Here is a 43,852-nt window from a genome sequence, read left to right on the forward strand (position 1 = left end):
CGATCGGGGCCGGGTGGCGACGCTCGCCTCGATCGTGGAGAAGGAGACCGGGCGCGAGGACGAGCGCCCGCGGATCGCGTGCGTCTTCCACAACCGGCTCCGGCTCGGCATGCCGCTCCAGACCGACCCGACCGTGATGTACGCGACGATGCTCCGGACGGGCCGCTGGTCGCGGAACATCACGCGGACGGATCTCCTCACGCCGCACCCTTACAACACGTACACGACCGCGGGCCTGCCCCCTGGCCCGATCGCCAGCGCGGGGGCCGCGGCGCTCCGCGCGGCGCTCGCGCCGGCGGACTGCAAGGACCTCTACTTCGTCTCCCGCAACGACGGCTCGCACGTCTTCTGCCCGGACCTCGCGTGCCACAACGCGGCCGTCCAGCGCTGGCAGGTGGAGTTCTTCCGCCGCAGCGCGCGCTGAGGCGCCTCTCCTCCGCGAGCCGCGTCCCGCCCGTGGGCGCCCCTCCCCGCCGGGAGGCCTCTCCTTCCCTCCGGGCGTGCGCTTCTGCAGCGCGCCACGCCGGACCTTATGCTCCCTTGAGCCCCCGTACGTCGGGCGGCGCAAGCTCGAGGGAACGCATGCGAGACGTCCGTGATGTGACGCAGACGAACTGGGTGTCGCGGATCGCGGCGCTGCAGGACCGCGAGGGATACTCGGAGCAGCACTGGGAGGGCTCCTTCGAGGAGTACCTCGCGCTCGTGCGGCAGAACCCCAAGGTCACGCGGACCGCCTTCCAGCGCGTCTACGACATGATCCTGTCGCACGGGAAGACCGAGTACATCGACAACAAGAAGAAGCTCATCCGCTACAACTTCTTCACCGATCCGGACTTCGGCGGGAAGGACGCGATCTACGGGCTCGACATCCCGCTCATGAAGCTCGTGAACGTGTTCAAGAGCGCGGCCCAGATGTACGGGACCGAGAAGCGCGTCATCCTCCTGCACGGCCCGGTGGGCTCGTCGAAGTCGACGATCGCGCGCCTCCTGAAGAAGGGGCTCGAGGCCTACTCCAAGACGGCGGAGGGTGCGCTCTACACCTTCGCCTGGGACATCGAGCGCGCGAGCCTCGACGGGCAGCGACGCCGCGAGCTGATGCCCTGCCCGATGCACGAGGAGCCGCTGCACCTCGTGCCGCACGAATGGCGCGCGAAGGTCTACGCGGAGCTCTCGCCGCCGGACTCCGGCTACACGATCCCCGACACGGGCGACCTCTGCCCGGCCTGCCGCTTCGTCTTCAAGGACCTGATGACCGAGTACAAGGGCGACTGGGAGAAGGTGATGACCCACGTCCGCGTGCGGCGCCAGATCCTCTCCGAGAAGGATCGCGTGGGCGTCGGCACGTTCCAGCCGAAGGACGAGAAGAACCAGGACTCGACCGAGCTCACCGGCGACATCAACTACCGGAAGATCGCGGAGTACGGCTCCGACTCCGATCCGCGCGCGTTCAACTTCGACGGCGAGTTCAACATCGCCAACCGCGGCATCATCGAGTTCGTCGAGATCCTGAAGCTCGACGTGGCGTTCCTCTACGACCTACTCGGCGCCACGCAGGAGCACAAGATCAAGCCGAAGAAGTTCCCGCAGACGGACATCGACGAGGTCATCATCGGGCACACGAACGAGCCCGAGTACCGGAAGCTCCAGTCGAACGAGTTCATGGAGGCGCTGCGGGATCGCACCGTCAAGATCGACATCCCCTACATCTCCCGCCTCGACGAGGAGGTGAAGATCTACGAGCGCGACTACAACAGCCACAAGATCCGCGGGAAGCACATCGCGCCGCACACGCTCGAGATGGCCGCGATGTGGGGCGTGCTCACCCGGCTCGAGGAGCCGAAGAAGCACAACCTCACCCTCGTGCAGAAGCTGAAGCTCTACAACGGCAAGACGCTGCCGAACTTCACCGAGGACAACATCAAGGAGCTCCGCAAGGAGGCGCAGCGCGAGGGGATGGAGGGCATCAGCCCGCGCTACGTGCAGGACAAGATCTCGAACGCGCTCGTCTCGGACAAGGGCGACGGCTGCGTGAACCCGTTCATGGTGCTGAACGAGCTCGAGTCGGGCCTCCGCCAGCACTCGCTCATCTCCTCCGAGGAGCAGCGCAAGCGCTTCCGGGACCTGCTCACCGACGTGAAGCGCGAGTACGAGGACGTCGTGAAGAACGAGGTCCAGCGCGCGATCAGCGCCGACGAGGACGCGATCACCAAGCTCTGCGCGAACTACATCGACAACATCAAGGCCTACACCCAGCGCGAGAAGGTCCGCAACAAGTACACGGGCCAGTACGAGGAGCCGGACGAGCGCCTCATGCGGTCGATCGAGGAGAAGATCGACATCGCCGAGAGCCGGAAGGACGACTTCCGCCGCGAGATCATGAACTACATCGGCGCGCTCGCGATCGAAGGGAAGACCTTCAACTACCGGACGAACGAGCGGCTCCACAAGGCGCTCGAGCTGAAGCTCTTCGAGGACCAGAAGGACTCGATCAAGCTCAAGAACCTCGTCGCCTCGGTGGTGGACCGCGACACGCAGGAGAAGATCGACGTCGTGAAGCAGCGGCTCATCAAGAACTACGGCTACTGCGAGGTCTGCTCCACGGACGTGCTGAACTTCGTCGCCTCGATCTTCGCGCGCGGGGACGCGAAGGACTAGCGCCCGCCGGCGATCCACGGGTGAACGGGAGCGAGGTCTGCGCAGTCCATGACCCTCAAGATCAAGCAGGACCACGCCCGGTTCCGCGACATCGTCCGCGGCCGCATCAAGCGGAACCTCAAGAAGTACGTCCAGAAGGGAGAGATGATCGGGAAGAAGGGGAAGGACTTCATCACCATCCCCGTCCCGACCATCGACATCCCGCACTTCCGCTTCGGTGAGCGCTCGCAGGGGGGCGTGGGCCAGGGCGAGGGGGAGCAGGGCGATCCGCTCTCGCCGGGCGACGGGCAGCAGGGCTCGGGGCAGGCCGGCCAGGGCGAGGGGCAGCACATCCTCGAGGTCGACGTCTCGCTCGAGGAGCTCGCCGACATCCTCGGCGAGGAGCTCGCCCTCCCCCGGATCCAGCCGAAGGGCAAGGACCGGATCGTCACCACGAAGCTCAAGTACACCGGCGTCGCGCCGGCGGGGCCCGAGTCCCTGCGCCACTTCAAGCGCACCTACAAGCAGGCGCTGCGGCGGCAGATCGCGAGCGGATCCTACAACTGGCGCAAGCCCGTCATCGTCCCGGTGCGGGAGGACCGGCGCTACCGCACCTGGAAGCAGGTGCCGCTCCCGGAGACGAACGCCGCCGTCATCTACATGATGGACGTGTCCGGATCGATGGGCGACGAGCAGAAGGAGATCGTCCGCATCGAGTCCTTCTGGATCGACACCTGGCTGCGCAAGCACTACAAGGGCCTCGAGACCCGCTACATCATCCACGACGCCGTCGCGCGAGAGGTCGACCGCGACACGTTCTTCCACACCCGCGAGTCGGGCGGGACGATGATCTCGTCCGCCTACAAGCTCGCCCTCGAGATGATCGAGAGCGACTACGCGCCCGGCAGCTGGAACGTGTACCCGTTCCACTTCTCCGACGGCGACAACTGGAGCGCGGACGACACGCGGCTCTGCGTGGACCTGCTCCAGAACCGGATCCTCCCGGTGGTCAACCTGTTCGCGTACGGCCAGGTCGAGAGCCCCTACGGCTCGGGGCAGTTCATCAAGGACCTGAAGGACGCGATCGGCGCGCGCGACAACGTGGCGCTCTCCGAGATCGCCGACAAGGACGGGATCTACGCCTCCATCAAGACGTTCCTCGGGACCGGCAAGTAGGGGAAGGCATGGACCGCAAGACGCAGCTCCCGGCCCACCTGCACGACATCCGCAAGCGGATCGAGGGCTACGCCCGCGAGTACGGGCTCGACTTCTTCGACACGATCTTCGAGGTCCTGAACTTCGACGAGATCAACATGGTCGCCGCCTACGGCGGCTTCCCGAACCGCTACCCGCACTGGCGGTTCGGCATGGACTACGAGCGGCTGTCGAAGGGCTACGAGTACGGGCTCTCCAAGATCTACGAGATGGTCATCAACAACGACCCCTCGTACGCGTACCTGCTCGAGTCCAACATGGACGTGGACCAGAAGCTCGTGATGGCCCACGTCTACGGCCACGTCGACTTCTTCAAGAACAACTTCATGTTCCGGCACACCAACCGGAAGATGATGGACCAGATGGCGAACCACGCCACGCGCGTGCGGCGCTACCAGGACAAGCTCGGCGTGGAGCTCGTGGAGGACTTCATCGATCGCTGCCTCTCGCTCGAGAACCTCATCGACTACCAGTCCCCCTACGTGAAGCGCCGGCCGGACCACCCGGAGGAGGACGAGCGCAAGATCGCGAAGGGGTTCAAGACCGAGCGCGAGTACATGCGCGAGTTCATCAACCCGCCGGCGTTCCTCGAGGCCCAGCAGAAGCGGCTCGACGAGGAGGCCTCCCGCAAGCGCAAGTTCCCGGAGCGCCCCGAGCGCGACGTGCTGCTCTTCCTGCTCGAGCACGCCCCCCTCGAGCGCTGGGAGCACGACGTCCTCTCCATCGTGCGCGAGGAGTCCTACTACTTCGCCCCGCAGGGCCAGACCAAGATCATGAACGAGGGGTGGGCCACCTACTGGCACTCCAAGATCATGACGGAGAAGGCCCTGGAGGCGTCCGAGATCATCGACTACGCGGACCACCACTCCGGCACCCTCGCCACCCACCCCGGCCAGCTCAACCCCTACAAGCTCGGGGTCGAGCTCTGGCGCGACATCGAGGATCGCTGGAACAAGGGGCGCTTCGGGAAGGAGTACGACGACTGCGACTCCTTCGTGGAGCGCAAGAACTGGGACAAGCGGCTCGGGCTCGGCCGCGAGAAGATCTTCGAGGTCCGCAAGCACTACAACGACGTCACCTTCATCGACGAGTTCCTCACGCTCGAGTTCGTCCTCGAGCAGCGCCTCTTCACCTACGGCTACAACGACAAGCACCAGCGCTGGGAGGTGATGGAGCGCGAGTTCAAGAAGGTGAAGGAGAAGCTCCTCCACATGCTGACCAACTTCGGCCAGCCCGCGATCGCGGTGGAGGATGGCAACTACGACAACCGCGGCGAGCTGCTCCTCGTGCACAAGCACGACGGCGTGGACCTGAAGCTGGACTACGCGCGCGACACCCTGAAGCACCTCCAGACGCTGTGGCGGCGCCCGGTGAACCTCGTGTCCCGGATCGAGGGGCGCGGGACGCTGTTCCGCTTCGACGGCAAGGAGCACAGCGACCGCCGCGTGGAGCTCTGACGCGGCCCTCCCGATGGGCGCCGTGACGGCGGAAGAGCACCCGACGTACCCGCGCCCACACGCCCATTCCCGGGATTTCAGATCCGGCGGGGCTGCTGCTACATTGCCGGCCGATGCAGAACCGCGCCGACGATCTGCCCCGCCGCCGCCGCCTCCCCGCCGTCCTCGCCGGGCTCGGCTTCCTCGCCATCCTGGCCGTCGCCCTGGTGGGCGCCGCGGGCCGGATCCGGTCGGTCCCGCCCGAGGCGGCCCCCGTGGTGGCCCAGACCGGTCCCGGGGACGCGCAGCCGGCGGCGTCCGGGCCGGCCGCGCCGGCCCGCTTCACCTCCGTCGCGGTCCGCCTGCAGAAGAACCAGACCCTGAATCAGGCCCTCTTCTCGCTGCGCCTGGCCGCCGCCGAGGTGAACGAGGTCGTCGACGCGCTGCGCGGCCACTTCCCCTTCCGCAAGGCCCGCCCCGGCGATCAGCTCCGCCTCGAGCGGGCGGAGGACGGCGGCCTGCACCGCTTCACGTACCGCCAGGGCGCCGCGGACGAGTGGATCGTCGAGCGGGCCCCGGACGGCACGCTGCAGGGGGCGAAGCGCCCCGTCGAGCTCACCACCGAGGTGGCCCGCGTCGCGGTCACGATCGAGTCGTCCCTCTACGAGTCGCTCGGGCGCGCCGAGGAGGACCCGGGGCTCGCCGTCCTCGCCGCCGACGTGCTCGCCTGGGACGTCGACTTCTACCAGGACGTCCGGACCGGCGACCGCATGCGGATCCTGGTGGAGAAGGTGTACGCGGACGGCAAGCTGCTCCGCTACGGCGAGGTGCTCGCGGCCGAGTACGACGGCGCCGCCACCGGCCTGAAGCGGCTGTTCCGGTACACCGACGCCTCCGGCCACACCAGCTACTTCGACGAGGAGGGCAACAGCGCCCGTCGCGGCTTCCTCAAGTCGCCCCTCAAGTACGCCCACATCACCTCGAGCTTCGGCACGCGCCGCCACCCGGTGCTCGGCTACACCCGAGCCCACGAGGGCGTCGACTACGGCGCGCCCACCGGCACGCCGATCTGGGCGGTCGGGGACGGCTCGGTGCGGGTCGCGGGGTGGCACGGCGGCTGCGGCAAGACGGTGATCCTGAAGCACCGGAACGGGCTCGAGAGCGTCTACTGCCACCTCTCCCGCATCGCGGTCTCCTCCGGGAAGCCGGTCTCGCAGAAGCAGATCATCGGCTACGTCGGCTCGACCGGCCTCTCCACCGGCCCGCACCTGCACTACGCGGTGAAGCGCGGCGGCCGGTACGTCAACCCGATGCAGCTCAAGGTGCCGCGCGAGGCCCCGCTCCCCGCGAGCGCCGTCGCCGACTTCCGGGAGCAGATCGCCCCGCTGCGCGCCCAGCTCGCCGGGCCGGTCGCGCTGAATTGATCTGATCGGACGGGGGCTGCGCCCCATCCCAGCGGCAGAGCCGCTGGGGCCCCACCCCTGCTCGGCGGGGCCCGTGAACGGTCGCGCCTGCTTCGCAGGTTCGCGACCGTTCCCCGCCGGAGGGGCTTCGCCCCAACCGCGCGTTGCGCGGGGCCCTCCCCCGGCGACTCGTCCTCGCGGGCCAGCGGCCCCCGCCCCTGGCTCGGCGGGATACGACGTCCCGCTCACCCCGAGCGTAGCAGTCGCGAAGTCGAGACGTCGGCGACGGTCCCCGCCGTGACGGGCAAAGCCCGGCGCGGCGGCTGATCGAACGGTTCGCGTCCTCGGGATCGGGGTCGGGCTCGAGGTCGAGGTCGGGGTCGAGGTACGTCGAGGTCGAGGTCGAGGTCGAGGTCGAGGTCGAGGTCGAGGTCGAGGTCTCTCGATTCATCACATCCCACGGCGGCAGCACGCGCATGCGGGCAGGTCGTGTGCCGTCGCCGTACGCAGACGGGGGCTCGGGCATCGAGGGGAGAAGCGCTCGGTTCCCGGCGCGCCTCGCCCATCATGCGGTGCGCCTTCACCGGCGTCGGCGGTGACTGGGCAGCCGGCAGATCAGGTCCGAGGAAGTTGCGCGCACGCTCGGCCGACGGCGGTATTCACTCGTAGTCCTTGCTGTCTCCAGCGATAGCTCTTGCGAGCCACGCAAGTCCCAGTTGCGGTGGGTGAACGTTGCCCTCTTGACGAGGTTCGAGGCGAAACGCGCTTCGACGTCCTCGGCACGTCGAGAGCACGCTCCTCGCGAGCGCAGGCAGCGCCGTGCGCGTCCGGCGCGCCGCGTGGACGGCGAAGGGGCGGGCCCGGAAAACGGCGCAGGCGCGATCCTGGTGCGTTTCCGAAGGGGCCGAAATCGCGTGTTACGAAGGGTGCACAGGAGGTGCACCATGGAACCTGTCCGACCTCGTCGCCCGGGCCGCCTACCGCACCAAGGCCGAGGTGGATCACCTCGTCGCCTCGCTCCAGGCGCGCACCGCTCCGCGGGCGGGCGTGCGCAAGCTGCCCGACCGCGGCTCAGCCGCGAGCGCCCCGGCGCTGCCGCTGGCGACAGTCCATGCCCGACCTGCCGAGCCGCAGGAGGCGCTCCCCGTGCCTCGGGCGGCTGCTGGTGGGTCGCCGGCCACGGTTTCCGCCCCACTCGACCCGCCTCGCCCGAAGGCGCGGGCGGAGACCCGCGCGGTGAGCGAGAGCGGCTGGTCGCAGCGGGTCACCATCGACGCGTCCTGCAAGGAGGACCTCGAGACGCTCGCCGCGCTGCTCTCGCACAAGATCCCGGACGGCGATCTCGCGGCGGTGCTCCGCGAGGCCATCCGCTGCGCCGTCGAGAAGCACGGCAAGCGCAAGGGCGCGATCGCGCCGGAGCGGCAGCGGAAAGCGGACGGGGACCCACGGCCCTCTGCCGAGCGCGCCGCGCCCACGGGCACGATCCCGGCGATAGTGCGGCGCGAGGTCTGGAAGCGCGACGGCGGACGCTGCGCCTGGGTCGCTCCGGACGGGCGGCGCTGCAACAGCCGCTGGCAGCTGGCGAGGTCGAGGTCGAGGTCGAGGTCGAGGTCGAGGTCGAGGTCGAGGTCGAGGTCGAGGTCGAGGTCGAGGTCGAGGTCGAGGTCGAGGTCGAGGTCGAGGTCGAGGTCGAGGTCGAGGTCGAGGTCGGGGTCGGGGTCGGGGTCGAGGTCGGGGTCGGGGTCGAGGTCGGGGTCGGGCCCTTCGACCCGACCGATCATCCCCGCGCGCCGATCACGCGGGCGAGCGCGGCGCGTAGCACGTCGATCCGTACGGGCTTCTCCAGGCAGGCGTCCGGAGCGATCTCGGTCGCGCGCCGCGCCTCCTCGGTGAACGCGCCGGCCGTCATGAACAGCACGCGCCTCTCGAGCTCCGGCGCGAGCGTGAGGAGCTGCCGGTGCAGCTCGAGGCCGGTCATGTCCGGCATGACGAGGTCGGTGAGGACCGCGTCGAAGCGCTCGCCCCGCTCCACGAGCCGCAGGGCGCTGCGCGCGGAGGACACCACCGTCACGTCGTGATCTGCGGCGAGGACGCGCCGGAGGGATGCGGCGATCAATCGCTCGTCGTCCACCACGAGGACGCTGCTGCGCGGGACGGCGGGCGCCGGGGCGCGCCCGGGCCCGCGCCCGAAGGAGGCCGCCGGCTGCACGTCGGCCGCCCTCAGGAGGACCCGGAACATGGTGCCGTTCCCCGGCGCGCTCCTCACCTCGATGTGGCCGTCCAGCCCCTGGACGATGCTGCGGCAGATGCTGAGCCCGAGCCCCGTGCCCTGCCCGGCCACCTTGGTCGTGAAGAACGGCTCGAAGATGCGTGGCAGGACCGCCGGGGAGATCCCCGAGCCGGTGTCCGCGACCTCGACGGCGACGCGCCCGCCCGGCTGCTCCCGCGCGGAGATCCGGATGACGTGCGACTGCGCGTCGCCCTCCGGGATCGCCTGGGCGGCGTTGGCGAGCAGGTTGACGAACACCTGCGCGAGCCGCGCCGGGCTGCCGTGGACGGGGGGCACCCGCCGCACGTCCTTCTCGAGCCGGGCGCGGTGCCGGATCTCGTTCCACGTCATCGCCACGGACGAGCGGAGCACCGCCTCCAGGTTGGCCGGGCCGTCGTCGTCGCCCGCCGCGGGGCGCGCGAACGTGCGGAGATCCTGCAGGATGAGGCCCAGCCGCTCCACGCCCTCGACCGACTCCTGGAGCGCCTCGCGGATCTCCGCGCCCGCGCGCTCCACCAGGAGCGGCGGGACCGCACCGGCCAGGTACTCGAGGTTCGCCGCGACGTACGCGAGCGGCGTGTTGAGCTCGTGCGCGACGCCGGCGGCGAGCGCGCCCACCGAGATCAGTCGATCCGCCAGCGCGAGCCGCGTCGCGATCTCCCGCTTCGAGGTGACGTCGCGGAGCATCGCCAGCGCGACGCCCGGCTGGATGTCCGGCACGACGTCCCACTCCACCAGGCGCGTGTCGCTCGCGGTCGTCACGGTGGCCTCGCCCTGGCGCGGGGAGCGCGGGGCGAGATCGAGATCGGTGCGCACCACCTCCGCCGGCCGGTGCCCGCGGAGCGCGTCGAAGGTCGTGCCCAGGATCTGCTCCGCGGCCGCGTTCGCGTCGAGGCAGCGCCCCTCGGCGTCCACGATGGCGAGCCCGTCGCGCGCGTGGTCGAACACGGCGCGCGCCAGCCGCTCGCGCCCGCGCATCGCCTCCTGGGCCGCGCGCCCGTCGACGGAGGTCGCCACCACGTTCGCGACGGTCTCCAGGAAGTGGATCTCGTCCGGCGCGAAGTGCCGGGAGGTGCGACCCGCCACGAGGAGCACCCCGTGGGCGCGCTCCTTGCCGCGCACCGGAACGGCGATGGCCGACGAGGCTCCGGCCGCCGCGAGCAACGAGTCGGCGAGCCGCCCGTCGCGGACGACGTCCGCGCTGTGGACCGGTGCGCCTCCGGCGCGGGCGAGGCCGGCGAGCGTCATCACGACCGGCACGGCATGGCCGCGAGGGACCGGGATGCCGGCGGCCGCCCGGACGACCAGCCCGCCGCCTTCGGGCTCGAGGTACGCGCCCGCCTCGAGCTGCAGCGCGCTCGGGGCGAGCGAGGCCGCCGCGTCGAGCACGTCCTGCACCGAGGGGAGCCCGAGCGCGAGCTGGCTGACGCGCGCCAGGGCCGCTGCGCGGCGGAGCTCGGCGTCGAGCCGTCGCGCGTCGTCCTCCCGGGAGGCGGGCTCGCGCCGCCCCTGCGCGTCACGCCACCGGGCGACGATGTAGACCGGGTTGTCGCGCGGCCAGGGCCGCGCGGAGAACTCGAACCAGCGCAGCCGACCGTCGGCGCAGCGGACGCGGATCTCGATGGGGATGGCGTCGTCGAGCGGCGTGGAGCGGGCGCTGGCGAGGCTCGCGAGGTCCTCCTCGTCCACGAAGGACCAGGCGTTCTTCCCGATCACCTCGTCGGCCCGATAGCCGACGAGCCGCTCGACGGCGTCGTTCACGAACAGCAGGTCGCCGGCAGGCGTGAGGACGCCGAGCAGGTCGTCCGAGAAGGCCGCGAGGGCGGCGTGCAGCCCGGCCCCCAGGTCGTCCACCCGGCGCTGCAGGCCCTCGGGCGCGCCTTCGCCCGGCCTGAGCCCACCCACGCGCTCCAGCTCCGCCACGCGGTGGTACAGGATCGCGAGCTCGCGGAGGAGCTCGGGGGTTGTGGACAGGGCCATCTCGCCTCCCCGCACGGCAGGTGAGGAGGCATCGTACGACACTGGACGTGCGGCCGCTCGTCCCCCGAGGCAGGGGGCCGGGTCGGCGCGGCTCGTCGTCGACCGGAGCGGACGGACGCTAGCGGCGCCTGCGCCGGGCGCGCTCGGCGGTCAGCGTCTTGCCGCCCCACTCCTTGCCGTTCAGCGCCTGGACGGCGTCCTCGATCACCTCGGGGGCGACGTCGAGGAAGGCGTGCGTCCTGCGCACCTCGATGGTGCGCGGCTCGAGCCCCGGAGCGACCGAGGAGAGCAGCTCGCGCACGCGCGCCTCGTCGGCGCCGTCCTGCTCTCCCAGCGAGAGGAAGATCCTGGCGCGCTGCAGCCGCTCCGGCTGCTCGGGGTTCGCGCCCGCGACGTCGGCGACGCCCTCCGGCGAGCAGGGGTTCCCGGGGTCCTCGCCCGGCGCCGGCGCGCCGTTCTCGCCCTGCGGCCCGCCACGGCGGGCGCCGCGCCCACGTCGCGTCCGGCGTCCCTCGCGCGCCTCGGCGGCGCTCGCCGAGACCTCGACCTCGACCTCGGCTCTGGCCTCAGCTCCCGGGGCAGCGGCGAGCGGGGGGGACTCGGGCGCCGCCGCGGCCGGCTCACCGCGCTCGCGGTGCTCGGCCCGGGGGCGCTCTGCGCGCTCTCCCCGCCCGGCTCGGTCGCGGTCGCCGCGGCGCTCGCGGTCGCGATCGCGCCCGCGCGTCTCGCGCCGGCCACCCTCGCGCTTGACCTCGCCCTTCTCGCGGCGCTCGTGCTCCTCGCGCTTGTGCTCCGCCTTCTCGCGGTCCTGGGCGCGCTCCATCCGGTGGTGGGTGAAGAAGTACTTGAGGGCGAAGGCGACGAGGTACTCGCCGTCCGGGCGGTTCCTCAGCTCCTGCGAGAGCGGGATGAACGCCTCGAAGATGGACGCGCTCATCGCGTCCTTCAGCTCCACCACGTGACGATCGGTCCAGAGCCGGCGCGCCTCGTCCGGCGTCGGGAGCTTCTTCTCCTCGAACGCGATCCCGAACTTCTTCTGCAGCGCGGTCAGCGTGTGGATCTCCGCGCCGGACACGATGGAGAGGCTCGTGCCCTTCTTGCCGATGCGGCCGGTGCGGCCCACCCGGTGGAGGAACACCGCCGGGTCCTCGGGCAGCGAGTAGTTGATGACGTGCGTCAGATCGGAGATGTCGATGCCGCGCGCGGCGATGTCGGTCGCGACCATGAAGCGGACCTCTCCCCGCTTCACCTTCGCCATCACCCGCTCGCGCTCCTTCTGCGGCAGGTCGCCGTTCAGGAGCTCGGCGTCGTAGCCGTTCCGGTTCAGCACCGCCGCGACGAGCGAGGTGTCGTTCCGGGTGTTGCAGAAGACGATCGCGGTCTCCGGCTCCTCCATCTCGATCATGTAGAGGAGGTTCCGCGGCTTCGGGTACGCGTCCACCGCGGGGTACATCACGTTGTGGATGTTCTCGACGGAGTACTCGTCGCCCGACAGCAGGATGGTCTCGGGATCCGTGAGGTAGTCGCGGATGATCTGCTCGATGTCCGCGGGGACCGTCGCCGAGAAGAGCAGCTGCTGGCAGTCCTTCGGGAGGTTGTCGAGGATGCGGGTCACCTCCTCGAAGAACCCCATGTTGAGCATCTCGTCGGCCTCGTCGAGACAGCACACCATCGTCTCGTCGAGCTTCAGCGTGCGCCTGCGGATGTGGTCGTAGATGCGGCCCGGCGTGCCGACGATGATCTCGGCGCCCGCCTCGAGCTTCTGGAGCTGCTCGCCCATCGACGCGCCGCCGTAGACCGCCACGACCGAGAGGTCGCGGTGCTTCGCGAGCGCGGTGAACTCCTGGGCCACCTGGATCGCGAGCTCGCGGGTGGGGCACATCACCAGCGCCGACGGCCTGCGCCGGCCATCGGCGATGCGCTCGAGGATGGGGATGGCGAACGCGGCGGTCTTGCCGGTGCCGGTCTTCGACCGGACGATGACGTCCTTGCCGTCGCGCACCGGGCGGAAGGTCGAGACCTGCACCGGCGTGGGCCGCTCGTAGCCGTGCTCGGCGATGGCGCGCCGCACCGGCTCGGACAGCCCGAGCTCGTCGAAAGAGGCCTGTGAAACGTAATCCGAGGGCGCCGCCGCGGGCGCCCCCTCCGAGAAGTTCTCCATGCGTCCTACTCCCGCTCGCGCCTCGACCGTGTCGAGGGCGGCTCTTGAGCGGCGCATGGCGGCATCTCGCAAGGGACCGCGTCGGTCCCGGTCCGAGGACCGGGACCCGCGCCGTTCCGCGAGGACCCGCCATGCGCCGGTGCCGGCGCCGCAGTTCTTGCACGCGGCGCCGCAGGTCATATAACACAACGGCGGGCGCGCGCCGGCATTCCTGGCAGCGCCCTCGAGACCCCATGCCGGACTCCCCGCCCGACGACGAGGCCTCCCCCCGTCCGCTCCCCCGCCTGCCCCCGCGCGCCGACCGCGAGGCCGGATCGGGCGGGCTCGTCCGCTACGACCCGCTCCGCGCGTACATGGCCGAGATCGCGCGCCACCCGCTGCTCTCGCGGGAGGAGGAGCACGAGCTGGCGGTGCGCTACCGGGAGACGGGCGACGTGGACGCGGCCTACCGGCTCGTGGCGTCGAACCTTCGCCTCGTGGTGAAGATCGCGCACGAGTACCGCCGCACCGCCTTCCAGCTCCTGGACCTCGTCCAGGAGGGCAACATGGGGCTCATGCAGGCGGTCAAGAAGTACGATCCGTGGAAGGGCGTGAAGCTGTCGTCCTACGCCGCGTGGTGGATCCGCGCGTACATCATCCGGTTCATCATGGAGAACTGGCGGATGGTGAAGCTCGGCACCACCCAGGCCCAGCGCAAGCTGTTCTTCAACCTCGCCAAGGAGCGCGAGAAGCTGCTCGCCCGCGGGATCGAGCCGACGCCGCGACTGCTCGCGAAGAACCTGGACGTCGAGGAGAAGGACGTCGAGGAGATGACGGCGCGCATGGCGGGCGAGGACCTCTCGCTCGACGCGCCGCTCCGGGGCGACGAGGACGGCTCGCGGCAGACCCGGCTCGACCGCGTGGCCGGCGACGGCGCGGACGCCCCGGACGAGAGGCTCGGCGACGAGCAGCTGCGCCGGCTGTTCCGCGAGAAGCTGGAGACCTTCTCGAAGACGATCCGCGACGAGAAGGAGCGCTACATCTTCGACAAGCGGCTTTTGCCCGCCGGCGGAGAGGCGCCGCTCACGCTCCAGGAGATCGGCGACCGCTTCAAGCTCACGCGAGAGCGCGCCCGGCAGATCGAGGCGAAGCTCACGGCGCGCTTGCGAGACTACCTGCGTGCGGAGATCCCCGACTTCGAGCTGCTGGGACCGCCCGAGGACTAGGCCTCGCGCGGCGGTTCGCGCGGCGCGGGCGCCCGCGCGGCGGTCTCCCCGCGGGCGAGCTGGTAGGCGGCGCCGGCGATCGCGAGCACGAGCGCGAGCGCCACGACGGCGAGCGGGTGCGCCGCGAGGTCGCGCGCCAGCGGCCGATCCCCTGCGAGGCCCACGCCCGCGGCCGCGACGAGGAGGCCGCCCAGCGCGGAGGCGCAGCCGATCGCGAAGGGCCTCGCGAAGAGCAACCCGACGACGCCGGCGGCGAGGGCGCCGACCGCCCCGCCGAGCACGGCGCGGCCGGCGATGGGCACGCGCAGGCCCAGGATCAAGCCGGGCAACGCCCCGGCGGCGACCGGGAACGCGAGCGGCGCGAGCGCGCAGACGGCGCCCGCGAGGACGGCGACGACCGGCGCCGCCACCGCGAGCGAGACGCCGACGTGCAGGGCGAGGGGCGCGCGGAAGGCGTAGGCGGCGAGCGCGCCGAGCGCCGCTCCGCCGGCGGCGGCGAGGCCTCGCGGGAAGCGCCCCGCCATGGTGAGCGCGACGAGCCCCACGCCCGCCGTCACGACGGAGAGCGCGGGCCCGAGGCCACGGAGGAGCTCGACGAGGCGCGTGACGCCTCCGGCCGCGTCGAGCAGCCGCGCGCCGAGCTCGAGGACGCTCTTCACGCCGGACCCGCCTTCACTCCGGAGACCGCGCGGGCGCCCCGGCGAGCTCGCCGGGGCGCCCCGCGCCGGCGCCCGTTCCGGGCGCTCCCGCCCTGCTCGCTCGGCGACATGGGTGCCCGAATGTAGCAGCGGGTGGAGCGCGCGCCAACCCGCCCGCCGAGCCGGATTACGCGGGCGCCTGCGGTGAATTGGGCCTAAGATCCGGCCGCTCGATGCCCCGCCCGACCCGAACCACGCGCCGCTCCTTCCTCGCCGCGGCGGCGGCCGCCGCGGCGCTCGCCGCCCTGCCGCGCCGAGGGCGCGCGCTCCCGGACAGCTCCAAGCTCGTGCTCGCGCAGGTGCAGCACGGCGGCAGCTGGAACCCGCGCCCCTCCGCGCTGCGAAGGCTCGGGTGGGAGCTCGCGCGCCGCACCTCGATCGAGACCGCCAGCGCGCCCGTCCCGGTGCGGCTCGCCGCGCCCGGGCTGCACCGGTGGCCGTGGCTCTACCTCGCCGGCGCCGGCACCCTGCCCCCGTTCACCGACGCTGAGCGCTCCGCGCTCCGCCGCCACCTGCAGTACGGCGGGTTCCTCCTCGTGGACTCCGCGGAGGGCGCCGAGGGCGGACCGTTCGACGCAGCCGTCCGCCGCGAGCTCGCCAAGGTCCTGCCCGCCTCGCCGCTCGCGCCCGTCCCCCGCGAGCACGTGCTCAACAAGAGCTTCTACCTGCTCGATCGCCAGGGCGGCCGCGTCCTCGTGAAGCCCTGGGTCGAGGCGCAGGTCCTCGACGGCCGGCTCGCGGTGGTCTACTCGCAGAACGACCTGGGCGGCGCGTGGGCGCGGACGGAGCTCGGCGACTGGGAGTACCCGTGCACGCCCGGCGGAGAGGCGCAGCGGGAGACGGCGTTCCGCATCGGCGTGAACCTCGCGATGTACGCGCTCTGCACGGACTACAAGGACGACGCCGTGCACCTCCCGTTCATCCTGCGGCGGCGGAGCTAGCGTGGAGGGCGGCTACAACGCCTGGCGGCTCACCGCGCTCACGCCCCTGCCGGCCTGGGCCGTCGCGCTCGCCGCGCTCGCGGCGGCCGGCGCGGTGCTGCTCGCCCTGCGCGGCCTGCGCTCCGAGCCGCGCCGTGGCCGCCGTGTCGTGCTCGTCGCGCTTCGCGCCGTGGCGGCGCTGCTCGCGATCTTCCTCCTGCTCGAGCCGGCGGTCGAGCTCCTCCAGACGGCGCGCGTCCGCAACCGCTTCGCCATCCTGCTCGACGCCTCGCGCTCGATGGGCTTCCCGGTCGAGCGGGAGGGCGAGCCGCGCTCCGCGGCGGCCGGGGCGTTCCTGGCCGAGCACCGCGCCGATCTCGAGCGGCTCGGGGACCGCGTGGATCTGGAGTGGTACACGTTCGGCGGCGACGTCGCGCCCCTCGATCCGGCCGAGGCCGCCCGCGGGGTGCCCGGCCGCGCCGGCCGCACGGACGTCCTGGGCGCGCTCGAGGCGGTCGCCTCGGGGGCGGGCGGCTCGACGCGCCGCCTCGCCGGCGCGCTGGTCGTGTCCGACGGCGCCGACAACGCGGCCCTCGCGGAGGGCCTGGGCCCCGAGGCTCGCGCCAAGGCCCGCGCGCTCGGCGTCCCCGTGAACGCGGTGGCGGTCGGTCGCAGCGCCCCGAGGGACCTCGCCGTGGAGCGCGTGGCGGTGGACGAGTTCGCGTTCGTGCGGAACACCGTCACGGTCGAGGTGACGCTCCGCGCCCGCGGGTTCTCGGACGAGGAGGTCCGGCTCGTGCTGCGCCGCGAGGGGGCGGTCGTCGCCTCCGGCACGGTCCGGCTCGAGCGCGGGCGCGACCGCTACACGGTCCCGCTCGCCTTCGCGCCCGACGAGACCGGCACGTTCGTGTTCACGGTGGCGGCGCCCGTCTTTTCGGGCGAGGCGGTGGTGGAGAACAACGCGCGCTCGTTCGTCCTGCGCGTCATCCGCGACCGCGTCCGCGTGCTCCTCGTCGCCGGCCGGCCGAGCTGGGACGTGCGCTTCCTGCGCGGGCTCCTCAAGCAGGATCCCAACGTCGACCTCGTGAGCTTCTTCATCCTCCGCTCCAACGCGGACGACGCCGGGCCGCAGCAGGACCTCTCGCTCATCCCCTTCCCCGTCGCCGAGATCTTCGGCGAGCAGCTCCGCACCTTCGACGCCGTGGTCTTCGTGAACTTCGCCTACGCGCCCTACCGCGGGCTCGAGATCGAGCGCTTCCTCCCCGCGCTGCGCGAGTACGTCCGGGGCGGGGGTGCCCTCGCGATGGTCGGCGGCGAGCAGAGCTTCGGGGACGGACGGTACGGCGAGACCGCGCTCGCGGAGGTCCTGCCCGTCGCGCCGATGGACGGGGCGTCCATGGCGGAGGGCGAGCTCGCGCTGCGGCTCACCTCCGACGGCAAGCGCCACCCCGTGACGAGCCTCGCCCCGGGAGACGCCGCGAACGAGACCGCCTGGCGCGGCCTGCCGCCGGTGACGGCGGTGAACCTCACGCGGGCGCTCGCGCGCGACTCGGGCGCCTCCGTGCTGCTCGAGGCGCCGGGCGTGCTCGTGGACGGGCGCCCCGCGCCGCTCGTCGCGGTGCGCGAGGTGGGCGAGGGCCGCACGCTCGCGGTCGCGACCGACGCCTCCTGGCGCTGGGGCTTCCTGCGCGCCGAGTCGGGCCAGGGGAACCGCGCCTACCTCCGCTTCTGGAACCAGGCGCTGCGCTGGCTCGTGCGCGATCCGGGGCTCGCGCCGCTGCAGGTGGAGCCGGAGGCGCCGGCGGTGGAGCCCGGCGCGCCGGTCGGGATCGGGATCGCCGCCCGCCGGCCGGACTGGAGCCCCGCGGCCGGCGAGCGGGTCAGCGCCGAGCTCGTCGACGACGACGGACGGAGCGTCGCGCGCGGCGAGGCGGTCGCCGGCGAGGACGGGGTCGCGCGCGTGGAGCTCGTCCCCCCGGGCCCTGGCGCCTACAAGATCGTCGCGCGAGGCCGGGATGGCGAGACCGCCACCGGCGCGGTGGCGGTGCGTGGCGCCGGTCCCGAGGACGCCGACGCCGCGCCTCGACCCGAGCTGCTCTCGGCGCTCGCGGAGGCGACCGGCGGCGGGTTCTCGGCGCTGCCGGGCGGCGACCTTCCCGACCTGAAGCTCGCGGAGGCCGACGTGGTCGAGATCGGCCGGCGCAAGTCCGTGCCGATCTGGGACCGCTGGTGGTACCTCGCCGCGCTGGCCGCCATCCTCGCCGGCGAGTGGATCCTGAGGCGCCGGTGGGGCTACTGGTAGTCCGCTCCGGCCGCAAAGCTTTCGGACGGCCGATCCTCAGCGCAGCCCTTTCGCCCGGGGCGGCGGCCGTCGAGGACTTCCAGCGCGCGAGCGTTCATGGCCTGGCGTGATATCGGCCAGTTGCGCCAACGATCTCCATCACCGATCGCGGCGGGCACGTCGACTGCATGGGTCGAGTTCAGGCACCAGTCGCCTCTCCGGGGACGCAGGCACGGCTGCAGCCCCGGACTGCGCCGGCCGTGCCCGCTCGCCGCGGGTGCGGCCGGCGCGTGCTGTTTCCGGCCCGCGCCGGGTTATGTTCCGATCCATGAAGATCGCGAACGGCACCGTCGTCGGAATCGACTACTCGCTCCACCTCGGCGACGGGAAGGTGATCGACGCCTCCGAGCCGTCTGAGCCGCTCACCTACCTGCACGGCGAGGGGCAGATCGTGCCCGGCCTGGAGTCGGCGCTCGAGGGGCTCTCCGCGGGTGATCGCCGGCAGGTCACCGTCCAGCCGGCGGAAGGCTACGGCGACCACGACGCGCGCGGCGTCCAGGAGGTGGACCGGACCGCCTTCCCGCCGGGCTTCGCGCCCGAGGCCGGGATGGAGCTCACCGCGGAGGGCGAGGACGGCGAGCCCGTCCCCTTCGTCATCCGCGAGGTGCGGGCCGACAAGATCGTCATCGACCTGAACCACCCGCTCGCCGGCAAGACGCTTCACTTCGACGTCACGGTGCGTGAGGTGCGCGAGGCGACCGCCGAGGAGCGGGAGCACGGCCACGCGCACGGGCCGCACGGCCACGACCACTGACGCGGCCTCGGCCCGCAGCCGCCCCGGCGCAGGTCACCCGGCGTCGCGCGCCTAGTTGCTCGTCGGGGTCACGTCGTACGTCCACGTCTCGCCGCGCGAGATCGTGAACTGCTCGGTGACGCTTGCCTCCCCGAGCCGCACCTCCACGCGGTGAGCGCCCACGGCGATCTCGCGCCGGACGTCGCCTCGGCCGAGCCGCTTGCCGTCGAGGAGCACCTCCGCCTCCGCGGGCGCGGTGACCACGAGGAACCCCGTGGGAGAGATCTTCGCCGCGGCGACGCGCCGCGCGGGCGCCTTGCGCTCCTCGGCCCTCGCCTTCTTCGCGGGCCTGGCCGGCGGCGGGACCTCGGCCTCCTCGGCGCGGACGGCGTCGGCAGGGGCGACGTCTCGCGCAGGGCTCGGCATCGCGGAGGCCGCGGCGGCGCGCTCGCCGGGGGTCCCGACCGCCGGGGGCGGTTGCTGCACCGCCGCCGCGTCGTCTCGGCGGAGATCGGGGAGGAGCATGCCCCGCGCCGCGACGAAGCCCACCCCGACGCCGATGAGCACGCACGCGACGGCGATCCAGAGCTGCGCCCGGGAGCGGCGCGGCGCCACCGCGGCGGGCGCGGGGAAGGTCGAGACGGTGTCGGGAGAGGGAGCCCCGGCTCCCGCGGCGGGAGCGGACGGCGCGGGCGCCGGGGCGCGAGCGGGGATGACGACCGGCTCGGGCAGCGTCACTCGCGCGGGGGCCGGCTGGACGGTCTCGGAGGACGGGGCGAGGACCGCGGGCGGGAGCGACGACATGGGCTCCGCGATCGCGATCGGGGCCGCGGTGGTCTCCCGGCTCGGGGTCTGGGCCGCGAGGACCTCGACCTCCGGACGAGCGCCCGTCGCGCTCTGGGCCGGCGCCGCGGCCACGGCCACCGGCTCGTCCTCTTCCACCAGCTCGAGGGCGAGGTCGGCGGCGGGCTCGTCCGTCGCGCGCCCGACGAGGCGCGCCAGCGCGGCGCGCTCCCCCTCCCCCGCCGGCAGGATCGCCTCCGCATAGGCCGCGACCGTCTCGCGCGGCGCGAGCGGCAGCGCGGCGGCGATCGCCTCGCCCAGCACGCCCGCGGAGCGGAGCGGCTGCCCGCCGGTGGCGCCGAGCGCGAGGTCCACCACCGCGCCGAGCGCCGGCGGGACGCCGGGAGCGTCGAGCGGGCGCGGCGGGGACGCCGGAGGCTCACCCACGAGGCACTCGTGCAGGACTGCCGCCAGCGCGCGCACGTCGGCGGCGGTGTCCTCGCCGAGGCCGGCACCGAGACCGGACACGGCCGTGGCCCCGTCCTCCCCGATCACGAGGCGATCCGCCCCGATCGAACCGTGCGCCAGCGGGCGCCCGTCCCCGGGATCGAGGGCGTGGACGCGGGAGAGCCCTGCGCACGCGTCGGCCACCACGCGCGCGGCGACCTCCGGGGGGAGCCGGCCGCCCGCGTCGAGGAGGTCGCGGAGCGACGGACCGAGCCGGTGGAGCTCGACCACCGCCACGCCACCCCCGACGGTCTCGAGCCCCTCGACGGGGACGACGCCCGGGTGCCGCACCCGGGCGGCGGCCTCCGCGTCGCGGGCGAGCGCGGCGAGGCGGATGGGGTCGTCGGCGACGCGCGCCGGCGCGAACGCCAGCACGACGGCGCGCGGGGGTCCGGCGCGGTCCACCGCGAGGGCCCTGCGGAAACCGGCGAAGGACGGCAGCGGCGCGATGATCTCGAAGCGATCGGTCGTGGCCATCGGCGCCGAATCTACACCCTGTCCCCCGCCGTCGCCCGCTCGCTTCGCGGCGCACCCGCGCCCACTTCGGCGCACGGCCGTGGCGAGTGGCGGACCCTCCGGCTACGATGCGCGCGTGCCGAGTCTCAAGGCCGTCGTCACCGATCTCGACAACACGCTCTATCCCTGGGTCGACTACATCGTCCCGAGCCTGGAGGCGATGGTCGCGTCGCTGGAGCAGACCACCGGGCGGCCGCGGATCGAGATCGTCCAGTCCCTGAAGGCGGTCTACACCCGCCACGAGTCGAACGAGTACCCGTTCGCCATCCAGGAGTCGTCGCTGTTCCGGCCGTACAAGGCGGACTTCGACTCGTTCGACGCCCTCGTCGTGCGACCCGCGCGGCGGGCGTTCGCCGAGGCCCGCAGGCGCTACCTGCACCCGTATCCGCACGTGCGCGAGACCCTGGAGGAGATCCGCGGGCGCGGGCTCAAGATCATCGCGCTGTCCGACGCGCCGCGGAACGCGCTCGAGCTGCGCATCCAGATGCTCGAGCTCGACGGGCTGTTCGACGCGGTCTACGCGCTGAAGGGCTACGAGCTGCCCGAGAACGTGGATCCCGAGATCCGCCGCAAGGACGCGGCCGGCGCCTATCGCTCGAAGAAGACCGTGGTGGTGGAGCTGCCGCGGAGCGCGGAGAAGCCGAGCCCGACCGGCCTGCGGCGCGTGCTGCGCGACTTCGGCCTCGAGGGGCGCGAGGTGCTCTACGTGGGCGACAACCCGAAGAAGGACATGCCCGTCGCGCAGGCGTGCGGGGCGATCGGCGTCTGGGCCGAGTACGGCACGTACATCTCGAAGGAGTACCGCGAGCGGCTGGCGGTGATCTCGGCGAAGGCGGTCACGCGGCGCCACGTCGCCGACGTGGACACCCCTCGCTGGCCCCTCGCCATCGCCTCGTTCGTGCAGCTGCTGGACATCCTGGACGGCGCCCGCTGGACCGCCCCGGGCGGCCGGACCGCCCGCGGGCCCAGCACCCGGAGGAGGCGCAGGTGAACGTGAGGGTGAGCTACTCGGATCTCGCCGGCCGGCGCGCGCTCGTGACGGGTGCGTCCTCCGGCATCGGCCTCGGCGTGGCCGAGGCCTTCCTCGAGCAGGGGCTGAAGGTGGCGGTGCACTACCGCTCGAACCGGGCCGCGGCCGAGGCGCTCGCGGCGCGCTTCGCCGGGCGCGCGGTGGCGATCCAGGCGGAGCTCGGGACGGAGGCGGGCTGCGTGGCGTGCGTGGCGGAGGCGGCGAGGGCCCTCGGAGGCCTCGACCAGATCGTCCACTCCGCCGCGATCTGGAACGAGGGGCCGATCGAGCGGATCGCGGCGGCGCAGCTCGAGGAGATCTTCCGCGTCAACGTGTTCAGCGCCTTCTACCTCGTGCGCGAGGCCATGCCCTTCCTCGGGCGGAGCGGGCGCGGCAACGTCGTCTTCATCGGCTCGACCGCCGGCCAGCGCGGCGAGGCGCGCCACGGCCACTATGCGGCGACCAAAGGCGCGCTGCAGTCGCTCGCGATGAGCCTCGCGGTGGAGCTCGCGCCGCGCACGCGCGTGAACGTCGTCTCGCCGGGCTGGGTGCGCACGCCGATGGCCGAGGTGGAGCTGAAGGACGTCGGCGCGGCCATCGCGGGGGCGCTCCCGAACCGGCGGGTCGGCGAGGTCGAGGACGTGGTCCACGCCTGCCTCTATCTCGCGAGCGAGGCCTCCGGCCACCTCGTCGGGGAGGATCTGTGCGTCTCCGGCGGCGCTCTCCTGGTCGTCCCGCGCGGCCAGATCGTCGCGTCGGAGCGGTAGCGACGCCCCACCGGCGCGTGCGGCCGTGCCGCGCCGGCGCTACGAGCTGGTCATGCGCTTCCGGCACCACGTCTTCGTCTGCGAGAACGTGCGCCCCGAGGACGACCCGCGCGGCTCGTGCGGCGGCAAAGGCTCGTCCGCGATCCGCAAGGCGCTGAAGGACGAGCTGAAGCGCCGCGGCCTCGACAAGCAGATCCGCGCGAACGCCGCCGGGTGCCTCGATGCCTGCGCGTTCGGACCGTCGATGGTCGTCTACCCGGAGGGCGTCTGGTACGGGCACGTCTCCGTGGCCGACGTGCCCGAGATCGTCGAGCGGCACCTCGTCGGCGGCGAGCCGGTCGAGCGGCTCCGGCTGCGGCGGCTGGAGGGCGCCCCCGCGACGCGCGCCTCGGCGATCGCGCCCGACGGAGGGGAACGCGGCGAGCGGTGAGGGTCAGCAGACGCGCGGCGGGCCGTGGCGCAGGTCCGCGAGGGCGGCCCGCACCGCGTCCGCGTCGGGCGCCTCGGGGGCGCGCGCCAGGTAGCTCTCGAGATCGCGGGAGGCGGCGGCGGCCGCGCCGAGCCGCGCCGCGGCGAGCCCCCGGTCGCGGAGAGCGGCGAGCTGGCTCGGCGCGGTGAGCAGGATCCGGTCGAGCACCCACCAGGCGCGCACGTCGTCCCGGCGCGCCGCGTAGAGCCGCCGCAGGTTCCCCAGCATTCGCAGCACGATCTGGCGCGGCGTGGCGGGCCCGAGCAGCCGGCGGTCCAGGTCGCGACCGGTGCGCTCGCGGTAGCGGCTCAGGCACTCGTCCGCGGAGAGCATCTCCCCGCCGTGAAAGGCGTCGATGAAGATCTCCGCGCCGGAGCTCGACTGGTACCTCGCGAGGAAGTGGCCCGGCATCCCGACCCCGTCGATGGCGAGCCCGGCGCGGCGGCCCACCTCCATGTAGACGAGCGAGAGGGTGATCGGCAGCCCGACCCGCCGCTCGAGCACCTCGTTCAGGAACGAGCTGCGCGGGTCGTCGTAGTCCGCCGCGCTGCCGTGGAGCCCCTCCTCGCCCGCCAGGATCTCGCGGAGCGCCCGGAGCAGCGAGGCCGCGCGCGGGGGCGCCGGGGCTCGCGACACGACACGCGCGGCCAGGTCGTCGAGCCTGGCCAGGTACCGGGCCTGCTCGAGGCGGGGGTACTCCTCGGCGGCGATCGCCAGCGCGACCTCGTCGAGGCGGATCGGGTCGCGCGATACGACCTCGGCGAACCGGTCGCGCGCCCCGCCGCCGATCGTCATCGCGCTTCCCCGGCGGCAGGTCGGCCCGGGAGGCCGGCGGGCGGGACGGCGGGGCTGCGCGGGGGAGAGGGCGTCCTCACGCCTGGAGTATAGCCGCCGCCCGGCGCAGTTCCCGGCCGTGGCGGGACGGGTGGCGCTCGGCGCCGGCGCTCGAGTGGAAGTCGCCGCGATGTCGGCCCCTCAGTCGGCGTCCAGCGCCCGGTGCACGCCGGGCCGCTACCCTCTTGACGGGCTCACGGTCCTTCTCTAGATTCGCGCCCCTGCCATTCCCCAGTAGCTCAGTTGGCAGAGCAGGTGACTGTTAATCACCGGGTCGCATGTTCGAGTCATGCCTGGGGAGCCACTTCGACGGGCGGTTGGGCCTAGCTCAACCGCCCGTCGTCTATTGAGGCGCGCCGGCTCCTCTTGCGCGCGCCCCGCGCGTGAGGGTCATCAGGCGCTCGGCGAAGCGGCCGCCTCACGCGCTGGCTCCCGAGCGAGCGACGACGTCAGGAGCTCATCGTCAGGACCATTCGAAACCTCGCGTCGCCGGCCATCAGGCGCTTGTAAGCCGCGTCGACCTCTTCGAGCGGACGGACCTCGGTCATCGGCCGGATGCCGGCCAGCGCGGCGAACCGCAGCGTCTCCTCCACGTCGCGCGCCGTGCCGGACGGATGTCCGTGCACCGTTCGACTCGTCGCGATCAGCTGGAATGGGCTCACCTCGATCGGCTCGGGCGTGGCGCCAAGAACGAGCAGCTCGCCGTTGTGGCGGAGCCCGTCGATCGTGGCGCTCATCGCCTTCGCGCTCGAGGCGGTGGCCAGGACCACCTTCGCGCCCCCGAGCTTCTGCAGCTTCGCCGGAACGTCCCCGGCGTCGCCGTCGATGTAATGATGCACTCCGAGCTTCTTCGCCGTCTCCGCGATCTCCGATCCGCGGGCGATGGCCACGGTCTCGAATCCGAGCTTGGCAGCGAATTGAACGCCGAGGTGGCCCAGGCCGCCGACGCCGAGCACGGCGACGAGATCGCCTGGCCGAGCCGCGCTGCGCCGAAGGGCATTGAACGTCGCGACCCCAGCGCATCCCATCGGCGCCGCCTCGACCGCCGAGAACGCGTCCGGCACGTGAGCGAGGGCGGAGGCCGGCACGACCATCGCTTCCGCGTAGCCTCCGGGATAGGCCCAGCCCGGCACCTGAATCATTTCGCAGTGAATCAAGTCGCCCTCGCGACAGGGGACGCACGTGCCGCAGTGGCCGCCGAACCAGCCGACCGCGACGCGCTCGCCGACCCTCCAATGCTCGACGTCCTCGCCGAGCGCATCGATGCGCCCCGCGATCTCGTGGCCCGGCACGAGCGGGAACGGTACGTTCGGGAAGGCGCCGTTGATGAAGGCGGAGTCGGTCCGGCAGACCCCGCACGCTTCTACGGCGATGCGGGCCTGCCCGCGACCGGGCCTGGGAAGGTCGCGCTCGACGAACCTGAAGGTACCGCCGGGCTCGGAGACCTGGACTGAACGGAATTTCGGCATGGCTCTCTCCTCGCTGTGTCTCGGCGCTGTCGCCTCCGGACGTGAAGACGATGGTCCGCGCGCGACGACATCGGAAGGATCGGAACTCTGGGAGTCATGCCCGATCCTATGAACCGGGCGACAACCCGCGAGACGCAGCCTAAGAACGAAGGAGAGGACGGCGCCCATGCCCAGACGATCGCGCTCGGAGAACTCGCTCGCCGCCGGCATCGCCGGTCTCGCGCATCAGGAGGGATGCAGCAGAACGCGTCATCCGGGCGTCGTCGTCTGGCGGATGACCGACGCTCACCCGCCAACACCGACGCTCTACGCGGCAAGCTTGATCCTCGTCGGCTCGGGAGAGAAGCAAGCGACGCTCGGCGAGCAGACGTTCGCCTACAACGCCGACCACCTCCTGGTCGTCACCTCTCCGCTGCCGATGCTCTGCCGGACCATCGCGTCGGAGACGGAGCCCGTGCTCACGCTGGTGGTCGAGATCGAGATGCCGCTCTTGCGCGAGCTCATCCTCGAGGCCCCTGCCTCATCCCCGCCTCGATGGCCAGCGTCCACGCGGACGGTGTTCCGAATGGCCCTCTCTCCCGAGCTCGAGGACGCCGGGGCACGTCTTCTGCGCCATCTCGGCGACGATCGGCGAACGAAGGTCCTCGGGCGGCAGACCATCCGCGAGATGCTGTTTCTCGTCCTCGAGTCGTCCTGTGGCGATTCCCTTCGCGCGGTCGCGGAAGGCACCGTGAGCCGTTTCTCTCACGTCCTCCGGCACATGAACGGGAACTTCGCCGGTCGAATGAAGGTCGAAGAGCTCGCGCGCCTCGCCCACACCAGCGTTCCGACGTTTCATCAACGCTTCAAGGCGATGACCGGGACGTCGCCGCTCCAGTACATGAAGACGCTGCGCCTGACGCGCGCGCGCCAGCTGCTCCGCGAGGGGGCGATGGTGAAGGCCGTGGCGCACGACGTCGGCTACGAGAGCGAATCTCAGTTCAGCCGCGAGTACCGGCGGCTGTTCGGCGGCCCGCCGTCATCGGACTCGTACCTGTCGCCAGCCGAACGCTCGTATTGAAGTGAGGTGAGCGGATGGGCCGCTACGTCTTGGGTTTCGAGGAGATCGACCAGACGCAGGTCGCGGTCGTCGGCGGCAAGGGCGCGCACCTGGGAGAGCTCTCGCGGATCGAGGGGTATCCGCGTGCCGGCTGGCTTTTGCGTGACGACGGACGCCTTCCGGCGGATCTGGGCGGGCCGTGACCTACCGCCTGCGGAACGGCTTCGACCACCGGAAGGTCCACATTCTCGGTGAAGACCGAGGCCCAGCACCGGCTGACGTGCTGGAGGATCGCGGCCGGCCCCACGACGTTCAGGTACGTGTCCTGCTGGCCCACGGAGGAGGCCGTCGGCAGGTCCTCCGACGTAGCGCTGGATCGGACGGCGTAGGCTGACCAGCTCATCCGCGAGCGCAAGGATGCGCTCAGGTCATACGAAACGCTCACGCCGCCGCGGGTGCTCACGTCGGATGGCGAGGTCGTCTCCGACGGCAGCTTCGCCGCCTTCACGTACTTGCGGGCCGTCTTGCGGTCCACCCCAGCCCGCATGGCGGCCAGGCCGACCTTCCCGTGCTTCGACATCTCCTCCATCAGCTTCCTCACCTGCCGTCCGTCGTCCTCACCCCACCACGTTCTGCCGCGTAGGCAGGCGGTCGGGGCTAGGTTCCGGCGGGCCTCAGCGATGGGGAGGTGTAGTTGTCGCCGGTGGGGAGGTGTAATTGTCGTCGAGCAGCTTGCCGGCCGTCGTGGGGGTGGAGAACGCCACCCGGCTGATCAGGGATGGGCAACGGATCCGCGTGCATGGAACCGACGGGTACGTCGAGATCCTGCCCTGAACCACGGTCGTGAATCGGTCGTCTAGGGCCGCGCATGCTCGACCTCGAGCGGGCTGAGCACCAGCGCAGTGCGGTCGGCAAGACCCTCGATCCGCGCGAGATAGTCCTTGTAGTGCGGGGTCTCGCGATGCGCTGCGACGGCGGTGCCTCCAGGTATAGCTCGTCGAGATCACCGCGCGGCCGACGATGTCTCCCGCTCTCAACAGCTCGATATTCTCTTTGCGGGCGGAGGCAACGACCGTCGCACCGCCTCCGCGCGAGCGCTTCACGATCCCTTCCGCAGGACGGGAAGCATCGCCTGCGCGAGCGGCCCCGTCCTCGAGCGATCGGAGAGAGGCGCTCTCGAACTTACCGTGCTCATGGCCGGTCAAGCCGCGAGCCTCGGCACCGGCAACCGCTCGGCGTCCGGACGCGCATGCGCGATCGAGCGGCCGGACGCCGGGCCGGGGCCACAGGGGTGGCGTTGATCGGCACGGCTCGCGACGGCAAGTATGCGCCGATGATCACCGTCCGACGCTCCAACGACCGCGGGCACTTCGACCACGGCTGGCTCGACACCCGCCACACCTTCTCCTTCGCCGACTACCACGATCCCCGCCACATGGGGTTCCGCGCGCTCCGCGTCATCAACGAGGACCGGGTCGCGCCCGGCCAGGGGTTCGGCACCCACGGCCACCGCGACATGGAGATCCTCTCCTACGTGCTGTCCGGGCGGCTCGCCCACCGCGACTCGATGGGCAGCGGCTCGTCCCTCGGGCCGGGCGAGGTGCAGCGGATGACGGCCGGCACCGGCGTCCTTCACAGCGAGTTCAACGGCTCCGACTCCGAGCCCGTCCACTTCCTCCAGATCTGGATCCTGCCCGGGCGCCAGGGGCTCCTCCCTGGCTACGAGCAACGCGCGTTTCCGGAGGAGGAGCGCCGCGGGCGCCTGCGGCTCGTCGCCTCGCCCGACGGGGCAGACGGGAGCGTCACGATCCACCAGGACGCGCGCGTCCACGCCGGCCTGCTCGGCGGCGGCGATCAGGTGGTGCTATCGCTCGAAGCGGACCGCCATGCCTGGGTCCAGGTCGTGCGCGGGAAGCTCCGGGTCGGCGACGAGACGCTCTCTGCGGGCGACGGCGCCGCCCTGAGCGAGGAGCGCGAGGTGCGGCTCGCGGGCGTCGACGCCTCGGAGGTGCTGGTCTTCGACCTCGCCTGATCCGGCGTCGGCGCAATCACGCCGACGCCGGGACGGCGGTGCCGCTGCAGGGGACCGCCTCCGGGCCCGCCAGCGGCACCTCGATCCGGAAGGTCGCGCCCTCGCCGGGCGCGCCCTCGACCGAGATCGTCCCTCCGTGCGCCTCGATCACGCGGCGCGCCACGAAGAGCCCCAGCCCGAGGCCTCCGTAGTGGCGCGGTGAGACCGCCCGCTCGAACCGCTCGAAGATGCGCTCCCGCACGCACGGATCGACGCCGATGCCACGGTCGCGGACGATCACGAGCGCCGCCTCGCCGCGCCGCGCCAGCTCGACGTCGACCGGCTTGCCCGCCCCGTACTTGATGGCGTTCGCGAGCACCATCCCGACCGCGCGCTCCAGGTACTCCGGGTCGAACCGCGCGACGAGCGGCTCGTCCAGCGCCAGCCGCAGCTCCGTGCCGGCCCGCGCGGCGGACTCCGAGAGCCGCTCGACGGCGCGTCGGACCGCCGAGCCGAGGTCGGCCTCTCGCGGCGAGAGCCGCAGCTCGCCGCGGTCGATCCGCGACACGTCGAGCAGCTCGTCCACGAGCCGCGCGAGCCGCGTCTCCTGGCGAAGCGCGCCGTCCACCTTCGCGGCGAGCCGCTCCGGCGTGACGACGCCCCGGGCGCCGGCGAGCTTCAACCCCTCGAGCTGGAGCCGCAGGCTCGTGAGCGGCGTACGCAGCTCGTGCGAGGCGATCTCCAGGAAGTCGTCGCGCGCACGAACCGCCTCGCGCAGCTCCTGCTCGACGCTCTTCCGCTCGTCGATGGGCTCGGCCGAGGAGACGAAGTAGCAGGGCCGTCCCGCTGGGTCCCGGACCAGCGCCGCCGTGAGGTGCACCCACGTGGCGCGCCCATCCCGCCGGACGTAGCGCTTCTCCCTCGCGCAGAGCACGCCCTCGCCCGCCAGGAGCCGCCGGGCGCACCCCTCGTCCTCGGCGACGTGCTCGGGGTGCGTCACGTCCTGGAACCGGAGCGCCCGCAGCTCCTCCTCCTCGTACCCGAGGATCCTGGCGAAGCGCCGGTTCACCCGCAGCCACCGGCCGTCGAGCGCGACCTGGGCGATCCCGATCGCCGCGTTCTCGAAGGTGGCGCGGTAGCGTGCCTCGCTGCGGGCGAGCGCGCGCACGGAGCGGCGCGCCACCGCGTACGCCGCGAACGCGAGCCCGAGGGCCACCCCGGTCGCGGCGAGGAGCGCGTGCGACGCCCCCCGGATGCGGGCCGTGATCCGCGCGCGGGACGCCGCGAGCGCCTCGTCATGCGCGCGGCCCAGCGAAGGGTCGACGGCGCGAAGCTGGTCGTGGATCGGCGCCACCTCGACCGCGAGGACGTCGTGCAGGGTCCCCGCCTCCCGGAGCGCGTGAAACGCCGCGGCCCCCGCCGTGCCGGCCGCGAGCGCGAGCGCCACGAAGACCGCCGGCCCGAGCCGCGCCACGCGCGCCGCGTCCGGCGGCCAGGATCGGTTTGCCGCAGGCATGACCTCGGGCGTGTACCACCTCTCTCGGACGCCGGGGATGTGGCGTTGCGCCCAATCAGGGGATGCCCTAGACCCCACGAGGGAACCCCACGACCGCACGGGCGCTGCCGTGTCGTGCCTTCATGATGATCTTCGCGGCATGGCTCTCCCTGGTGACCACGACCCCTTGCAGGATGCCAACTTCCAGGCGCTCGTGGACGCGCTCGCGCGCGAGGGGCTGCCGCGGCGAGCGGAGGCCGCACGCGCGGTCGAGGCGGTCATGTGTGCGCTCGCGCAGCGCACCACCGGCGCCGAGTTCGACGAGCTGCGCGAGCACCTGCCGGAGCCGTTCGGCAGCCGCCTCACCGCCTGCGAGCGGCACGCGGCGCGCCCGCCGCGCCGGCTCCGCCGGGTGGAGGACTTCCATTCCATCGTGGCGGAGGACCTCGAGCGCGAGCCGCGCGAGGTGGAGGCGACCGTCCGGGCGGTGTTCGCCGCGCTCCGCGCGATGACGCCCGAGGAGGACGCCGAGCTCATCGGCCACGAGCTTCCGCTCGAGCTCGAGCCCTTCTGGCGGCGCCCCTCCTGATCACGGGCGGCGGGCGCTCGCCTCCCTGCGCGGCCGCCGAGCCCGGAACCGCTTGAGCCTCACCACGTCCTCCCGGTCGCGCTCCTCGAGCGCCGCCTCGATCCGTCCGGACTCCGCCGTCAGCGCCGGGAGGACGAGCTGCTCGAGCGCGTTGATGCGGCGGGAGGTGGCCTGGATCTCCTCGCCGAGGCGAGCGAGGTGCAGCTCGCGCGACGCGATCCGGAGCAGCACCTCGAGCGCCTCCTCGTGACGGCGCGCCGCCTCCGTGCCGGCGAGGCCCCAGCTCGTCGGGGAGCTGCCGCGCTCGTCGGCGGCGCGTATCAACGCGGGCGCCGCGACGGACGGCGTCGGCACTCCCCACACGCGCCGCACGCTTACCTGGAGCGGCACCTCGCGTGCGGCCGTGAGGGCGACCGACGCGAGCGCCTCCTCGCCCTCGAGCGCGCGGGCGAGCCCGAGCGCCTTCACCGCCCCGCGGAGCACCTCGTCGAGCCGCGCGCGCCCGGCGAGCACCTCACGCGTGAGCTTCCACAGCTCACCGGCCAGGACCTCGCGCTTGGCGCGGAGCAGCCGCGCGCCCTTCGAGGCGACGTCCGCGCGCCCGCGGACCTCGAGGAGCCCCATGCGCGTGGTCGGGGTGCGCGTCACCGCTGGCCCTCCTTGCGGCGGGCCTCGAGCACCGCCGCCGGGATGCGCGCGAGCGCCTCGGGAGGTAACTGCGCGAGGAGCCGCCACCCGGTCTCCAGCGTGTCCTCGATGGAGCGGAACGCGTCCCCCTGGCCGACGAGCTCCCGCTCGAAGCGGTCCCCGAACTCCAGGAGCCGCCGCTCCTCCTCGCCCAGGTTCGCCGACCCGACGATGGCCGCCATCCGGCGCACGTCCCGCCCGCGGGCGTAGAGCGCGTACAGCTGGTCGGCCAGCGGTCGGTGGTCGGCGCGCGTGCGCCCCGGGCCGGCGCCGAGCCCCATGAGGCGCGAGAGCGAGGGCAGCACGTCGATGGGCGGATACACGCCCCGCCGGTCGAGCTCGCGGGAGAGCACGATCTGACCCTCGGTGATGTAGCCCGACAGATCCGGGATGGGGTGCGTGAGGTCGTCGTCCGGCATCGTCAGCACCGGGACCTGCGTGATCGACCCGGGCCGGCCGGCGATCCGGCCGGCGCGCTCGTAGATCGTCGCCAGGTCCGTGTACATGTAGCCGGGGTAGCCGCGGCGTCCGGGCACCTCGTCGCGCGCGAGCGCCACCTCGCGCAGCGCCTCGCAGTAGCTCGTCATGTCCGTGAGGACGACGAGGACGTGCAGGCCATGGGAGAACGCGAGGTGCTCGGCGCAGGTGAGCGCGCAGCGCGGGGTCATGAGCCGCTCGATGGGCGGATCCTCGGCGCGGTTGAGGAACACCGCCGTCCGATCGAGCACTCCCGCCCTGCGGAACGCCTCGAGGTAGGCGTCGTACTCGCGGAACGGCGCCCCCATCGCGGCGAACACCACGGCGAACCGCTCCCCGCCGCGGACCCTGGCCTGGCAGACGATCTGGCCGGCGAGCCGGCCGGCAGGCAGGCCCGCACAGGAGAAGACGGGGAGCTTCTGCCCCCGCACGAGCGTGTTCAGGCCGTCGATGGCCGAGACGCCGGTCTCGATGAAGTCGGCGGGCTTCTCGCGCCGCGTGACGTTCAGGGCCGCGCCGTGGATGGGGAGCCGCGCCTCCGCGATGGGGGCCGGCAGCCCGTCGGTCGGTCGGCCCAGGCCGTCCAGCACGCGCCCGAGCATCCCGCGCGACACCGCGAGGGTCGCCACCTCGCCCGTGAGCGTCACCTCCGCGCGCGCGGGCGCGAGGCCGCGGGTCTCCTCCAGCACCTGGACCGCCACCCGCGCGCCCGAGAGCTCGATGATCTGGCCGCGACGCTCCTCGCCGCCCGCCATGCGGATGCGCACGAGCTCTCCGAGCCGCGCGCGCGGGACGCCCTCCAGGAAGAGCAGCGGCCCCGCGATCGCGTCCGCCCCGCGCACTCGCCGCGTGACGAGATCCATCGTTCACTCCGCCTCGAGGCGCGCGAGGAGCCCCTCGAGCTCCGCGCGGAGCGCCTCTGCGCCGCGCGCGATCGCCTCCGCCGGCAGCGAGCCGAGGCGGAGGAGGCGGGCGCCGAGGCCCGCCTCGAGGATGGAGTGGAGCGGGACGCCGCCGGCGATGGCGTTCACGGCGCGGCCGTGGAGCTCGAGGTGGAGCCGCAGCATCTCGAGCGCCTTGCGCGGCGGGCAGCTCGCGTCGACGGGATCGTACGCGCTCTGGCGCAGGAAGCCCTCCCGCAAGAGCCTCGCCGACTCCAGCACGAGCCGCTCGGCGTCCTGCAGCGACTCGGTGCCGACGAGCTCGGCCACCTCCACGAGCTCGCGCTCGCGCTGGAGGAGCTTCATCGCCTCGTCGCGGAGGGCGCCGAACCCCTCCCCCGCCTCGCGCTCGAACCAGCCGCGGAGGCGCTCGGCCTCGAGCGAGAACGAGATCGCCCAGTCGACCGCCGGGTAGTGGCGGCGGTGCGCGAGGTCCGCGGACAGCGCCCACAGCGCGCCGGTGGCGCGGAGCGAGCACTGCGTCACCGGCTCGGAGAGATCGCCGCCCGGGGGCGACACCGCGCCCACGATCGTGACGGCCCCCTCGCCGCAGCCGAGCGTCTCGACGCGGCCGGCGCGCTCGTAGAAGCGCGCCAGGCGGGAGGCGAGGTAGGTCGGGTAGCCCTCCTCGCCGGGCATCTCCTCGAGCCGCGCCGAGATCTCGCGCAGGGCCTCCGCCCAGCGGGAGGTGGAGTCGATCATGAGCGCGACGGAGCGGCCCATGTCGCGGAAGTACTCGGCGATGGTGCAGCCCGTGTAGATCGACGCCTCTCGCGCGGCGACCGGCATGTTCGAGGTGTTCACCACGAGCACGGTGCGCCCCAGGAGCGGCCCGCCGCTGCGCGGGTCCTCGAGCTTGGGCAGCTCGTCGAGGACCTCGGCCATCTCGTTGCCGCGCTCACCGCAGCCGACGTAGACGACCACGTCCGCCGCGGCGTGCTTGGCGAGGCTCTGCTCGAGGACGGTCTTGCCCGTCCCGAAGCCCCCGGGGACCATCGCGGTGCCTCCCGCGGACACCGGGAAGAAGCAGTCGAGCACCCGCTGGCCGGTGAGGAAGGGGACGTCCGGCGCGAGCCGCCGGCGGATGGGGCGCGGGCGCCGCACCGGCCAGCGCTGCAGGAGCGCGATCTCGGCGCCGTCGGCGAGGCGCACCACCGGCTCGTCCACCGCGAGCGCCCCGCTGCGCACCTCCGCGATGCGGCCCCGGACGTGGGGCGGCGCCAGCAGCGGCTGGGCCTCCGCGCCGGAGCGCGCCACGCCGAGGCAGGCCCCCGGCACGAGGTCGTCGCCGCGGCGGACGCTCGGCTCGAGCTCCCATCGGCGCGCCCGATCGAGCGCGGGCAGGCGGGCGCCGCGCCCGAGGAAGTCGCCCTGCTGCGCGGCGAGCGCGTCGAGAGGGCGCTGGACGCCGTCGAACACCGAGCCGAGCAGGCCCGGGCCGAGCTCGACCGCGAGCGGCTCGCCGGAGGGCTCCGCCGGCTCCCCGAGCGCGAGGCCCGCGGTCTCCTCGTAGACCTGGATCGTCGCGCGATCCCCCTCGAGGCGGATCACCTCGCCGAGGAGGCGCTCCTCGCCGACCCACACCACCTCGTTCAGCGCCGCGCCGGCGAGGCCGTCGGCGACGACGGTCGGGCCCGCGATGCGCACGAGCCTGGCGGTCATGGCCCCTCCCCCGCCGCCCCCAGCTTCACGCCGTAGCCGACGGCGCGGCGGATCAGCGCCGCGACGTACGCCCGGCCCCGCCCCTCCTCGCCCCAGCGCCGCGGCAGCGTGAACGGGAGGACGACGGGCAGGCCGCGTTCGCGGGCCCGGCGCAGCGGGCGCGGCCCCGCCGCGGCGAGCACCTCATCCTCGACGGCGAGCACGCCGGAGTCCTCCGCCGCGGCGAGGCGCCGGAGCGCCGCCCCCTCCTCTCCCCTCGCCACCTCCTCCACGGTGACTCCGGCGAGGCGAAAACCGAGCGCGTCGCCTTCCCGCACGACGACGACGAGGCGCAGCGGCGAGGTCCGCTGCTGGTCGGCATGTCCGGACCGGGTCACGCGCCCTCCTCCGCGAGGGAGAGGATCTCCTCCGCCGGCAGCCCGAGCGCGGCGCCGCGCAGCACGAGCGCGACGCGCCTCACCTCGGCGCGTCGGGCAGCGAGGTGAGCGAGCGGGACCGCCAGCGACAGCGGCCGGGCGCGCGCCTCCCTGCGGAGGGCCAGGACCAGGCGGCGCTCGAGCGCGCGCTCCGCGCCCCACGGCGTCGCGAGCTCGGCCGCGGACATTCCCAGGGCCGCCGAGACGGCGTCCCGCACGGCATCCCCGTGGCGCAGCGCGGCGACTCGGCGGAGCGTCTCCCCCGCGAGGCTACGCCCTCCCTCGAGCAGCGCGTCGGCGGCGGGCACCGCGCCCGCGAGCGCGAGGAGCGTGGCGGCGTTGCGGGAGTCGACGCGATCGGCGAGGTGGCGCGCGAGGATCGCCGCGTCCTCGCCCCCTCGGCGGCACGCTCGACGGGCGCGGGCGAGCGCGGCGCGCTCGGCGGCGATCTCGAGCGGGAGGAGCCCCCGCTCGGCGCGGAAGCCGCCCGCGAAGGCGCCCGCGGCGGCGCCCACCGCGCTTCCGGCGGCGGCGAGCGCGGCCAGCGCCGCCGGTACGTCCCGCGCCGAGGCCGCGGCACGGAGGGCGTCCGCGGGCAGACCCGGAACCGGCGGCGCGGCGGCGAGGGTGCGATCCACCGGCGCGCCCGCGGCGACGCCGCGCGCGATCGCCGCGACCGCGGCGGCCTCGTCGAGCGCGAGGAAGGCCTCGAGGAGCGCCCGCGCCCGGCCTCCCTCCGTCTCCTCGAGCAGCCGCATCCCCTCCTGGCGCAGCGCCTCGCGGAGCGCTGCCTCGACCCGCAGGAGGGCGTCGGGCCCGCCCGTCCGACCGGCCGGCACCGCCGCCCCGAGGGCGCTCGCGCGGAGCGCCTCGAGCCGCTCGGCCTCGCCTCCGCGCGCGAGCAGCGCGCGCAGCGCGGCGTCGTCGAGGAGGCGCGCGCGCCGCGCGCCGAGCCGGGCGTTCGCGAAGTCGAGGCGTGCCACGTCAGCCCTCCCCGAAGAGCAGCCTCGCGACCTCCGCCTCGAGCACCGTCCAGGCACGGTCGAGCCGCGAGGGGAGCGTGTCGTCCAGGACGCGGCGCCCGGCGACGAGCGCGACGCCCCCGCGCGCCTCCGGCGCCGCGCGGACGGCCGCCCGCGCCGCGACGGCGGGGTCCAGCGAGGCGAGCGCGCGCCCCACCTCGGCCTCGGCGCCGGGATCGACGATCACCTCCAGCGGCCCGTCCCCGGCCTCGGGCAGGAGCTCCGCGAGCAGCGCGGCGTCGAGCGCGGGCCCGCCCGCACCGCGCAGCCGGGCCAGGGCCTCGAGACGGAGCCGCTCGAGCTGCCGGCGGCGCTCCACGAGGAGCGCGCGCTCGCGCTCGAGCGCGATGGCCTCGCGCGAGGCGCGCCGGTGGGCCTCCGACTCCTCGCGCACGCGGGCCAGCACCGCCGCCCTCGCCCCGTCCGCCGCGGCCCGCGCCTCGGAGAGGATCCGCGCGCACTCGCGATCGGCCGCGGCGCGCACCTCACGCGCCTCTCGCGCGGCCTCCTCCCCGAGGACCCGCAGCAGCTCCGGGTATCCCACGCGCCTAGCCTCCGGTGAGGATCAGGACCGCCACGACGAAGCCGAGGATGACGAGCGTCTCCGGGATGGCGAGCATCACGATGATGGCGCCGCGGACCTCCGGCTTCTCGGCGAGCGCCCCGGCGCCCGCCGAGCCGATGCGGGACTGAACCCACGCCGTCGCGAGGGCGGAGATTCCCACCGCGATCGCGGCTGAGACGGCGATCAGCACCTTGTCCATTTGCGACCTCCTCCCTTACCTGCCCAGAGCGAAGGGGCGGTAGGGCGCGCCGCCCTCGTCGTAGAACTTCTCGAAGAACTCGACGTAGTGGAGCCGCAGCGCCGCGACCGTCGGGCTGATGAGCCCGAGCGTGAAGTTTACGAGGTGGAGCAGCACGCCGATGGTCGCCCCCGCCGCGGCCGGCCGGAGCGTCGTCGCCACGAGGTTGGCCACCTCCGCGAGCATCACGGAGGCGAGGCCCAGGGCCATGAGGCGGGTGTAGGACAGGACGTTGCCGAGCCCGAGCACGAGCTCGAGGACCGCCATGGGCCCCTCCGCCCCGATCGCGACGGCGAGCAGCGCGCCCCCAGCCCACAGCGCCGGGCGCAGCGCCGGGGCGGGCAGCAGGCCCGCGGCGACGGCGCCACTGACCGCCGCGGCACAGAGGAGCCCGAGCTTCGCGACGCGCCCCAACGCCTCCCGGCGGTGCCCGGCGCGGAGCGCCCCCGCCACCCCGAGCGCCATGCCGACGCCGACGTGGACCGCGCCGACGCCGAGCGCCACGCCGAGGAACGTCAGGAAGGCCCGGCGACGGTCGAGGACCAACGGGTGGAGGCCGAAGTGCCCGCCGAGCTCGCCGAGCGCCTCGCCGAACAGGACTCCGAACGCCAGCGCCGAGAGCGCGCACGCGAGGGCGACCCAGGTGAGATCGCGCCCCAGCGGACCTCCCACCCGGCGCACGCGCAGGACGAGCGCGACCACCAGGCCGGCCGCGCCGCAGGCGACGTCGCCGAGCACGAGGCCGAAGAAGAGCGGGAAGAAGACCGCGACCCAGGGGGTCGGGTCGGTCGAGCCGTAACGCGGCAGCGGCACGAGGCCCAGCAGACGCTCGAACGGACGCACGAAGGAGCGGTTCCGCAGGACGACCGGCACCTCCGACCACTCGCGCCGCTCGGGCGGCCGCGCCAGCATCGCGACCCGATCGCCCAGCTCGGTTGCGACGGCCTCGCGGAGGGGCGGGACCCGCTCCGCGGGCATGTAGCCCGTCACGACGAAGGCGAAGCGCGTCTCGCCGCAGGCGCTCGCCGCGCCGAGGCGACCCAGGAGCGCGCGCGCCGCCGCGGCGCTCGCCGCGAGCGGCGCGTGGACTCGCTCCGCGAGCCGTTCCCGCTCCGCCTCGACCTGCGCCTGCTCCGCGGGGATGGCCCGGGACCGGGCGATGACGTGGAGGAGCACGTCCACCAGCGGCTTGCCGGCGCAGGCAGCCGGGAGCTTCACCTCGTCCACCCCACGCTCGAACAGGAGCGCGGTGAGCGCGGGGCCGTGCGCGCGCGGCACGACGAGGAGCACGCCGGTGCGCTCCGCGTCGAGCGGGCGCGCGGTCAGCTCGAACACGTCCCCCGTGAGCCGGCGGACCTCGCCGCGCAGGAGCGCGATGGCCTCGGGGTCGCTGCGCAGCTCGAGGCCGTGGATCTCCGGGTCGAGCGCCGGATCGATCCCGTGGCCGAGCGGCGCCAGCGCCACGATCAGCCGCGAGAAGCGGGCGAGGGCTTCGGCCTCCTCGGCCAGCGCCGCGCGCCGCGCCTCCAGCGCGTCGAGCTCCGTCTCCAGCTCGCCGAGCCTGGCGAGCAGCTCCTCCGAGCCGGGCTCCGGGAGCCTCCCCTCCCCTGCGCCCCGGCCGCCCGCCAGGCGCGCGGCGAGCGCCTCGAGCCGTCGCAGCGCCTCCTCCGCGCGCGCGGCGCGCATCGCCGTCGCCGCCGCGGGCGGACGGGGCTGGACGAGGGCGGGCGCTCCGGCAGGCGCCGGCGAGGGCGCGCGCAGCTCCAGGACGCCTTGGGCCTGGAGGAACTCGAGCGCGCGCTCGAGCAGGTCCCGCGGGCCGAGCAGCTGGACGCGGGCCATGGGGAGGATCACGGCGACCTCCCGAGCACCACCGCGAGCACGCGCTCGAGCGCGCGCGGGCCGTTCCGCTCGGCGCTGCGAGCGACCGCCGCGAGCTCCTCCGCGAGCACGGCGCGGCCGCTCTCCGCCTCGCGCTCGATGGCGGCGGCGTCCTCGGTGCGCAGCGCCCCGCGCACCCGCTCGAGCTCGCGCCGCCCGCTCGCGGCGAGGAGCTCCGCCTCCCGGCGCGCGGCCTCGACCGCGGCGGCCGCCTCGGCGCGCGCGGCGGCGACCTGTCGCTCCAGCGCCGCCTCGTCGCCGCGCAGCCGATCCAGCGTCTCGGCATCGCCGCTGCGAGCCGCGTTCCGCACCGCCGGCCTCCCCCGTCACGAGGAGACGCTCCTCGGCCCAGGGTGGCAAGCGCACCGCGCGTTCCCGCTTGGGCCTGCGCTGGAAGGCCGCGGCGTTCCCCCGGTGGGCACGCACCATCCGGCGAGCCCACCCGCGCCGCACCCAGTCGACCGCGATGCGGCGTCGGTCCGCGGCGCGACGTCGAGCGATCACGCCGGCCCGGACCTCGAGGGCGTCTGCACGGACGACCGCCCGCCCGCGCGCGGCGACTCGACATCGGGCGGCACGGCCGTTACCCTCCGTCGCCACGCCACCGCCCCCGGATACCCGCTCTCCCGTGACCGCTCCCTCCACGCCCCGCCGCGCCTTCTCCGTCTCCGTGTTCTGCCGCCACGAGGGCGCCATCCTCCTCGTCCGTCACCGCCGGCTCGGCACCTGGCTCCCCGTCGGCGGCGAGATCGAGGCAGGGGAGACTCCCCTCGAGGCCGCGCGGCGGGAGCTACGCGAGGAGACGGGGCTCACCGGACGGTTTCCAGGCGGCGTCGGCGTGGACGGAACGCCCGCCGGGCTCGTCGGCTACGAGGAGCACGCGGCCGGCTCGAAGGGGCTCCACATGAACTTCGCCTTCGTCGCCGACGTGGAGAGCCGGACGCTCGCCGCTTGCGACGAGTGGGACGCCGCGCGCTGGGTGAGCGAGGTGGACCTCGCCGCGGTGGACTGCCCGGCGAACGTCCGGGCGCTCGCGGCCCTCGCGCTCGCGGCTCCGTCCGCCTCCTGAGCGTATCGCCGGTCCTGCGGTCCTCCTCGCGTGATCGCGGACGCTCGGCGCGGCCCCGCCGCGTCAGCTCCGGAGCAGCGAGAGCTGCGTGGGGGCCCTCCCCGCCGCGCCGGGCTCCGCCCGCCCCGCTGCGCCGCCGCCCAGGCCCGGCTCGGACTCACTCGCTCCAGACGGCGAACCACCCTCCAGTACGCTTCGGCCGCCGTAGGCGCGGCTCGCCCGCCGCTCTCCGTCCAGGAACTCCTCCAGCGTCGGTCCCTCGGCGGCGCCCTCGAGCCGGCGCGCCTCCTCGTCGAGCCGCCGGATGGCGGCGAGGCGGTCCTCCTCGCCGAGCTTCGCGCGATCGACGGCCTGGCGCAGCACGCCGAGCGTCTCGTCGTAGACGCGCAGCGGCACCGGGAACGGGTGCCCGTCCTTGCCCCCGTGGGACAGGGAGAACCGCGCGGGATCGCTGAATCGGCAGGGCGCGCCGTGGATCACCTCGGCGGCCGAGGCGAGGGCGAGCACCGTGCGCGCGCCGAGCCCCGGCGTGAGGAGCAGCTCGGAGAAATCGACCGGGCCGCGCTCGGCCGCGGCCGCGAGGGTGCCGTGCAGGCGGCGCAGGAGCACGTCGGAGGCGGCCACGGCGTGCCGGCCGGGCAGCTGGAGGTGCGGCCCGCTGGCGAGCGCCCCGCGGATCCGGACGAGGGCGCGATCGGGCCCGTCGCGAACGAGCGCGAGCTGCGCCTCGCGCGACGGCGCGGCGCGCCGGTCCGTGAGGTTCACGATGGCGCCGCCCGGACGGCCCTCGATCGCCGCGTGCGGCTCGTCGACGAAGCTCGTGAGGCCCTCGGAGCGCCAGTGATACCGCCGCGCCCGGCGCCGGACCGTGTCCATCCCCTGCTGGACGACGACCCACGCGCCGTCGTCGGCCACGACGAACGCGTGCAGGTAGAGCTCGTGACCGTCCTGCACCGCCGCCCCGTCGACCTTGGCGACGAGCCGGCTCGTCCTGGCCAGCGCGTCGCCGTCGAGCCCGGTGCGCTCACCGAAGGCGACCAGCTCCTCCGGCGTCCGCCGCGAGTGCCGGCCGCGCCCGCCGCAGACCCGGAGCCCGAGCTCGCGCTCCAGCGGCGCGAGCCCGCGCTGCAGGGCGCCCAGGACGCTCGTCGTGATCCCGGACGAGTGCCAGTCCATGCCCATCAGGCACCCGAGCGACTGGAACCAGAACGGGTGGGAGAGCCGGCGCAGGAGCTCCGCGCGCCCGTACTCGAGGACGATCGCCTCGCAGAGCACGCGCCCGAGCCGGGCCATCCGGTGAAACAGCCACGGCGGCACCCGTCCGCCATGGAGCGGCAGGTCCGCGGAGCCGCTGCGCGCGCCCGGCCCGCTCGACGTCATGGCTCGCGCATTCGACCTCACCACGCCTGCGCCCCTCGCTCTGCCCCCGCCCCTGCGGCGCCCGACAGCCGGCGGCGCCGCTGCGGTTCCGCCCCACGCCCTCCCGTGAGTAACCATGACAGGAGTGCCACGCCGCTCCGACAGCCGCCCCCGCTCGCCCTCCGGAAGCGTTCCGCCTGCGCCCGCCCAGCGCATGGCTGAGCGGGCCGGGGGTGCGCCGCGCCCGACAGCAGCCGAGCCCCGGAGCCGTGGGGCGAGCGCCGTGGCGCCCGTCCCCGCCGATGCGAGCCTGGCATCCCTCCGCGAGGCGGCCCGGGGCTGCCGGGCCTGCCCGCTGTGGGAACGAGCGACGCAGACCGTCTTCGGCGAGGGGCCCTCCCGCGCCGAGGTCGTGCTCGTGGGCGAGCAGCCGGGGAACGAGGAGGATCTGGCAGGGCTCCCCTTCGTCGGGCCCGCCGGCCGGCTCCTCGACAAGGCGCTGGCGGCGGCCGGGATCGACCGGCGCCGCGTCTACGTCACGAACGCCGTGAAGCACTTCAAGTGGGAACCGCGAGGAAAGCGCCGCATCCACCAGAAGCCGAACGCGGGCGAGGTGCGCGCCTGCAGGCCGTGGCTCGACGCCGAGCTCCGGCTGGTGCGGCCGCGGGCCGTCGTCTGCCTCGGCGCCACCGCGGCGCAGGCGCTCCTCGGGAAGGGCTTCCGGGTCACGCGGAGCCGCGGCGAGCCTCTGGCCTCGCCGCTCGCGCCCATCGTCCTCGCCACGGTGCATCCGTCCGCGATCCTGCGGGCGCCCGACGACGAGACCCGCGCCGCCGAGCTCTCCAGGTTCGTGGAGGACCTCCGGCGGGTGGCGGAGGCGCTGCGCTCGCCGGGGCGCGAGGCGATGCCTCCGGCCTGAGGGCGCGCGGTCCGCGCTCGCGCGGCAGAAAAGAAAAAGCCCGCCGGCGCGGATTGCGCCAGCGGGCCAAGAAAGATGCGGCAGCGACCTACTCTCCCACACCGCTTCCGGTGCAGTACCATCGGCTCTGGTGGGCTTAACTACCGTGTTCGGGATGGGAACGGGTGTGACCCCACCGACATAGCCACCGCAAAGCTTGAAAAGAGCTCGAGGGGCTCAGGGCCTCTCGAAGGCTGAATACGAAGGGTAAGAAGAGTCTTCCAGCGGGCCTCGCGTGGCCCGAACGTCATTCGATGCCTCGATCTCGACCTCGTCTCCGGTCGCCTACGACCTGAGAAGAGGGAGACCAAGCCGCACGCCCGATTAGTACCGGTCAGCTGAGCGCCTCACGGCGCGTACACCTCCGGCCTATCAACCTCGTCGTCTTCGAGGGGGCTTCAGGGGCTTGCGCCCGGGAGAAGTCGTCTCGAGGTTGGCTTCCCGCTTAGATGCTTTCAGCGGTTATCCGTTCCGCACATAGCTACCCAGCGATGCCCCTGGCGGGACAACTGGTACACCAGCGGTGCGTCCATCCCGGTCCTCTCGTACTAAGGACAGATCCTCTCACTTCTCCTACGCCCACGGCAGATAGGGACCAAACTGTCTCACGACGTTTTGAACCCAGCTCGCGTACCGCTTTAATTGGCGAACAGCCAAACCCTTGGGACCTGCTCCAGCCCCAGGATGCGATGAGCCGACATCGAGGTGCCAAACCGCGTCGTCGATGTGAACTCTTGGACGCGATAAGCCTGTTATCCCCAGAGTACCTTTTATCCGTTGAGCGATGGCCCTTCCATACAGAACCACCGGATCACTATGACCTGCTTTCGCACCTGCTCGACCCGTCGGTCTCGCAGTCAAGCTCCCTTATGCCATTGCACTCGACGCCTGGTTTCCAATCAGGCTGAGGGAACCTTCGCGCGCCTCCGTTACCTTTTGGGAGGCGACCGCCCCAGTCAAACTACCCACCAGCCATTGTTCCCGACCCCGTTCAGGGGCCCAGGTTAGACACCAGAAATCGCCAGGGTGGTATTTCACCGTTGCCTCCCCCCAAGCTAGCGCCCGGGGTTCATAGGCTCCCACCTATCCTACACAAGCAATTCCTAGTGTCAGTGGCAAGTTGTAGTAAAGGTTCATGGGGTCTTTCCGTCTTGCCGCGGGTAAACTGCATCGGCACAGCTATTTCAATTTCGCTGAGTCCCTGGTCGAGACAGCGCGGAAGTCGTTACGCCTTTCGTGCAGGTCGGAACTTACCCGACAAGGAATTTCGCTACCTTAGGACCGTTATAGTTACGGCCGCCGTTTACCGGGGCTTCGGTTCATCGCTTTGGCCTTGCGGCCTGACGAATCACCTTAACCTTCCGGCACCGGGCAGGCGTCAGACCCTATACATCCACTCGCGTGTTTGCAGAGTCCTGTGTTTTTGTTAAACAGTCGCTACCGCCATTTATCTGCGACCCAGCTGCGCTTCGGGAGCAAGTCCCTACACATAGCCGGGCCCCCCTTCTTCCGAAGTTACGGGGGTAGATTGCAGAGTTCCTTGACCAGAGTTCTCTCAAGCGCCTTAGGATTTTCTCCTCGCCCACCTGTGTCGGTTTGCGGTACGGGCGCCTCGTCAGCTCCACGCGGGGATTTTCTAGGAAGCATGGGATCACGCACTTCAGGCCTTACGGCCACGTCATCACCTCTCGGCGTAATGGCCTCACCTTTTCATCGTATGAGGCCCGCCTACGGGCTTGAACCGGGACGACCGTCACCCGGCTGCGCTACCCTTCTCCGTCCCCCCTCGCTTCAACGCCAACGGGGCGGTACAGGAATATTAACCTGTTGTCCATCACCTACGCCTTTCGGCCTCGGCTTAGGGCCCGACTAACCCTGGGCGGATTAACCTTCCCCAGGAAACCTTGGGCTTACGGCGAACGAGTTTCTCACTCGTTTTGTCGCTACTCATATCGGCATCAGCTCTAGAACAGACTCCACCAGTCCTTGCGGTCTGGCTTCGCTGCCGGTTCTACGCTCCCCTACCGATCCCTTGCGGGATCCCGTGGCTTCGGTGCCATGCTTGAGACCCGATACATTTTCGGCGCAGTCTCG

Annotated in this window: 36 protein-coding genes, 1 tRNA gene, 2 rRNA genes and 2 pseudogenes (2 of these 41 running past the window's edge); 21 read left to right on the top strand and 20 right to left on the bottom strand. The window is 73.0% G+C overall.

Going from position 1 to position 43,852, the window contains the following annotated elements; all coding sequences use genetic code 11:
* The 6 genes and pseudogenes from mltG to ANAE109_RS25795 form a co-directional block, all read left to right on the top strand.
* On the top strand, positions 1-424 hold the 3' portion of the coding sequence (mltG, locus tag ANAE109_RS12975) for an endolytic transglycosylase MltG (RefSeq protein WP_041448321.1). The gene continues 614 nt to the left of window position 1, outside the view; only the last 424 of its 1,038 coding nucleotides appear in the window; its start codon lies off the left edge, out of view; the stop codon is at positions 422-424.
* A 158-nt stretch (positions 425-582) separates the two neighbouring features.
* Positions 583-2,655, top strand: coding sequence for a PrkA family serine protein kinase (locus ANAE109_RS12980; RefSeq protein ID WP_012097332.1), 2,073 nt, complete (start codon positions 583-585; stop codon positions 2,653-2,655).
* Between the two features lie 48 nt (positions 2,656-2,703).
* Complete coding sequence (locus tag ANAE109_RS12985) at positions 2,704-3,810, top strand: DUF444 family protein (protein WP_012097333.1); 1,107 nt, start codon at positions 2,704-2,706, stop codon at positions 3,808-3,810.
* Positions 3,811-3,818: 8 nt separating this feature from the next.
* A complete protein-coding gene (locus ANAE109_RS12990) occupies positions 3,819-5,306 on the top strand; it encodes a SpoVR family protein (RefSeq protein ID WP_012097334.1) in 1,488 nt (495 codons plus the stop codon).
* A gap of 113 nt (positions 5,307-5,419) precedes the next feature.
* The gene (locus ANAE109_RS12995; RefSeq protein ID WP_012097335.1) at positions 5,420-6,709 is read left to right on the top strand and encodes a M23 family metallopeptidase; all 1,290 of its coding nucleotides are present in this window, start codon (positions 5,420-5,422) and stop codon (positions 6,707-6,709) included.
* A 798-nt stretch (positions 6,710-7,507) separates the two neighbouring features.
* Positions 7,508-8,269 (top strand): annotated as a pseudogene (locus ANAE109_RS25795) (HNH endonuclease); the annotation flags it as partial.
* 196 nt (positions 8,270-8,465) lie between these two features.
* Here ANAE109_RS25795 and ANAE109_RS24175 read toward each other — a convergent pair.
* Positions 8,466-10,937, bottom strand: a complete 2,472-nt coding sequence (locus ANAE109_RS24175; protein WP_012097338.1) for an ATP-binding protein — start codon at positions 10,935-10,937, stop codon at positions 8,466-8,468.
* Between the two features lie 118 nt (positions 10,938-11,055).
* Positions 11,056-13,098, bottom strand: coding sequence for a DEAD/DEAH box helicase (locus tag ANAE109_RS13010; protein WP_012097339.1), 2,043 nt, complete (start codon positions 13,096-13,098; stop codon positions 11,056-11,058).
* Between the two features lie 233 nt (positions 13,099-13,331).
* Between ANAE109_RS13010 and ANAE109_RS13015 the strand changes: the two genes are divergently transcribed.
* Positions 13,332-14,303 (top strand): RNA polymerase sigma factor RpoD/SigA, encoded by a 972-nt coding sequence (locus tag ANAE109_RS13015; protein WP_041448323.1) that lies wholly within the window; start codon positions 13,332-13,334, stop codon positions 14,301-14,303.
* On the opposite strand, the gene ANAE109_RS13020 is transcribed toward ANAE109_RS13015, so the two are convergent.
* Complete coding sequence (locus ANAE109_RS13020) at positions 14,300-14,962, bottom strand: hypothetical protein (RefSeq protein ID WP_012097341.1); 663 nt, start codon at positions 14,960-14,962, stop codon at positions 14,300-14,302. The two genes, ANAE109_RS13015 and ANAE109_RS13020, sit on opposite strands and share 4 nt — an antisense overlap.
* 212 nt (positions 14,963-15,174) lie before the next feature.
* Between ANAE109_RS13020 and ANAE109_RS13025 the strand changes: the two genes are divergently transcribed.
* The 3 genes from ANAE109_RS13025 (at position 15,175) to ANAE109_RS13035 (ending at position 19,016) form a co-directional block, all read left to right on the top strand.
* Entirely contained in the window at positions 15,175-15,942 is a 768-nt protein-coding gene (locus ANAE109_RS13025; protein ID WP_012097342.1) for a DUF4159 domain-containing protein, read from the top strand.
* 1 nt (position 15,943) lies between these two features.
* The gene (locus ANAE109_RS13030; RefSeq protein WP_012097343.1) at positions 15,944-18,223 is read left to right on the top strand and encodes a glutamine amidotransferase; all 2,280 of its coding nucleotides are present in this window, start codon (positions 15,944-15,946) and stop codon (positions 18,221-18,223) included.
* 307 nt (positions 18,224-18,530) lie between these two features.
* Positions 18,531-19,016 (top strand): peptidylprolyl isomerase, encoded by a 486-nt coding sequence (locus ANAE109_RS13035; protein WP_041449159.1) that lies wholly within the window; start codon positions 18,531-18,533, stop codon positions 19,014-19,016.
* Between the two features lie 51 nt (positions 19,017-19,067).
* On the opposite strand, the gene ANAE109_RS13040 is transcribed toward ANAE109_RS13035, so the two are convergent.
* On the bottom strand, positions 19,068-20,762 hold the full coding sequence (locus ANAE109_RS13040; RefSeq protein WP_012097345.1) for a hypothetical protein: 1,695 nt from the start codon (positions 20,760-20,762) through the stop codon (positions 19,068-19,070).
* A gap of 115 nt (positions 20,763-20,877) precedes the next feature.
* Between ANAE109_RS13040 and ANAE109_RS13045 the strand changes: the two genes are divergently transcribed.
* The 3 genes from ANAE109_RS13045 to ANAE109_RS13055 are packed head-to-tail and all read left to right on the top strand — an operon-like array spanning position 20,878 to position 23,007.
* Positions 20,878-21,792, top strand: coding sequence for an HAD family hydrolase (locus ANAE109_RS13045; protein ID WP_041448324.1), 915 nt, complete (start codon positions 20,878-20,880; stop codon positions 21,790-21,792).
* Entirely contained in the window at positions 21,789-22,577 is a 789-nt protein-coding gene (locus tag ANAE109_RS13050) for an SDR family NAD(P)-dependent oxidoreductase (RefSeq protein ID WP_012097347.1), read from the top strand. The genes ANAE109_RS13045 and ANAE109_RS13050 overlap by 4 nt, the downstream gene beginning before the upstream one ends.
* A gap of 52 nt (positions 22,578-22,629) precedes the next feature.
* Positions 22,630-23,007 (top strand): ferredoxin, encoded by a 378-nt coding sequence (locus ANAE109_RS13055; protein ID WP_041449160.1) that lies wholly within the window; start codon positions 22,630-22,632, stop codon positions 23,005-23,007.
* Positions 23,008-23,010: 3 nt separating this feature from the next.
* Here the strand turns inward: ANAE109_RS13055 and ANAE109_RS13060 are convergent, their stop codons facing one another.
* Complete coding sequence (locus ANAE109_RS13060; RefSeq protein ID WP_012097349.1) at positions 23,011-23,841, bottom strand: SirB1 family protein; 831 nt, start codon at positions 23,839-23,841, stop codon at positions 23,011-23,013.
* Between the two features lie 267 nt (positions 23,842-24,108).
* Between ANAE109_RS13060 and ANAE109_RS13065 the strand changes: the two genes are divergently transcribed.
* Positions 24,109-24,184: transfer RNA gene (locus ANAE109_RS13065), tRNA-Asn, on the top strand.
* A gap of 145 nt (positions 24,185-24,329) precedes the next feature.
* On the opposite strand, the gene ANAE109_RS13070 is transcribed toward ANAE109_RS13065, so the two are convergent.
* Positions 24,330-25,517, bottom strand: a complete 1,188-nt coding sequence (locus tag ANAE109_RS13070; RefSeq protein ID WP_234945142.1) for an alcohol dehydrogenase — start codon at positions 25,515-25,517, stop codon at positions 24,330-24,332.
* Between ANAE109_RS13070 and ANAE109_RS13075 the strand changes: the two genes are divergently transcribed.
* The gene (locus ANAE109_RS13075; RefSeq protein WP_012097351.1) at positions 25,516-26,409 is read left to right on the top strand and encodes an AraC family transcriptional regulator; all 894 of its coding nucleotides are present in this window, start codon (positions 25,516-25,518) and stop codon (positions 26,407-26,409) included. The genes ANAE109_RS13070 and ANAE109_RS13075 overlap by 2 nt on opposite strands.
* 14 nt (positions 26,410-26,423) lie before the next feature.
* Positions 26,424-26,591 carry a hypothetical protein gene (locus tag ANAE109_RS25435; protein WP_162096514.1) on the top strand — a complete coding sequence of 56 codons (168 nt, stop codon included), beginning with the start codon at positions 26,424-26,426 and terminating at the stop codon, positions 26,589-26,591.
* 104 nt (positions 26,592-26,695) lie between these two features.
* On the opposite strand, the pseudogene ANAE109_RS26150 reads toward ANAE109_RS25435, so the two are convergent.
* Positions 26,696-26,977 (bottom strand): annotated as a pseudogene (locus tag ANAE109_RS26150) (PEP/pyruvate-binding domain-containing protein); the annotation flags it as partial.
* A gap of 161 nt (positions 26,978-27,138) precedes the next feature.
* Here ANAE109_RS26150 and ANAE109_RS26155 point away from each other — a divergent pair.
* Together ANAE109_RS26155 and ANAE109_RS13085 are read left to right on the top strand one after the other, a co-directional pair.
* On the top strand, positions 27,139-27,222 hold the full coding sequence (locus tag ANAE109_RS26155; RefSeq protein WP_369730647.1) for a hypothetical protein: 84 nt from the start codon (positions 27,139-27,141) through the stop codon (positions 27,220-27,222).
* Positions 27,223-27,721: 499 nt separating this feature from the next.
* Entirely contained in the window at positions 27,722-28,420 is a 699-nt protein-coding gene (locus tag ANAE109_RS13085; RefSeq protein ID WP_041449161.1) for a pirin family protein, read from the top strand.
* Positions 28,421-28,436: 16 nt separating this feature from the next.
* On the opposite strand, the gene ANAE109_RS13090 is transcribed toward ANAE109_RS13085, so the two are convergent.
* Positions 28,437-29,915 carry a sensor histidine kinase KdpD gene (locus tag ANAE109_RS13090; protein ID WP_085938838.1) on the bottom strand — a complete coding sequence of 493 codons (1,479 nt, stop codon included), beginning with the start codon at positions 29,913-29,915 and terminating at the stop codon, positions 28,437-28,439.
* Between the two features lie 139 nt (positions 29,916-30,054).
* Here ANAE109_RS13090 and ANAE109_RS13095 point away from each other — a divergent pair, with 139 nt between their 5' ends.
* Positions 30,055-30,483: a DUF2267 domain-containing protein gene (locus tag ANAE109_RS13095; protein ID WP_041448325.1), complete on the top strand. Its 429-nt coding sequence runs from the start codon at positions 30,055-30,057 to the stop codon at positions 30,481-30,483.
* On the opposite strand, the gene ANAE109_RS13100 is transcribed toward ANAE109_RS13095, so the two are convergent.
* The 9 genes from ANAE109_RS13100 to ANAE109_RS13140 are packed head-to-tail and all read right to left on the bottom strand — an operon-like array spanning position 30,484 to position 38,683.
* Entirely contained in the window at positions 30,484-31,131 is a 648-nt protein-coding gene (locus ANAE109_RS13100; protein ID WP_012097357.1) for a V-type ATP synthase subunit D, read from the bottom strand.
* On the bottom strand, positions 31,128-32,510 hold the full coding sequence (locus tag ANAE109_RS13105) for a V-type ATP synthase subunit B (RefSeq protein WP_012097358.1): 1,383 nt from the start codon (positions 32,508-32,510) through the stop codon (positions 31,128-31,130). The genes ANAE109_RS13100 and ANAE109_RS13105 overlap by 4 nt, the downstream gene beginning before the upstream one ends.
* 3 nt (positions 32,511-32,513) lie before the next feature.
* Positions 32,514-34,250, bottom strand: coding sequence for a V-type ATP synthase subunit A (locus ANAE109_RS13110; protein WP_012097359.1), 1,737 nt, complete (start codon positions 34,248-34,250; stop codon positions 32,514-32,516).
* Positions 34,247-34,627, bottom strand: a complete 381-nt coding sequence (locus tag ANAE109_RS13115) for a V-type ATP synthase subunit F (protein WP_012097360.1) — start codon at positions 34,625-34,627, stop codon at positions 34,247-34,249. The genes ANAE109_RS13110 and ANAE109_RS13115 overlap by 4 nt, the downstream gene beginning before the upstream one ends.
* Positions 34,624-35,649, bottom strand: coding sequence for a V-type ATPase subunit (locus tag ANAE109_RS13120; RefSeq protein WP_012097361.1), 1,026 nt, complete (start codon positions 35,647-35,649; stop codon positions 34,624-34,626). Before ANAE109_RS13120 ends, ANAE109_RS13115 begins: the two co-directional genes overlap by 4 nt.
* Before the next feature lies 1 nt (position 35,650).
* Entirely contained in the window at positions 35,651-36,232 is a 582-nt protein-coding gene (gene atpE, locus ANAE109_RS13125) for a V-type ATP synthase subunit E (RefSeq protein ID WP_012097362.1), read from the bottom strand.
* A 4-nt stretch (positions 36,233-36,236) separates the two neighbouring features.
* Entirely contained in the window at positions 36,237-36,452 is a 216-nt protein-coding gene (locus ANAE109_RS13130) for an ATPase (protein WP_012097363.1), read from the bottom strand.
* A gap of 15 nt (positions 36,453-36,467) precedes the next feature.
* Positions 36,468-38,345, bottom strand: coding sequence for an ATPase (locus tag ANAE109_RS13135; protein ID WP_012097364.1), 1,878 nt, complete (start codon positions 38,343-38,345; stop codon positions 36,468-36,470).
* Positions 38,342-38,683 (bottom strand): hypothetical protein, encoded by a 342-nt coding sequence (locus tag ANAE109_RS13140; RefSeq protein ID WP_041448326.1) that lies wholly within the window; start codon positions 38,681-38,683, stop codon positions 38,342-38,344. The genes ANAE109_RS13135 and ANAE109_RS13140 overlap by 4 nt, the downstream gene beginning before the upstream one ends.
* Positions 38,684-39,000: 317 nt before the next feature.
* On the opposite strand from ANAE109_RS13140, the gene ANAE109_RS25800 reads away from it, so the two are divergent.
* Positions 39,001-39,441 carry an NUDIX domain-containing protein gene (locus ANAE109_RS25800; RefSeq protein WP_012097365.1) on the top strand — a complete coding sequence of 147 codons (441 nt, stop codon included), beginning with the start codon at positions 39,001-39,003 and terminating at the stop codon, positions 39,439-39,441.
* Positions 39,442-39,504: 63 nt separating this feature from the next.
* Here the strand turns inward: ANAE109_RS25800 and ANAE109_RS13150 are convergent, their stop codons facing one another.
* Positions 39,505-40,821, bottom strand: a complete 1,317-nt coding sequence (locus tag ANAE109_RS13150; RefSeq protein ID WP_041448327.1) for a DUF763 domain-containing protein — start codon at positions 40,819-40,821, stop codon at positions 39,505-39,507.
* 115 nt (positions 40,822-40,936) lie between these two features.
* Between ANAE109_RS13150 and ANAE109_RS13155 the strand changes: the two genes are divergently transcribed.
* Positions 40,937-41,719: a UdgX family uracil-DNA binding protein gene (locus ANAE109_RS13155; protein ID WP_012097367.1), complete on the top strand. Its 783-nt coding sequence runs from the start codon at positions 40,937-40,939 to the stop codon at positions 41,717-41,719.
* 75 nt (positions 41,720-41,794) lie between these two features.
* On the opposite strand, the gene rrf is transcribed toward ANAE109_RS13155, so the two are convergent.
* Together rrf and ANAE109_RS13165 are read right to left on the bottom strand one after the other, a co-directional pair.
* Positions 41,795-41,911: ribosomal RNA gene (gene rrf, locus ANAE109_RS13160) — 5S ribosomal RNA — on the bottom strand.
* Between the two features lie 150 nt (positions 41,912-42,061).
* Positions 42,062-43,852 (bottom strand): 23S ribosomal RNA (locus ANAE109_RS13165); it runs 1,184 nt beyond the window's last position.

This window comes from Anaeromyxobacter sp. Fw109-5, assembly GCF_000017505.1.
Classification (GTDB): domain Bacteria; phylum Myxococcota; class Myxococcia; order Myxococcales; family Anaeromyxobacteraceae; genus Anaeromyxobacter.

What these genes read in the sequence shown, in the direction of transcription:
- ANAE109_RS12980 (WP_012097332.1), top strand. Translation starts at nt 583, where the DNA reads ATGCGAGACGTCCGTGATGTGACGCAGACGAACTGGGTGTCGCGGATC.
- ANAE109_RS12985 (WP_012097333.1), top strand. Translation starts at nt 2,704, where the DNA reads ATGACCCTCAAGATCAAGCAGGACCACGCCCGGTTCCGCGACATCGTC.
- ANAE109_RS12990 (WP_012097334.1), top strand. Translation starts at nt 3,819, where the DNA reads ATGGACCGCAAGACGCAGCTCCCGGCCCACCTGCACGACATCCGCAAG.
- ANAE109_RS12995 (WP_012097335.1), top strand. Translation starts at nt 5,420, where the DNA reads ATGCAGAACCGCGCCGACGATCTGCCCCGCCGCCGCCGCCTCCCCGCC.
- ANAE109_RS24175 (WP_012097338.1), bottom strand. Translation starts at nt 10,937, where the DNA reads ATGGCCCTGTCCACAACCCCCGAGCTCCTCCGCGAGCTCGCGATCCTG.
- ANAE109_RS13010 (WP_012097339.1), bottom strand. Translation starts at nt 13,098, where the DNA reads ATGGAGAACTTCTCGGAGGGGGCGCCCGCGGCGGCGCCCTCGGATTAC.
- ANAE109_RS13015 (WP_041448323.1), top strand. Translation starts at nt 13,332, where the DNA reads ATGCCGGACTCCCCGCCCGACGACGAGGCCTCCCCCCGTCCGCTCCCC.
- ANAE109_RS13025 (WP_012097342.1), top strand. Translation starts at nt 15,175, where the DNA reads ATGCCCCGCCCGACCCGAACCACGCGCCGCTCCTTCCTCGCCGCGGCG.
- ANAE109_RS13035 (WP_041449159.1), top strand. Translation starts at nt 18,531, where the DNA reads ATGAAGATCGCGAACGGCACCGTCGTCGGAATCGACTACTCGCTCCAC.
- ANAE109_RS13040 (WP_012097345.1), bottom strand. Translation starts at nt 20,762, where the DNA reads ATGGCCACGACCGATCGCTTCGAGATCATCGCGCCGCTGCCGTCCTTC.
- ANAE109_RS13055 (WP_041449160.1), top strand. Translation starts at nt 22,630, where the DNA reads ATGCGCTTCCGGCACCACGTCTTCGTCTGCGAGAACGTGCGCCCCGAG.
- ANAE109_RS13060 (WP_012097349.1), bottom strand. Translation starts at nt 23,841, where the DNA reads ATGACGATCGGCGGCGGGGCGCGCGACCGGTTCGCCGAGGTCGTATCG.
- ANAE109_RS13075 (WP_012097351.1), top strand. Translation starts at nt 25,516, where the DNA reads ATGCCCAGACGATCGCGCTCGGAGAACTCGCTCGCCGCCGGCATCGCC.
- ANAE109_RS13070 (WP_234945142.1), bottom strand. Translation starts at nt 25,517, where the DNA reads ATGGGCGCCGTCCTCTCCTTCGTTCTTAGGCTGCGTCTCGCGGGTTGT.
- ANAE109_RS25435 (WP_162096514.1), top strand. Translation starts at nt 26,424, where the DNA reads ATGGGCCGCTACGTCTTGGGTTTCGAGGAGATCGACCAGACGCAGGTC.
- ANAE109_RS13085 (WP_041449161.1), top strand. Translation starts at nt 27,722, where the DNA reads ATGATCACCGTCCGACGCTCCAACGACCGCGGGCACTTCGACCACGGC.
- ANAE109_RS13090 (WP_085938838.1), bottom strand. Translation starts at nt 29,915, where the DNA reads ATGCCTGCGGCAAACCGATCCTGGCCGCCGGACGCGGCGCGCGTGGCG.
- ANAE109_RS13095 (WP_041448325.1), top strand. Translation starts at nt 30,055, where the DNA reads ATGGCTCTCCCTGGTGACCACGACCCCTTGCAGGATGCCAACTTCCAG.
- ANAE109_RS13105 (WP_012097358.1), bottom strand. Translation starts at nt 32,510, where the DNA reads ATGGATCTCGTCACGCGGCGAGTGCGCGGGGCGGACGCGATCGCGGGG.
- ANAE109_RS13110 (WP_012097359.1), bottom strand. Translation starts at nt 34,250, where the DNA reads ATGACCGCCAGGCTCGTGCGCATCGCGGGCCCGACCGTCGTCGCCGAC.
- ANAE109_RS13130 (WP_012097363.1), bottom strand. Translation starts at nt 36,452, where the DNA reads ATGGACAAGGTGCTGATCGCCGTCTCAGCCGCGATCGCGGTGGGAATC.
- ANAE109_RS13150 (WP_041448327.1), bottom strand. Translation starts at nt 40,821, where the DNA reads ATGACGTCGAGCGGGCCGGGCGCGCGCAGCGGCTCCGCGGACCTGCCG.
- ANAE109_RS13155 (WP_012097367.1), top strand. Translation starts at nt 40,937, where the DNA reads ATGACAGGAGTGCCACGCCGCTCCGACAGCCGCCCCCGCTCGCCCTCC.